The 55,457-nt window shown below is 60.5% G+C and carries 57 protein-coding genes (1 of these 57 running past the window's edge); 27 read left to right on the top strand and 30 right to left on the bottom strand.

Annotated elements, in window-relative coordinates:
* The 3 genes from AACY42_RS22735 to prlC form a co-directional block, all read right to left on the bottom strand.
* Positions 1–521, bottom strand: partial view of a M3 family metallopeptidase gene (locus AACY42_RS22735; RefSeq protein ID WP_339482453.1) — the 5' end (the start) only. 1,495 nt of this gene lie to the left of the window's left edge; the window shows 521 of its 2,016 coding nt (coding positions 1–521); its start codon is at positions 519–521; its stop codon lies beyond the left edge, outside the window.
* Between the two features lie 112 nt (positions 522–633).
* Positions 634–915 carry a YheV family putative zinc ribbon protein gene (locus AACY42_RS22730; protein WP_339482451.1) on the bottom strand — a complete coding sequence of 94 codons (282 nt, stop codon included), beginning with the start codon at positions 913–915 and terminating at the stop codon, positions 634–636.
* On the bottom strand, positions 912–2,990 hold the full coding sequence (prlC, locus tag AACY42_RS22725) for an oligopeptidase A (protein ID WP_339482450.1): 2,079 nt from the start codon (positions 2,988–2,990) through the stop codon (positions 912–914). Before prlC ends, AACY42_RS22730 begins: the two co-directional genes overlap by 4 nt.
* A gap of 72 nt (positions 2,991–3,062) precedes the next feature.
* On the opposite strand from prlC, the gene AACY42_RS22720 reads away from it, so the two are divergent.
* Together AACY42_RS22720 and AACY42_RS22715 are read left to right on the top strand one after the other, a co-directional pair.
* Positions 3,063–3,608, top strand: a complete 546-nt coding sequence (locus AACY42_RS22720) for a gamma carbonic anhydrase family protein (RefSeq protein ID WP_339482448.1) — start codon at positions 3,063–3,065, stop codon at positions 3,606–3,608.
* Positions 3,609–3,635: 27 nt separating this feature from the next.
* The gene (locus tag AACY42_RS22715; protein WP_339482447.1) at positions 3,636–4,286 is read left to right on the top strand and encodes an HAD family hydrolase; all 651 of its coding nucleotides are present in this window, start codon (positions 3,636–3,638) and stop codon (positions 4,284–4,286) included.
* Between the two features lie 40 nt (positions 4,287–4,326).
* Here AACY42_RS22715 and AACY42_RS22710 read toward each other — a convergent pair whose 3' ends face one another.
* The 4 genes from AACY42_RS22710 to aspA form a co-directional block, all read right to left on the bottom strand.
* Complete coding sequence (locus tag AACY42_RS22710) at positions 4,327–5,319, bottom strand: AraC family transcriptional regulator (protein WP_339482446.1); 993 nt, start codon at positions 5,317–5,319, stop codon at positions 4,327–4,329.
* 127 nt (positions 5,320–5,446) lie between these two features.
* On the bottom strand, positions 5,447–6,451 hold the full coding sequence (locus AACY42_RS22705) for an asparaginase (RefSeq protein ID WP_339482444.1): 1,005 nt from the start codon (positions 6,449–6,451) through the stop codon (positions 5,447–5,449).
* Between the two features lie 135 nt (positions 6,452–6,586).
* Positions 6,587–8,038, bottom strand: coding sequence for an alanine/glycine:cation symporter family protein (locus AACY42_RS22700; protein ID WP_339482443.1), 1,452 nt, complete (start codon positions 8,036–8,038; stop codon positions 6,587–6,589).
* Positions 8,039–8,526: 488 nt separating this feature from the next.
* Entirely contained in the window at positions 8,527–9,951 is a 1,425-nt protein-coding gene (aspA, locus tag AACY42_RS22695) for an aspartate ammonia-lyase (protein ID WP_339482442.1), read from the bottom strand.
* 179 nt (positions 9,952–10,130) lie between these two features.
* On the opposite strand from aspA, the gene AACY42_RS22690 reads away from it, so the two are divergent.
* The 5 genes from AACY42_RS22690 (at position 10,131) to AACY42_RS22670 (ending at position 13,918) form a co-directional block, all read left to right on the top strand.
* Positions 10,131–11,048 (top strand): LysR substrate-binding domain-containing protein, encoded by a 918-nt coding sequence (locus AACY42_RS22690; protein ID WP_339482441.1) that lies wholly within the window; start codon positions 10,131–10,133, stop codon positions 11,046–11,048.
* A gap of 333 nt (positions 11,049–11,381) precedes the next feature.
* A complete protein-coding gene (gene purE, locus AACY42_RS22685) occupies positions 11,382–11,873 on the top strand; it encodes a 5-(carboxyamino)imidazole ribonucleotide mutase (RefSeq protein WP_018604706.1) in 492 nt (163 codons plus the stop codon).
* A gap of 12 nt (positions 11,874–11,885) precedes the next feature.
* Positions 11,886–12,971, top strand: coding sequence for a 5-(carboxyamino)imidazole ribonucleotide synthase (locus AACY42_RS22680; RefSeq protein WP_339482438.1), 1,086 nt, complete (start codon positions 11,886–11,888; stop codon positions 12,969–12,971).
* A gap of 102 nt (positions 12,972–13,073) precedes the next feature.
* Complete coding sequence (locus AACY42_RS22675) at positions 13,074–13,292, top strand: GlsB/YeaQ/YmgE family stress response membrane protein (RefSeq protein ID WP_339482436.1); 219 nt, start codon at positions 13,074–13,076, stop codon at positions 13,290–13,292.
* An 89-nt stretch (positions 13,293–13,381) separates the two neighbouring features.
* Entirely contained in the window at positions 13,382–13,918 is a 537-nt protein-coding gene (locus tag AACY42_RS22670; RefSeq protein ID WP_339482435.1) for a DUF3299 domain-containing protein, read from the top strand.
* Positions 13,919–13,983: 65 nt separating this feature from the next.
* Here AACY42_RS22670 and AACY42_RS22665 read toward each other — a convergent pair whose 3' ends face one another.
* Entirely contained in the window at positions 13,984–14,883 is a 900-nt protein-coding gene (locus AACY42_RS22665) for a D-hexose-6-phosphate mutarotase (protein ID WP_339482433.1), read from the bottom strand.
* Positions 14,884–14,940: 57 nt separating this feature from the next.
* The gene (locus AACY42_RS22660) at positions 14,941–15,345 is read right to left on the bottom strand and encodes an acyl-CoA thioesterase (protein ID WP_003177184.1); all 405 of its coding nucleotides are present in this window, start codon (positions 15,343–15,345) and stop codon (positions 14,941–14,943) included.
* A gap of 377 nt (positions 15,346–15,722) precedes the next feature.
* Between AACY42_RS22660 and AACY42_RS22655 the strand changes: the two genes are divergently transcribed.
* The 8 genes from AACY42_RS22655 to AACY42_RS22620 all read left to right on the top strand — a co-directional run bounded on the left by AACY42_RS22655 (position 15,723) and on the right by AACY42_RS22620 (position 26,471).
* Positions 15,723–17,021 (top strand): MFS transporter, encoded by a 1,299-nt coding sequence (locus tag AACY42_RS22655; RefSeq protein ID WP_339482432.1) that lies wholly within the window; start codon positions 15,723–15,725, stop codon positions 17,019–17,021.
* Positions 17,022–17,210: 189 nt separating this feature from the next.
* Complete coding sequence (locus AACY42_RS22650; RefSeq protein ID WP_339482431.1) at positions 17,211–18,209, top strand: phosphate ABC transporter substrate-binding protein PstS; 999 nt, start codon at positions 17,211–17,213, stop codon at positions 18,207–18,209.
* A gap of 153 nt (positions 18,210–18,362) precedes the next feature.
* A complete protein-coding gene (locus AACY42_RS22645; RefSeq protein ID WP_339482430.1) occupies positions 18,363–20,648 on the top strand; it encodes an ABC transporter permease subunit in 2,286 nt (761 codons plus the stop codon).
* A 15-nt stretch (positions 20,649–20,663) separates the two neighbouring features.
* Positions 20,664–22,334 (top strand): phosphate ABC transporter permease PstA, encoded by a 1,671-nt coding sequence (gene pstA, locus AACY42_RS22640; RefSeq protein ID WP_339482428.1) that lies wholly within the window; start codon positions 20,664–20,666, stop codon positions 22,332–22,334.
* Between the two features lie 198 nt (positions 22,335–22,532).
* A complete protein-coding gene (pstB, locus tag AACY42_RS22635; protein WP_339482426.1) occupies positions 22,533–23,366 on the top strand; it encodes a phosphate ABC transporter ATP-binding protein PstB in 834 nt (277 codons plus the stop codon).
* 104 nt (positions 23,367–23,470) lie between these two features.
* Entirely contained in the window at positions 23,471–24,232 is a 762-nt protein-coding gene (gene phoU, locus AACY42_RS22630; protein WP_339482425.1) for a phosphate signaling complex protein PhoU, read from the top strand.
* A gap of 167 nt (positions 24,233–24,399) precedes the next feature.
* Entirely contained in the window at positions 24,400–25,338 is a 939-nt protein-coding gene (locus AACY42_RS22625; protein ID WP_339482423.1) for a response regulator, read from the top strand.
* Positions 25,339–25,574: 236 nt separating this feature from the next.
* A complete protein-coding gene (locus AACY42_RS22620; RefSeq protein ID WP_339482422.1) occupies positions 25,575–26,471 on the top strand; it encodes a M23 family metallopeptidase in 897 nt (298 codons plus the stop codon).
* A 220-nt stretch (positions 26,472–26,691) separates the two neighbouring features.
* Here AACY42_RS22620 and AACY42_RS22615 read toward each other — a convergent pair whose 3' ends face one another.
* The 3 genes from AACY42_RS22615 to phoB form a co-directional block, all read right to left on the bottom strand.
* Positions 26,692–28,032 carry a hemolysin family protein gene (locus AACY42_RS22615; protein ID WP_030138217.1) on the bottom strand — a complete coding sequence of 447 codons (1,341 nt, stop codon included), beginning with the start codon at positions 28,030–28,032 and terminating at the stop codon, positions 26,692–26,694.
* Positions 28,033–28,143: 111 nt separating this feature from the next.
* On the bottom strand, positions 28,144–29,430 hold the full coding sequence (gene phoR / locus AACY42_RS22610) for a phosphate regulon sensor histidine kinase PhoR (RefSeq protein ID WP_339482490.1): 1,287 nt from the start codon (positions 29,428–29,430) through the stop codon (positions 28,144–28,146).
* An 81-nt stretch (positions 29,431–29,511) separates the two neighbouring features.
* Positions 29,512–30,201, bottom strand: a complete 690-nt coding sequence (gene phoB, locus AACY42_RS22605; protein WP_003177195.1) for a phosphate regulon transcriptional regulator PhoB — start codon at positions 30,199–30,201, stop codon at positions 29,512–29,514.
* 152 nt (positions 30,202–30,353) lie between these two features.
* Between phoB and AACY42_RS22600 the strand changes: the two genes are divergently transcribed.
* Positions 30,354–30,737 carry a COG4315 family predicted lipoprotein gene (locus AACY42_RS22600; RefSeq protein ID WP_339482419.1) on the top strand — a complete coding sequence of 128 codons (384 nt, stop codon included), beginning with the start codon at positions 30,354–30,356 and terminating at the stop codon, positions 30,735–30,737.
* Positions 30,738–30,846: 109 nt separating this feature from the next.
* On the opposite strand, the gene ubiA is transcribed toward AACY42_RS22600, so the two are convergent.
* Both ubiA and AACY42_RS22590 read right to left on the bottom strand, forming a co-directional pair.
* Positions 30,847–31,737 (bottom strand): 4-hydroxybenzoate octaprenyltransferase, encoded by an 891-nt coding sequence (ubiA, locus tag AACY42_RS22595; protein WP_339482418.1) that lies wholly within the window; start codon positions 31,735–31,737, stop codon positions 30,847–30,849.
* A complete protein-coding gene (locus tag AACY42_RS22590; RefSeq protein ID WP_339482417.1) occupies positions 31,737–32,300 on the bottom strand; it encodes a chorismate--pyruvate lyase family protein in 564 nt (187 codons plus the stop codon). The genes ubiA and AACY42_RS22590 overlap by 1 nt, the downstream gene beginning before the upstream one ends.
* Positions 32,301–32,476: 176 nt before the next feature.
* Between AACY42_RS22590 and AACY42_RS22585 the strand changes: the two genes are divergently transcribed.
* The 3 genes from AACY42_RS22585 (at position 32,477) to AACY42_RS22575 (ending at position 34,284) form a co-directional block, all read left to right on the top strand.
* The gene (locus AACY42_RS22585; protein WP_339482416.1) at positions 32,477–32,644 is read left to right on the top strand and encodes a rubredoxin; all 168 of its coding nucleotides are present in this window, start codon (positions 32,477–32,479) and stop codon (positions 32,642–32,644) included.
* Positions 32,645–32,668: 24 nt separating this feature from the next.
* Complete coding sequence (locus tag AACY42_RS22580; protein ID WP_339482415.1) at positions 32,669–33,817, top strand: NAD(P)/FAD-dependent oxidoreductase; 1,149 nt, start codon at positions 32,669–32,671, stop codon at positions 33,815–33,817.
* 191 nt (positions 33,818–34,008) lie between these two features.
* A complete protein-coding gene (locus tag AACY42_RS22575; RefSeq protein ID WP_024616330.1) occupies positions 34,009–34,284 on the top strand; it encodes an HU family DNA-binding protein in 276 nt (91 codons plus the stop codon).
* 190 nt (positions 34,285–34,474) lie between these two features.
* Here AACY42_RS22575 and AACY42_RS22570 read toward each other — a convergent pair whose 3' ends face one another.
* Positions 34,475–35,566 (bottom strand): aminopeptidase, encoded by a 1,092-nt coding sequence (locus AACY42_RS22570; protein ID WP_339482411.1) that lies wholly within the window; start codon positions 35,564–35,566, stop codon positions 34,475–34,477.
* A gap of 58 nt (positions 35,567–35,624) precedes the next feature.
* On the opposite strand from AACY42_RS22570, the gene AACY42_RS22565 reads away from it, so the two are divergent.
* Complete coding sequence (locus AACY42_RS22565) at positions 35,625–36,038, top strand: PA0061/PA0062 family lipoprotein (protein WP_339482410.1); 414 nt, start codon at positions 35,625–35,627, stop codon at positions 36,036–36,038.
* A gap of 40 nt (positions 36,039–36,078) precedes the next feature.
* Positions 36,079–36,504 (top strand): PA0061/PA0062 family lipoprotein, encoded by a 426-nt coding sequence (locus AACY42_RS22560; protein ID WP_339482408.1) that lies wholly within the window; start codon positions 36,079–36,081, stop codon positions 36,502–36,504.
* A 5-nt stretch (positions 36,505–36,509) separates the two neighbouring features.
* Here the strand turns inward: AACY42_RS22560 and AACY42_RS22555 are convergent, their stop codons facing one another.
* A complete protein-coding gene (locus AACY42_RS22555; protein WP_339482407.1) occupies positions 36,510–36,743 on the bottom strand; it encodes a DUF1161 domain-containing protein in 234 nt (77 codons plus the stop codon).
* 149 nt (positions 36,744–36,892) lie between these two features.
* The gene (locus AACY42_RS22550) at positions 36,893–37,324 is read right to left on the bottom strand and encodes an OsmC family protein (protein WP_339482406.1); all 432 of its coding nucleotides are present in this window, start codon (positions 37,322–37,324) and stop codon (positions 36,893–36,895) included.
* 236 nt (positions 37,325–37,560) lie between these two features.
* Between AACY42_RS22550 and AACY42_RS22545 the strand changes: the two genes are divergently transcribed.
* Positions 37,561–38,562 (top strand): LLM class flavin-dependent oxidoreductase, encoded by a 1,002-nt coding sequence (locus AACY42_RS22545; protein ID WP_339482405.1) that lies wholly within the window; start codon positions 37,561–37,563, stop codon positions 38,560–38,562.
* A 54-nt stretch (positions 38,563–38,616) separates the two neighbouring features.
* Here the strand turns inward: AACY42_RS22545 and AACY42_RS22540 are convergent, their stop codons facing one another.
* Both AACY42_RS22540 and AACY42_RS22535 read right to left on the bottom strand, forming a co-directional pair.
* Positions 38,617–38,838: a DUF1161 domain-containing protein gene (locus AACY42_RS22540; protein ID WP_339482403.1), complete on the bottom strand. Its 222-nt coding sequence runs from the start codon at positions 38,836–38,838 to the stop codon at positions 38,617–38,619.
* A 116-nt stretch (positions 38,839–38,954) separates the two neighbouring features.
* Positions 38,955–39,170: a dodecin gene (locus tag AACY42_RS22535; protein ID WP_003196424.1), complete on the bottom strand. Its 216-nt coding sequence runs from the start codon at positions 39,168–39,170 to the stop codon at positions 38,955–38,957.
* Positions 39,171–39,325: 155 nt separating this feature from the next.
* Between AACY42_RS22535 and AACY42_RS22530 the strand changes: the two genes are divergently transcribed.
* Positions 39,326–39,652 carry a DUF883 family protein gene (locus AACY42_RS22530; RefSeq protein WP_339482401.1) on the top strand — a complete coding sequence of 109 codons (327 nt, stop codon included), beginning with the start codon at positions 39,326–39,328 and terminating at the stop codon, positions 39,650–39,652.
* On the opposite strand, the gene AACY42_RS22525 is transcribed toward AACY42_RS22530, so the two are convergent.
* Positions 39,625–40,542: a LysR family transcriptional regulator gene (locus AACY42_RS22525; RefSeq protein WP_339482399.1), complete on the bottom strand. Its 918-nt coding sequence runs from the start codon at positions 40,540–40,542 to the stop codon at positions 39,625–39,627. The two genes, AACY42_RS22530 and AACY42_RS22525, sit on opposite strands and share 28 nt — an antisense overlap.
* 112 nt (positions 40,543–40,654) lie before the next feature.
* On the opposite strand from AACY42_RS22525, the gene trpB reads away from it, so the two are divergent.
* Both trpB and trpA read left to right on the top strand, forming a co-directional pair.
* The gene (trpB, locus tag AACY42_RS22520) at positions 40,655–41,887 is read left to right on the top strand and encodes a tryptophan synthase subunit beta (protein ID WP_339482398.1); all 1,233 of its coding nucleotides are present in this window, start codon (positions 40,655–40,657) and stop codon (positions 41,885–41,887) included.
* Positions 41,887–42,699 (top strand): tryptophan synthase subunit alpha, encoded by an 813-nt coding sequence (trpA, locus tag AACY42_RS22515; protein WP_339482396.1) that lies wholly within the window; start codon positions 41,887–41,889, stop codon positions 42,697–42,699. The genes trpB and trpA overlap by 1 nt, the downstream gene beginning before the upstream one ends.
* 108 nt (positions 42,700–42,807) lie before the next feature.
* Here the strand turns inward: trpA and AACY42_RS22510 are convergent, their stop codons facing one another.
* From AACY42_RS22510 to AACY42_RS22465, 10 genes are all read right to left on the bottom strand, one after another.
* A complete protein-coding gene (locus AACY42_RS22510; RefSeq protein WP_339482394.1) occupies positions 42,808–44,769 on the bottom strand; it encodes a DUF7844 domain-containing protein in 1,962 nt (653 codons plus the stop codon).
* Positions 44,766–45,086: a DUF2388 domain-containing protein gene (locus AACY42_RS22505; protein ID WP_003187020.1), complete on the bottom strand. Its 321-nt coding sequence runs from the start codon at positions 45,084–45,086 to the stop codon at positions 44,766–44,768. Before AACY42_RS22505 ends, AACY42_RS22510 begins: the two co-directional genes overlap by 4 nt.
* A gap of 27 nt (positions 45,087–45,113) precedes the next feature.
* Positions 45,114–45,422, bottom strand: coding sequence for a DUF2388 domain-containing protein (locus tag AACY42_RS22500; RefSeq protein WP_339482392.1), 309 nt, complete (start codon positions 45,420–45,422; stop codon positions 45,114–45,116).
* A gap of 106 nt (positions 45,423–45,528) precedes the next feature.
* Complete coding sequence (locus AACY42_RS22495) at positions 45,529–45,846, bottom strand: DUF2388 domain-containing protein (RefSeq protein ID WP_339482391.1); 318 nt, start codon at positions 45,844–45,846, stop codon at positions 45,529–45,531.
* A 341-nt stretch (positions 45,847–46,187) separates the two neighbouring features.
* Positions 46,188–46,403 (bottom strand): DUF1127 domain-containing protein, encoded by a 216-nt coding sequence (locus tag AACY42_RS22490; protein ID WP_339482390.1) that lies wholly within the window; start codon positions 46,401–46,403, stop codon positions 46,188–46,190.
* A gap of 319 nt (positions 46,404–46,722) precedes the next feature.
* Positions 46,723–48,216 (bottom strand): acetyl-CoA hydrolase/transferase family protein, encoded by a 1,494-nt coding sequence (locus AACY42_RS22485; protein ID WP_339482388.1) that lies wholly within the window; start codon positions 48,214–48,216, stop codon positions 46,723–46,725.
* 199 nt (positions 48,217–48,415) lie between these two features.
* Positions 48,416–49,852 (bottom strand): NAD(P)(+) transhydrogenase (Re/Si-specific) subunit beta, encoded by a 1,437-nt coding sequence (locus tag AACY42_RS22480; protein ID WP_339482387.1) that lies wholly within the window; start codon positions 49,850–49,852, stop codon positions 48,416–48,418.
* A complete protein-coding gene (locus AACY42_RS22475; RefSeq protein WP_003187010.1) occupies positions 49,852–50,175 on the bottom strand; it encodes an NAD(P) transhydrogenase subunit alpha in 324 nt (107 codons plus the stop codon). Before AACY42_RS22475 ends, AACY42_RS22480 begins: the two co-directional genes overlap by 1 nt.
* A gap of 15 nt (positions 50,176–50,190) precedes the next feature.
* Entirely contained in the window at positions 50,191–51,312 is a 1,122-nt protein-coding gene (locus AACY42_RS22470; RefSeq protein ID WP_339482386.1) for a Re/Si-specific NAD(P)(+) transhydrogenase subunit alpha, read from the bottom strand.
* 434 nt (positions 51,313–51,746) lie between these two features.
* Positions 51,747–52,643 (bottom strand): LysR family transcriptional regulator, encoded by an 897-nt coding sequence (locus AACY42_RS22465; RefSeq protein ID WP_339482385.1) that lies wholly within the window; start codon positions 52,641–52,643, stop codon positions 51,747–51,749.
* A 155-nt stretch (positions 52,644–52,798) separates the two neighbouring features.
* On the opposite strand from AACY42_RS22465, the gene AACY42_RS22460 reads away from it, so the two are divergent.
* Positions 52,799–53,980: an acyl-CoA dehydrogenase gene (locus AACY42_RS22460; RefSeq protein ID WP_339482383.1), complete on the top strand. Its 1,182-nt coding sequence runs from the start codon at positions 52,799–52,801 to the stop codon at positions 53,978–53,980.
* A gap of 13 nt (positions 53,981–53,993) precedes the next feature.
* A complete protein-coding gene (locus tag AACY42_RS22455; RefSeq protein ID WP_339482381.1) occupies positions 53,994–55,214 on the top strand; it encodes a CaiB/BaiF CoA transferase family protein in 1,221 nt (406 codons plus the stop codon).
* The last annotated feature ends 243 nt before the right edge of the window (positions 55,215–55,457 follow it).

Genomic DNA, 55,457 nt, shown 5'->3' with positions numbered 1-55,457 from the left:
TCTTCCAAATGCTTCATGAACAACATTTCGGCGCCACGGATACGCAGTTTCAGATCTTTCAAAGCGGCTTGTACGTCGGGTGCGAGTGAGTTCGGGCGAAGCCGCCGCAGGATTTTAGCCAGCGTTCTTTTTCTCGCGGGTGAGAAATGCACGGCTATCTGACTGTCAGCCAGGCGTTGATAGAGCTGGGACAACTCGAGATTTTGACTCAGTGTGCGGCGGAAATTATTCAGTCGTTCCCGACAATCGTCTGAAACCTGCTCCCAGGCGTCTGCGGTCCAGGTTGAGGCCAGGCGATCCAGCACGTAGCCGAAACCTCTCAGCCGCGCATGGATTTCATCCATGGCCAGCACCAAGTCATCCCAAGTGGGATAGGGCGTTTGAGTTCTGATGATCTCGGCCACTTGAGCGCGGCTTTCGGCGATGATCTGGTCGAGGGCGGGGGGGAAATGTTCGGCTTGAATTTCTGAGAAGGGCGGCAGGACATGGGGCTGTAGCAGTGGGTTACTGGCGTGGCGCATGGAGACTTCCTGTCAATCTGGACGTGTCAGGCCAGTCTGAAGAGGAAGGGATTTGACGCTGCGGTATATATGTATCGCTTCCGGGCCGTGGGGCCCGGAAGGTGATACCGGATCATTCCGTCGGTTTTTTCTTCAACTTGGGGTTGGGGAAAAACTGCACGGCCTGGACCTTGGCGTCCGGCACCTTGAGCGCCGAGGTATTGACCCGGGTGCCCAATTCCTTGGGCACCGACAGGCCTTGCTCGTTGAGTGTGTCGCAATAACCGCAGGCCACACATTCACGGTGCGGCACGCCGTCTTCGTTCCACATCATCAATTTGTCCGGCTCGCTGCAGGCCGGGCAGACCGCCCCGGCGATAAAGCGCTTTTTGGTAATCACAGGTCCCTCGCTCATGCTGCCGCGTCCTCGGTCAGGCCGCTGTGGCGCAAGAGTGCGTCAATCGACGGCTCACGGCCCCGGAAGTCGACGAACAGCACCATCGGCTCCTGCGAGCCACCGCGCGCCAGGATCGCCTCACGGAAGGCGCGCCCGGTGTCAGCGTTGAGCACGCCGTCCTCTTCGAACCTGGAGAACGCATCGGCCGACAACACTTCTGCCCATTTGTAGCTGTAGTAACCCGCCGCGTAGCCGCCGGCGAAGATGTGGGCGAAGCTGTTGGGGAAGCGGTTATAGGCCGGTGGACGCATGACCGACACTTCGTCGCGCACGCCCTCGAGCACTTGCAGCACGCTACGGCCGTCGCCGTGGGTGGCGTGCAGCTCGAAGTCGAACAGCGAGAACTCCAGCTGGCGGACCATCATCAGGCCGGACTGGAAGTTTTTCGCCGCGAGCATTTTTTCCAGCAGGTCCTGGGGCAGCGGCTCGCCGGTTTCGTAGTGGCCGGAAATCAGCGCCAGGCCTTCAGGTTCCCAGCACCAGTTTTCCATGAACTGGCTTGGCAGCTCCACGGCATCCCAGGCCACGCCGTTGATGCCGGACACGCCGGCGTGTTCGACGCGGGTCAGCAGGTGGTGCAGGCCATGGCCGAATTCGTGGAACAGGGTGGTGACTTCATCGTGGGTCAGCAGGGCCGGTTTGCCACTGTCGGCCGGGGTGAAGTTGCACACCAGGTTGGCCACCGGGCTTTGCAGGACGCCGTCGATGGTGCGACGACGGTCGCGGGCGCCGTCCATCCAGGCCCCGCCACGCTTGTTGGCGCGGGCGTAGAGGTCAAAGAAGAAGCGGCCGACGTGCTGGCCGTTCTCCTTGATTTCGAACAGGCGCACGTCCGGGTGCCAGGTGTCGAAGCCTTTCAGTTCGGCGATCTCGATGCCGTAGAGGCGTTGCACGATGGCGAACAGGCCGCCCAGTACCTTGTCGATCGGGAAGTACGCACGCAGCGCTTCCTGGGCCACGCTGTAACGCTGCTGGCGCAGTTTTTCACCGTAGAAACCGCTGTCCCAGCTTTGCAGGTCGGGGCAGCCCTGTTCGGCGGCGAAGGCCTTGAGTTGTTCCAGGTCCAGGGCGGCGAATGGCTTGCTGCGCTTGGCCAGGTCCCGCAGGAAACTGAGGACCTGATCGCTGGATTCGGCCATCTTGGTGGCCAGGCTCAACTCGGCGAAGTTGGCGAAGCCGAGCAGTTGGGCCAGCTCCTGGCGCAGGTCGAGGATCTGTTCCATCACCGGGCCGTTGTCGTTCTGGTCGGCATTCGGGCCCTGGTCCGACGCGCGAGTGCAGTAGGCGGCGTAGACTTCTTCACGCAGGGCGCGGTCTTCGGCGTAGGTCATTACTGCGTAATAGCTGGGGAACTCCAGGTTGATCAGCCAGCCGTCCAGCTCTTTGGCCTGGGCAGCGGCGGCCATTTGTGCCTTGGCCGAGTCGGTCAGGCCGGCGAGGGCGGCCTCAAAGGTGACGTGCTTGGTCCAGGCCTGAGTCGCGTCCAGCAGTTGATTGGAGAAGCGGCTGCCCAGCTCGGACAGTTTGCTCTGTACCTCGGCATAGCGCTTCTGCTGCTCGGGCGGCAGGTCGATACCCGACAGGCGGAAGTCACGCAGGGAATGTTCCAGGATGGTTTTCTGCGCGACGTCGAAGTCGGCGGCTTCAGGGCTGTTCGCCAGGGCTTCAAAGGCCTGGAACAGCTCGCGGTTCTGGCCCAGCTCGGTGGAGTAGGCACTCAGCGCCGGCAGGCAGGCCTCGTAGGCTTCGCGCAGTTCAGGGCTGTTGCGCACCGCGTTCAAATGGCTGACCGGGCTCCAGGCAGCGCCCAGGCGATCATTGAGCTCGTCCATCGCCAAGACCAGGCCGGCCCAGGTAGGCTGCTGGACTTGGGTCTTGAGGAGTTCGGTGATGGCGGCGCGGTTGTCAGCCAGGATCTGCTCGATGGCCGGTTGCACGTGCTCGGCACGGATCGCCGAGAATGGCGGCAGGTCATAGGGCTGTAAAAGAGGGTTGTTCACGCTCACGGTCGACACCTTGGCTGGAAGAAACATGGGCCCATCTTAATTACAATCGACGTTCACCGCAGCTAGCAGCGCCTATCACCGGATAAGAGAGAGCCTATCGTGACCCTTCGCACGTACCAGAACCACCGCCCGCGGCTAGCCCGTGGCGCTTTTGTCGACAGCACCGCAGTGGTGATCGGCGACGTTGAAATCGGCGAAGACAGCTCCGTCTGGCCGCTGACAGTCATTCGCGGTGACATGCACCGCATCCGTATCGGTGCGCGTACCAGCGTCCAGGATGGTTGTGTGCTGCACATCACCCACGCCGGCCCCTTTAACCCCGAGGGTTTCCCGTTGCTGATCGGCGACGACGTGACCGTCGCCCACAAGGTCATGCTCCATGGTTGCTCCGTGGGCAGCCGGGTCCTGATCGGCATGGGCAGCATCGTCATGGACGGCGCGGTGGTCGAAGACGATGTGATCATCGGTGCCGGCAGCCTGGTACCGCCGGGCAAGCGTCTGGAAAGCGGTTTTTTGTATGTGGGCAGCCCGGTGAAGCAGGCCCGGCCGCTGACGGACAAGGAGCGCGCCTTCTTCACCTACAGCGCGGCGAACTACGTGAAGCTCAAGGACCTGCATCTGGCCGAAGGCTACGACCAGGACTGAATCGCCCCGCCACTTCCAGGAAAGTTCATGCATTACCCAACCGTACTGTTCGACCTCGACGGCACCCTCACTGACCCCCGCGAGGGCATCACCCGTTCGATCCAATTCGCCTTGAGCAAACTGGGCATCGACGAACCCGACCTGACCCGCCTCGAGCCTTTCATCGGCCCGCCGCTGTTGCAGGCCTTCATGCAGTTTTATGACTTCGACGAAGCGAAGGCCTGGGAAGCGGTGAATTTCTATCGCGAACGCTTTAAGGTCACTGGGCTGTATGAAAACCGCGTCTTTGATGGCGTGATGCCGTTGCTGGAAACCTTGGGCGGCCAAGGGCGCCAGTTGTACATAGCCACCTCCAAACCCTGGGTCTTCGCCCGGGAAATCGCCCGCCACTTCGACTTCGCCCGGCACTTCAAGGTGATCTACGGCAGCGAACTGGACGGCACCCGCTCCAATAAAGTCGAGCTGATCGCCCACCTGCTGGCCGAAGAAGGCCTCGACCCGGCCAGCACCCTAATGATCGGTGACCGCAAACACGACCTGATCGGCGCCCGCAGCAATGGCTTGGGTGCGGCGGCGGTGGGGTATGGGTTTGGCAGCCATGAAGAACTCAGCGCCGAGGCCCCGGCGTATCACTTCGAGACGGTGGATGCGTTGCATCAGGCGTTTTTGCGGGGTTAGTCATATTGCCATCGCGGGCAAGCCTTGCTCCCACAGGGCGTCAGGCCCTGAACTGGCTGGGCGCCACCCCGCTCCAGCGCACGAAGGCATGACGGAAGCTGGCGGTTTCACTGAAGCCCAGTCGTTCGGCGATTCGGTAGATCGGCAATTGGTCCTCGCAGAGCATCTGCTTGGCCCGTTCGAAGCGCAGTTCGTCCAGCAGTTCCTGGTAGCTGCAGCCCAGGTCCTTGAGGTGGCGCCGCAAGGTGCGGGCCGAGCAGTTCATTTGTTCGGCCAGGCCTTCCAGCCCGGGGGCGGCGTCCAGTTGGGTGTCGAGCAACTGGCGGATCCGACCCAGCCAGGCCTGGCGTCCGGTGAACTCGGTGTTTTGTCGGCGGCAGCGCTCAGCCATGGCGTGATGGGTGATGGGGTCGGCCAGGGGCAAGGGTTGGTCGAGCCAGTGGCGCTCGAAGGCGAACGCGTTATCGACGCTGTCGAAGCGCACCGGGCAATCGAAGAGCGCGGCGTAGCGCGCCTGGTAATCGGGGGCCGGATGTTCGAAGCGCGCAGCGTGCAAGGGCAGTGCATGGCCAAGGAGGTCGTTACAGATGATCTTCAACGAAACCATGCAGAACTCGGCATTGAACGCCGCCAGGGCCGGGCTCTCCCGATAATCGCTGGCGCTGAACCAGATGCACTGGCCGTCATCGTCCAGGTTCAGCTCGAAGAGTGTTCCCAATAGCGCCGGATAGTGCAGCGCCAGGCGCAAGGCGTCACCTAAGGTGGCACTGGTCAGCAGCGCATAGCCGAGCATGCCGTAGGACGAAACGTGCATGCGCAGGCCCAGCTCCAGGCCGATGTCGCGCTTGAGGGCGACGGCGTTGGCGCAGACCTGCATCTCCTGGTTGGTGGTGATACGCGTATCGGCCCGGCTCAGGTCCGCCGTGCTGATGCCGCTGCCGGCGAGCAATGCCTCACTGGATAGCCCTTGGTTCTTGAAGGTGCTCAGCACCAGGGAGACGGCGTTGAGGGTGGTGAGGTGGGAATGAAGCATGTCCGTTTCCAGCCTGGGGAAGGCTGGAAACGGAGCAAGTTACATGCCGGGTGAACATCGGAAGGTCAGCACAGCATCCAATGTGCGAGCCTGTGGGAGCAAAAACTCCCACAGGGTTTGTCGGGTGTCAGCTCAGCTCGCCACACAGGTCCAGCTCTACCAGCCGCCGAACTTCTTCCACCGGCAGCCCCGCGCCAATCAAGGCCTGCAGCTTGCCGAACGCGGCTTCGCGGGTCATGCCACCGCCAGACAACACCCCGACACCCCGCAAGCGGCTGCCAGCTTCATAGACATCCAGCTCGACGCCCCCTTCGTGGCATTGGGTCACCGCCACGACCACCACGCCGCTGTCCCGCGCCCGCTCGAGGCTGGCGAGGAAGGCCGGGTTTTCGCTCGGCCCGGTGCCGCTGCCGTAACATTCCAGCACCAGGCCCTGGAGGCCGCTGCCCAGCAGGCCATCCAGGATCTCGGCGCTGATGCCGGGAAACAACGGCAGCGCCGCGATGTTCGCCAGTTGCTTGGGCTGGTTGTAATTCAACTGCGCCGGCAGGGAGGACACCTGGGTGCCGCCGCCCTGGCGTTCCAGGCGCTTGAACGGGTGGCGACCGAAGCTACGCACCTTCGCGCAACGGGTCGGCGCCAGCAGTTCACCGTGGAAGTACAGGTGCACGCCCGGCGCCAGGCCTTGGCCGAGGGCGACCAGCGCGCCGCTGAGGTTTTCCCAGGCGTCGCTGTCGGTCACGCCGGCGGGCAGCATGGAACCGGTGAAGCAGACCCGCGCATGCAAGCCCAGCAGTTGGAAACTCATCGCCGCGGCGCTGTAGGCCAGGGTGTCGGTGCCGTGCAGGATCAACACGCTGTCGCAGCCTTGCACGTCCACGGCATCAACCACCGCTTCGCGCAGTTGCTGCCAGTAAGCCGGGGTCATGTTGGCGCTGTCGATCAGCGGCGACATTTCCCGGAAGCGCCATTGCGGCACGACGAGTTCGGGTTGGCTGTGCAGGTAATCACGCATCCGCGCTTCGAAACCGGATGCCGGGGCCAGGCCGTGGGCGCTGGCCTGCATGCCGATGGTGCCGCCGGTATAGAGCACCATGACGTGCTGGGCGGCAGGGTAGGTCAAGCCATTCATGGGGTTGTTCTCCGAGGACGAAAACGGCAGCTTGGGTTAGCTGCCACAACATAAGGTCGAGCATGACGCCGACCTTAGGCTGTGTCACGCCGGGCGCAGGGGATGCGCCCGGTTCTTTCCAAACAGCTTTACCGATCAGCGTTGCGCTGCGGTCAGGCCAGCAACAGCGGCGTCAGGTTTGGCAACCGGTGCCGCTGGGTTGGCAGGCCAAGCCTTGCGGTCCAGATCCAGGTCCGGGAACTTGCTGGAGTCAAAGACAGGGGTCTTGATGCCAGCCGAACGTTGCTCATCGTAGTCACGCAGGATGCGCATGCCGACCTTGAACAGCAGGAACAGCGCGATCAGGTTCACGAACGCCAGCAGCGTCATGGTGATGTCGGCGAAGGCGAACACGGTGCCGAGGTTTTCGATGGCGCCCCAGAAAATCAGGACCAGGACCAGCGCACGGTAGGCGATCAGGGCCTTGCGGTTTTCACCCAGCATGAAGCGCAGGTTGTTCTCGCCCAGATAGTAGTTGTAGAGGATCGAGGTGAACACAAACAAGGACAGGGCCACGGAGATGAATATCCGTCCCCAGTCACCCACGACGGCCGCCAGGGCGTTCTGGGTCAGGGCAATGCCGTCGCCTTCGAAGCCTGGGGTGTAGAAGCCCGACAGCAGGATCAGCAGCGCGGTGCAGGTGCAGATCAGGAAGGTGTCCAGGAATACGCTGAACGCCTGTACTACGCCCTGGGCTACCGGGTGCTCGACCGACGCGACGGCGGCCACGTTAGGCGCGCTGCCCAGGCCGGCTTCGTTGGCGAACACGCCACGCTTGACGCCCATGACGATGGCGCTGCCGATCAGGCCGCCAAAGGCCTGGTCCAGACCGAAGGCGCTTCTGACGATGGTCGCCAGCATCTCCGGTACATGTTCGAACTGCAGCACGATCACGTAGAGGGTCACGCCGATGTACGCCAGGGTCTTGACCGGTACCAGCAGGTCGGCCACCTTGGCGATGCGCTTGATCCCGCCGATGAACACCAGGCCCAACAGTACCGCCAGGCCCAGGCCGGTGTAGGTGGTGTCGAAGCCGAAGGCGTTGTTCAGGGAATGGGTGACGGCGTGGGCTTGCAGGCCGTTGAAGGCGAAGCCGAAGGTGACCAGCAGCAGGACCGCCATGATCATGCCCAACCAGCGCTTTTGCAGGCCGTGCTGGATGTAATAGGACGGGCCGCCACGGAACTGGCCTTCGGAGTCGCAGCGCTTGTAGAGCTGGCCGAGGGAGCACTCGAAGAAGCTGCTGGACATGCCGACCAGAGCGGTCACCCACATCCAGAACACCGCACCAGGACCACCGAGGGTCACGGCGATGCCGACACCGGCGATGTTACCCGCGCCGACACGACCGGCCAGGCTGAGCATCAAGGCTTGGAAAGAACTGAGCTGGCCAGCACTGGCCTTCAGGCTGTCACGGAACACCGCGAACATATGAAAGAAGTGACGGAACTGGACGAAACGCGAGCGGATCGTGAAGTAGCTCCCGAGCCCGACGATGAGCGCAATCAGCACTTTCCCTGAGAGGAAGTCGTTGATGACTTCAAGCATGAGTATTCCTCGCTGTTTTTTGTTTAAGCAAATGCTGGCCATTTGGAAACATCACGTTACATCGGTCGGCGCGCGGCCCAACAGTTGAGGCGATGTTTCGTCCCGGTCCATTTTCGCGGGTTTGTTATTAGTTCGGTTTTCGCATGTTTAAGGGGTCCGCTGCAGACGACCACTCATGCGAAGAGGGGCGGCACTATACCTATCAGTGCGGTGCCCGTCTGCACAGTTGTGGTGCGTCCGACGAAACGAACCCTTTGAAACACCTGGCCTTTTGGTCAGGTTATTGTGGGGGCGAGCCTGCTCGCGTTGACTGGCGACGCGGTTTACAACGGGCAGCGCGTCGTTGTTTATCACGAGCAGGTTCCTTCCCACAGGTTCAGTCATCCTTTGCTGCTATCAATTAAAAAAAGGGCTTGGGGAAGATCCCCAAGCCCTCAAAAGGTGAGAGGTGTCTAGTCCCTCGACCTGGTGAGCGGTGGTCGTGTCGATCACGCTTTGAGCGGGACCAGACGCGGAGCAATCATGTTTTCCGGGCGCAGGATGTCGTCGAGCATGGCGTCGTCGAGCAAGCCTTCTTCGCGCACCAGTTCCAGCACGCCGCGGCCACTTTCCAGGGCAACACGGGCGATGCGGGTGGCGTTTTCATAGCCGATGTACGGGTTCAGGGCGGTGACCAGGCCGATCGAGTGCTCGACCAGTTCGCGGCAGCGTGCTTCGTTGGCGGTGATGCCGACGATGCAGTGCTCGCGCAGCATGTCCATGGCCCGTTGCAGCAGGCGGATCGAGTCGAAGATCTTGAAGGCGATCAACGGCTCCATCACGTTCAGTTGCAATTGACCGCCTTCGGCCGCGATGGTCAGGGCCAGGTCGTTGCCGATGATCTGGAATGCCACCTGGTTGACCGCTTCCGGGATCACCGGGTTGACCTTGCCGGGCATGATCGAACTGCCTGGCTGGCGGGCCGGCAGGTTGATTTCGTTGATGCCGGTGCGTGGGCCGCTGGACAGCAGGCGCAGGTCGTTGCAGATCTTCGACAACTTGACCGCGGTACGCTTGAGCATGCCGGAGAACAGCACGAAGGCGCCCATGTCGGAAGTGGCTTCGATCAGGTCGGCGGCCGGAACCAGCGGCTGGCCGCTGATGGTCGCCAGGCGCTGCACGGCCAGGGCCTGGTAGCGCGGGTCGGCGTTGATGCCGGTGCCGATGGCGGTGCCGCCCAGGTTCACTTCGGTGAGCAGTTCAGGCGCCAGGGTTTTCAGGCGCGCCAAGTCTTCGCTCAGGGTGGTGGCGAAGGCGCGGAATTCCTGGCCGAGGGTCATCGGCACGGCGTCTTGCAACTGGGTGCGACCCATTTTCAGGACGTGGCTGAATGCTTCACCCTTGGCCGCGAACGCCTGGATCAGGCTGTCGAGGCTGGCCAGCAAGGCGTCGTGACCCAGCAGCAGACCCAGGCGGATCGCGGTTGGGTAGGCGTCGTTGGTGGACTGCGCCATGTTCACGTCGTTGTTGGGGTGCAGGTACTGGTACTCGCCTTTCTGGTGGCCCATGGCCTCCAGCGCGATGTTGGCGATGACTTCGTTGGCATTCATGTTGGTCGACGTGCCGGCGCCGCCCTGGATCATGTCCACCACGAATTCTTCGTGGAAATCGCCGCGGATCAATCGTGCACAGGCTTCACTGATGGCGGCGTGCTTGGCTTCGCTGAGCTGGCCCAGTTCGCGGTTGGCGTCAGCGGCGGCCTGTTTGACCATTGCCAGACCGACCACCAGCTTAGGGTAATGCGAGATCGGGACGCCGGAGAGACGGAAGTTGTTTACCGCTCGCAGGGTCTGGATGCCGTAATACGCTTGCGCTGGTACTTCGAGTACGCCAAGCAGGTCTTTTTCTGTGCGGAAGGATGCAGCGGAGGACATGATGGAAATCATCTCGATAAGAACCCGGTCTGAGCCGGAACGCTGCGAATCCTAGGCTCTCGAAAAAAATAGGGCCAATGCTGTTAAGCACTGGCCTATGCATATTCGGCATAATGTTGGCGTGACGTCGGCGGTGCGACGAACGTGTGACCTGTTTTGGTGCGTGTAAGGGAGACGTGATGAATCTTGAAAGCAAATGGCTTGAGGACTTCAGTGCCCTGGCCGCTACCCGCAGTTTCTCCCAGGCGGCCGAGCGGCGTTTTGTGACGCAACCGGCCTTCAGCCGGCGAATCCGCAGCCTCGAGGCGGCGCTGGGGCTGACCTTGGTCAACCGTTCACGCACACCCGTCGAACTGACGGCGGCGGGGCAGTTGTTCCTGGTGACGGCGCGCACGGTGGTCGAGCAACTGGGTGAAGTGTTGCGCCATTTGCATCACCTGGAAGGCGGGCAGGGCGAAGTCATACAAGTGGCCGCTGCTCACTCCCTGGCGCTGGGCTTTTTTCCGCGCTGGATCGCGCAACTGCGCAACGAAGGAATGAACATCGCCACGCGGCTGGTGGCCACCAACGTCGGCGACGCCGTCCACGCCTTGCGTGAAGGGGGGTGCGACCTGATGCTGGCCTTCTACGATCCGGATTCGGCGATGCAGATGGACCCGGAGATCTTCCCATCGCTGCACCTGGGGCAGACTGAAATGCTGCCGGTGTGCGCCGCCGATGCCAACGGCAACCCGCTGTTCGACCTTGAAGGTGAGGCCAGCGTGCCGCTGCTGGCCTACAGCGCCGGGGCCTTCCTCGGGCGTTCGGTCAACCAGTTGTTGCGCCAGCGGGCGCTGCGTTTTACCACGATCTACGAGACGGCCATGGCCGATAGCCTCAAAAGCATGGCCCTGGAAGGCCTGGGCATCGCCTGGGTGCCGCACCTGAGCGTACGCGCCGAACTGGCCCGGGGCGAACTGGTGATCTGCGGCGGCTCGCAATGGCACGTGCCATTGGAGATCCGCCTGTACCGCTGCGCCCTGGTGCGCAAGGCCAATGTGCGGTTGTTGTGGCGCAAGCTCGAAGGTGGTGTAGCTCAGGGTGCCAACGGATCTTGAAAACAACGCAGAACCCTTTGTGTGAGCGGGCTTGCTCGCGAAGGCGGTGTGCCAGTCGCCCTCATCTTGGCTGACCCACCGCCTTCGTGAGCAAGCCCGCTCCACAAGGGAGTTGTGGTGATGGTTCGCTGACCTGAGAGTCAATAAAGCCGCCACTTCACCCCAAACGACAGATGGTCGGCGAAAGTGCGTTTAACGCACCATTTTCGGTATACTGCCCGGCCTTCGGTCGGTTCGCCCGGCCATAATTCGTACAACAAGCCACGCCGGTTTCCTGCGTGGCTTGTTGTTTTTTGACGCGCCTGCGGGCGCCCAGAGAGAAGAGGCACGACGATGAGTGCACTGGTTGGCGTGATCATGGGCTCCAAGTCCGATTGGTCCACCCTTAGCCACACCGCCGATATGCTGGAAAAGCTCGGCATCCCTTACGAGGTGAAAGTGGTCTCCGCCCACCGTACCCCGGACCTGCTGTTCCAGTACGCCGAAGAGGCCGAGGCGCGTGGCATCGAGGTCATCATCGCTGGTGCCGGTGGCGCCGCCCATTTGCCAGGCATGTGTGCGGCCAAGACCCACCTGCCGGTGCTGGGCGTGCCGGTCCAGTCTGCGATGCTCTCGGGCGTCGATTCGTTGCTGTCGATCGTGCAGATGCCGGCCGGCATCCCGGTCGCGACGCTGGCCATCGGCAAGGCTGGCGCGATCAACGCAGCCCTGCTGTCGGCGAGCATCCTGGGTGCCAAGCACCCACAGTTTCATACCGTGCTGAAAAAATTCCGCGCTGAGCAGACAGACAGCGTCCTGGACAATCCAGACCCACGCATTGCCTGAGGTTGTTGACGAATGAAGATCGGTGTAATCGGTGGCGGCCAGTTGGGTCGCATGTTGGCCCTGGCAGGTACACCGCTGGGGATGAACTTCGCTTTCCTGGACCCGGCGCCGGACGCCTGCGCCGCGGCACTGGGTGAACACCTGCGGGCCGACTACGGCGACCAGGATCACCTGCGCCAATTGGCCGATGAAGTCGACCTGGTGACCTTCGAGTTCGAAAGCGTCCCGGCCGAAACCGTGGCCTTCCTGTCCCAGTTCGTCCCGGTCTTTCCGAGCGCCGAAGCCTTGCGGATCGCCCGTGACCGCTGGTTCGAAAAGAACCTGTTCAAGGACCTGGGCATCCCCACGCCGGCCTTCGCCGACATTCAGTCCCAGGCCGACCTGGACGCCGCAGTCGCGGCCATCGGCCTGCCCGCCGTGCTCAAGACCCGCACCCTGGGTTATGACGGCAAGGGCCAGAAAGTCCTGCGCAAGCCTGAAGACGTGGTTGGCACGTTTGCCGAACTTGGCAGCGTGGCCTGCCTGCTGGAAGGCTTCGTGCCGTTCACCGGGGAAGTTTCGCTGATCGCCGTACGCGCCCGTGACGGTGAAATCCGCTTCTACCCGCTGGTGCACAACACCCACCAGGACGGCATCCTCAAGTTGTCCGTGGCCAGCACCGATCATCCATTGCAGGCCCTGGCCGAGGACTATTCGAGTCGGGTGCTCAAGCAGCTCGACTATGTCGGCGTGATGGCGTTCGAGTTCTTTGAAGTGGACGGCGGCCTCAAGGCCAACGAAATCGCACCTCGGGTACACAACTCCGGGCACTGGACCACCGAAGGCGCCGAGTGCAGCCAGTTCGAAAACCACCTGCGGGCGGTGGCTGGGCTGCCGCTGGGGTCGACCGCCAAGGTCGGTGAGAGCGCGATGCTCAACTTCATCGGCAAGGTCCCGGACAGCGAAAAAGTCCTGTCGATCGCTGACTGCCATTTGCATCACTATGGCAAGGCGTTCAAGGCTGGACGCAAGGTCGGTCACGCCAACCTGCGTTGCGCGGACCGGGCAACGCTGGCCCAGCAGATCATCAAGGTCGAGGCGCTGATCGCCGAGCAATAATCCGCAGCGTCGGTGGAACCATTCGTCGGCGAACCTCTCTCATGGCTAAGTGCCAAAGTCTGTCCAGGCTTTGGCATCGCTATCCAACCAGAGGGCAATGCCATGGGAATCATTGGCCTGCTGGCACGCTTCCTGAAACCGGGCGATGACAGCATGGGCTGGATCATGACCATCCTGCTCGGCATCGGCGGTTCGTTGGCAGCCACTTACGGCGGTCAGGCCCTGGGCATCTACCATGCCGGCCAAGGTGCTAGTTTCATCGGGGCCCTGGTGGGCGCGATCGTGTTACTGGTGATTTACGGCCTGATCAAAAGAAACTGATCCCATTGCATCAAGGCCCCCTCCGCGTGACGAGCAGAGGGGGCTAGAATGCTCGGCGTTTCACTTTCCACTCATTGCCGAGCCCTTTCATGCGCCGTCTCTTGTTGACCCTTCTTCTGCTGGGCAGTGGCCTAGCCCATGCTGGCGAACTGCCGGAAACCGACTGGCTCGAACTGATGCCCAAGTCGGACCAGAAAGCCCTCGAGGCCATGCCCGAGATTGACCACGACTCCCCGGAAGCCAGCGGCACCTTCACCGAAAAAGGTGGCCTGAAGCAAAGCAAGGGCTTGCCGGCGGTGATGTATTCGACCAGGACCGTGGCGGCGATGAACGATAAGCGCATCCGCATCGGCGGTTATCCGGTGCCGCTGGAAACCGACGCCAAGGGCCGCAGCACGCTGTTTTTCCTGGTGCCTTACCCCGGCGCCTGCATCCACGTTCCGCCACCGCCGCCTAATCAGTTGGTGCTGGTGCGCTATCGCAAGGGTCTGAAGCTGGACGACATCTATACACCGCTCTGGGTGACGGGCACGTTGAAAATCGAAAAGGTCGACAATGATCTGGCGAGTGCGGCGTATGCGCTGGAGGCGGAGAAGGTGCGCGTGGTGCAGGAGGCGGATTTGTAGGTCTGGTACGAGTCCACTGTTGGGAGCGAGCCTGCTCGCTCCCACATGGGGTTTTTCAGGGTGTGTTAGAGCGGCTTGCTGCAGAGGCTCACACCGAGGGTATGGCTGGCCTGCGGCAGTAACGTCACCACATCGTCCAGCACGTTCGCGGTCTCGATGCACAGCATGCGCTGCCAGCCGTCGTCGGCCATGTCGCTGAAGGTCTGGGCGCGTTCGGTCCAGGGGTTCCAGATCACCGCCGAGCGCGAACCGCTGCTGGTCAGCTCGATCCGTCGTTGCCAGTGCGGGTCAATAATGCTCAGCTTTGGCGGGGTATCGAGGTAGATGCGGTCGGTCTCGCCAGCAAAGTGCAGGTCGCCGGCCTGGGTGACGGTTTTCCAGCCATCCAGGGTCTCGATGTAGCTCAAGCCATCCACACCTTCGACCTGCACGTTACGTACGTCGCTCACGGCAAAGTAGCTGTGCAGCGCCTGGCTGAGGGCGACGGTTTCGCTGCCACGGTTATGGCTGGTGAGGCGGATGTGCAGTTGCTCGTCCATCACGATGGCCAGCGTCAGGTCGACCTGGTGAGGCCAGCCCGGGAGGCCGTTCTCGGAGTAGGGCAACACGAATTCCACCTTGAGGCTTTCGCCTTCGACTTCAATGCCCTTCAACGCCCAATCCATCGTCCGGACCAGGCCGTGGGCGGTGGCCGGGTCGTTGCTCACGCGCATGGCCTGGACGCTGTCGGGGTTGCGTGTCAGGTTGCCGAACCACGGCCAGCACACCGGCACGCCTGCGCGGATGCTCTTGCCGGCCTTGAACGTGGCCTGGTCGTTGAGCCAGATCAGCGGCGGCTGGCCGTCCACTTGATAACTGAGGATATGTGCGCCTTGTTGGGCCACCAGCAACTCGGCCTGACCGTGGCGGATGCGCCAAGCGTTCAGTTCATCCAGTTTGACGGCTTCGACGTTGGGCGTAGGCATGTTGCAAATCTCGCTCGGGAACAGGGACTGCAATGGACCGCAAAACGGTCGCCGTGTTTAACGGGCGCGCGGCGGAACCGAGCGGGTGCGACCGCTGCCGTCGATGGCGACGAAGACAAATACCGCCTCGGTCACCTTGCGCCATTCACTGGACAGCGGGTCGTCGCTCCAGACCTCGACCATCATCTGGATCGAGCTGCGGCCGATTTCCAGCGCCTGGGTATAGAACGACAACTGCGCACCCACCGCCACCGGCACCAGGAACGCCATGCGATCGATCGCCACGGTGGCCACGCGTCCGCCCGCCACTTTGCTGGCCATGGCGGTGCCGGCCAGGTCCATCTGGGACACCAGCCAGCCGCCGAAAATATCGCCGAAGCCGTTGGTCTCGCGAGGGAGCGCGGTGATTTGCAGGGCCAGGTCGCCTTGCGGGATTGGATCTTCTTGTTCGAGCTCTATCATGCCGGGGGTGCCTCTGACCCGTAACGCTGTCTTGTACTTCAGGTGAATAGCCGTCTTTGTAAAAAACGATTCAGCCCGAACATACTGCGTTCGTCACGTTTTTCGTAAAGGCGTGCCAAAGGGAAACTCTGCGAAACCGGCTGGTTTTGGTACTACGCCACCAACGACGTTTTCGCACAGCAACCCCTTACAGAGTACTGCAAGGTTGCGAGTATATCGGGCGATAGACGTCGAGACGACCACTCGGTTCTGATTTTGACTATCAAATACGCACCTCTATGTGCTTTTTCGAACAATTTGCTATCGTGCCGGACCTGCCCAGGCCCCCAACCCGTGTTGGCAGGGTTGCAGAACCCACTATAAGAGAAGCCCTTGCCATGACCACTGCGCCTTCGAGCACGGCGACGCCCGCACAATCCGCACGTCCATTGACCCGCAACGATTACAAGACGCTGTCGCTTTCTGCCCTGGGCGGTGCGCTGGAGTTCTACGATTTCATCATTTTCGTGTTCTTTGCCACCGTGGTCGGCAAATTGTTCTTCCCTGCCGAAATGCCCGAATGGCTGCGCTTGATGCAGACGTTCGGCATTTTTGCCGCCGGTTACCTGGCCCGGCCGCTGGGCGGGATCGTCATGGCCCACTTCGGCGATCTGCTGGGGCGCAAGAAGATGTTCACCCTGAGCATTTTCATGATGGCCGTGCCGACCCTGATCATGGGCCTGCTGCCCACTTATGCACAGATCGGCATGTGGGCGCCCATCCTGCTGTTGCTGATGCGCGTGATCCAGGGCGCGGCCATTGGCGGGGAAGTGCCGGGCGCCTGGGTATTCGTTTCCGAACACGTTCCGAGGCGCCATATTGGCTATGCCTGCGGCACGCTGACCTGCGGCCTGACGGCGGGGATTCTGTTGGGTTCGCTGGTCGCCACGGCCATCAATAGCCTATATACGTCGGTGGAAGTGGCCGATTACGCCTGGCGGATTCCGTTCCTGCTGGGTGGCGTGTTCGGGCTGTTTTCGGTGTACCTGCGCCGCTGGTTGCACGAAACCCCGGTGTTCGCCGAGCTGCAACTGCGCAAGGCCCTGGCCGAGGAAGTGCCGCTGCGGGCCGTGCTGCGTGATCATCGCGGCGCCATCGCCATTTCCATGCTGCTGACCTGGCTGCTGTCGGCCGGCGTCATTGTGGTCATCCTGATGACACCGACCGTGCTGCAGACGGTGTACCACTTCAGTCCGACCACCGCGTTGCAGGCCAACAGCCTGGCGATCGTGTTCCTGAGTTTCGGTTGCATCGGTGCAGGTGTGCTGGCCGACCGTTTTGGTGCTGGCCGGGTGTTTGTCTTCGGCAGTGGTTTGCTGTTGATCACCTTCTGGACCTTCTACCACTGCCTGTTCGACCACCCCGAATGGTTGTTCCCACTGTATGCCTTGAGTGGCTTGCTGGTAGGTACCATCGGCGCGGTACCTTATGTCATGGTCAATGCCTTCCCGGCCGTGGTGCGCTTCAGCGGCCTGTCGTTCTCCTACAACCTGGCCTATGCAATCTTCGGCGGGTTGACGCCGATGATCGTGACCCTGCTGTTGAAAGAGAGCTCGATGGGGCCGGCATATTACGTGGCGGCCATCTGCGGGATCGGGATTGTGGTGGGTGGGTATCTTTGGAAGAAGGGGCGCTAGGTCCGAATCGCTCACTGGCTGCACTGGCCTCATCGCGAGCAAGCTTGCTCGCGATGGAGAGCGCCACGAATCATCGTGTAGAACTCGATACTGGCCTTTCATCCAATTGTCATATTTCAGCCATAGAGTGTTCACACGGCTTACCGATACTTGGCCGACTTAACACACCCTATCTGCTAGGAGTAAGGCATGAAACTGAAGCGTTTGATGGCGGCAATGACGTTTGTCGCTGCTGGCGTTGCAACTGCCAATGCGGTTGCCGCTGTAGACCCTGCGATCCCGAGCTACACCAAGACCACCGGTGTGTCGGGCAACCTGTCCAGCGTCGGCTCCGATACCCTGGCCAACCTGATGACCTTGTGGGCCGAGAACTACAAGAAAGAATACCCGAACGTAAACATCCAGATTCAGGCCGCCGGCTCCTCCACCGCGCCACCGGCGCTCACCGAAGGCACCTCCAACCTGGGCCCGATGAGCCGCAAGATGAAGGATAACGAGCTGCAGGCTTTCGAAACCAAATACGGTTACAAGCCTACCGCCATCCCGGTTGCCGTGGACGCCCTGGCGGTATTCGTGCACAAGGACAACCCGATCCAGCACCTGACCATGGAACAGGTCGATGCGATCTTCTCGTCGACTCGTCTGTGCGGCGCTAAAGCCGACGTGAAAACCTGGGGCGACCTGGGTGTGACCGGCGACCTGGCCAACAAGCCGGTTCAGCTGTTCGGTCGTAACTCGGTATCCGGCACCTATGGCTACTTCAAGGAAGAAGCCCTGTGCAAAGGCGACTACAAGCCAAACGTCAACGAACAACCAGGCTCGGCTTCGGTCGTGCAGTCGATCAGCTCTTCGCTGAACGGCGTTGGTTACTCGGGCATCGGCTACAAGACCGCCAGCGTGAAGACCGTGGCCCTGGCCAAGAAAGGCAGCACTGAGTTCGTTGAAGACAGTGAAGAAAACGCCCTGAACGGCAAGTACCCGCTGTCGCGCTTCCTCTACGTTTACGTCAACAAAGCACCGAACAAACCTCTGGCCCCGCTGGAAGCCGAGTTCGTGAAGCTGGTCCTGTCCAAGCAAGGCCAGGAAGTCGTGGTCAAGGACGGTTACATTCCGCTGCCAGCCAAAGTCGCCGCCAAGGCACTGGCTGACCTGGGTCTGCAAGAAGGCGGCAGCGTCGCCAAGAAGTAATACCTGAGCCCAGGCTAACGCCCGGACTCCTGTGGGAGCGAAGGTTGCTCCCACAACCCCAATTCCTGTCCGCTGCCGCTCCCTGCTGGCGGCGGATTTGTTGCGTCACTGCATTGTCATCTTTCTGTCATACAGGATCGCTAGGGTGTGCGAATGAATGATCTGGCCAATTCCACAATGACTACGACTTCCCCTCCTAAGCGCATTGACTTCAATACGCCTGAGCTGCAACGCAAGCGCCGCATTCGCGCGCTCAAGGACCGCCTGACTCGCTGGTACGTGCTGATCGGCGGCCTCGCTGTCCTCGCTGCCATTACGTTGATCTTTTTCTTCCTGGCCTACGTGGTGGTGCCGCTGTTCCAGGGGGCGGACCTGACCGCCGAAGACTCGATCACCCCGGCCTGGATGCAAGACGCCGGCAAGCCCTTGATGATCTCCATCGAAGAACAGAACCAAGTCGCCATGCGGGTTTCCGACAAGGGGCAGGCGCTGTTTTTCGACCTCAGCAGTGGCGCCGAACTGCGCCGCGTCGACCTGCCAATTCCGGCTGGCGCCAGCGTGACCGCCATTGGCGAAGACCAGCCTGGCAGCCCATTGGTGGTAATCGGTCTGTCCAACGGCCAAGCCCTGGTATTCCGTCACACCTATAAGGTCACCTACCCGGACGGCAAGAAAACCATCTCGCCTGCCGTCGAATACCCCTACGGCGAGACGCCGATCGCATTGAACGAACAAGGCGCGGCCCTGGAACATGTCGGCCTAAACGCCACTGATTCGACTCTGCTGCTGGCTGGTTCCAGCGGTGCCCAACTGCAAGTGCTGTCGCTCACCAGCGAAGAAAACATGATGACCGGTGAGATCACCAGCGAGCAGACCCGCATCGACCTGCCGCAGATGACCGAGCCGGTGAAGAACATCTTCGTCGACCCGCGTCAGCAATGGTTGTATGTGGTCAACGGGCGTGCCCAGGCCGATGTGTTCAGCCTGCGGGACAAGAGCCTCAACGGCCGCTACAAACTGCTCGAGAACGCCGACGCCCAAGTCACCGCCAGCGCCCAGTTGGTGGGCGGGATCTCGCTGATCATCGGCGACTCCAAGGGTGGCCTGGCCCAGTGGTTCATGGCCCGCGATCCGGACGGCGAGTCGCGCTTCAAACAGATTCGTACTTTCCAGATGGGCAGCACGCCGATCGTTGAAATCAGCGCCGAAGAGCGGCGCAAGGGCTTCGTTGCGCTCGACGCGGCCGGCAAGCTTGGGGTGTTCCACAGCACCGCCCACCGCACCCTGCTGGTGGAGCAGGTGGTCGACGGCCAAGGCCTGTTCGGCATTTCACCACGGGCCAACCGCCTGATCGTGGAGCAGGGCGGCAAGCTGCAACCGCTGACGCTGGACAACCCGCATCCGGAAGTCTCGTGGAGCGCGTTGTGGAGCAAGGTCTGGTACGAAAACTACGACGAACCCAAGTACGTCTGGCAATCGACCGCCGCCAACACCGATTTCGAACCCAAGCTGAGCCTCTCGCCGCTGACCTTCGGTACCCTGAAAGCGGCGTTCTACGCGATGCTGCTGGCCGCGCCACTGGCGGTTGCCGCGGCGATCTACACCGCCTATTTCATGGCCCCGGGCATGCGTCGCAAGGTCAAGCCGGTAATCGAGCTGATGGAAGCCATGCCGACGGTGATCCTCGGGTTCTTCGCCGGCCTGTTCCTGGCGCCGTACGTCGAAGGGCATCTGCCGGGTATATTCAGCCTGCTGATGTTGCTGCCGATCGGCATCCTGGTCGCCGGTTTCGTCTTCAGCCGCTTGCCGGAATCCATTCGCCTGAGAGTGCCGGACGGCTGGGAAAGCGCCCTGCTGATCCCGGTGATCCTGTTCGTGGGCTGGCTCTCGCTGTACATGAGCCCGTACATGGAAGCCTGGTTCTTCGGCGGCGACATGCGCATGTGGATCTCCCACGACCTGGGCATCACCTACGACCAGCGCAACGCTTTGGTGGTCGGTCTGGCGATGGGCTTCGCGGTGATCCCGAACATCTACTCCATCGCCGAAGACGCCGTATTCAGCGTGCCGCGCGGCCTGACCCTGGGTTCCCTGGCCCTCGGTGCCACGCCGTGGCAGACCATGACCCGTGTGGTGATCCTCACCGCCAGCCCCGGCATCTTCTCGGGGCTGATGATCGGCATGGGCCGTGCAGTGGGCGAGACGATGATCGTGCTGATGGCCACCGGGAACACCCCGGTCATGGAAATGAACCTGTTCGAAGGCCTGCGTACCCTGGCGGCCAACGTGGCGGTGGAGATGCCTGAGTCGGAAGTCGGCGGCAGCCATTACCGCGTGCTGTTCCTGTCGGCCCTGGTGCTGCTGCTGTTCACCTTCGTCATGAACACCCTCGCCGAGCTGATCCGTCAGCGTCTGCGCAAGAAATATTCGTCGCTTTAAGAAAGGTAGAAGTCTGTGAAACAGAACTCCCTGAAAGGATGGTTCAAGAGCGGCGCCCCCGGCGTCTGGATCAGCGGTGGCGCTGTGTCCATCGCGGTCATCATGACCCTTGGCCTGCTGGCGGTGATCGCCGTGCGCGGCCTGGGCCACTTCTGGCCGGCGGACCTGATCCACGCCAACTACAACGTGCCGGGCATGCCTGCGCACTTGGTGGTCGGCGAAGTCGTGCAGAAAGAAGAAGTGCCTCGTGAGCGCCTGAAAAGCGCTGGCCTGCCGGTGCCGGACGAAGGCCCCGAGTTCATGACCCGCGAACTGATCAAGGTTGGTAACCGGGACCTGAACGGCACTGACTTCACCTGGATCGTCGGCGACTGGCTGACCAACCAGACCACGCCGCCGGAGCTGATGGCGATCGAGCGCCGTGAGTGGGGCAACTTTTACGGCTACCTGGTCAACGTCAAGGAAGACGGTAAGGTCGTCGCCGAAGGCGAAGCCGCCTGGCCGCAACTGCAGGCTCGCGTAAAGCGGGTCAACCAGTTGGCCGCTGAGCTCAAGACCCTGGAAAAAGTCGACATTGGTGCAATCAACGCCGGCCTGGAGCGGATCCGCCTGCACGGGCGCAAACTGGAGCTGGACGGCAAGCTTGATGCCGCCGCCCAAGCCGACCTGGAAAGCGAGCGCGCTGAACTCAATGCCCGTTACAAGGACATCGAAGTACGCCTGTCCGACCTGCATGCACAATTCAACCGTGACAGCCTGACCGCCCGGGATGCCAACGGCAAGGAAGTGGAGATCGGCATCGGCAAGGTGGTACACGCCTATCAACCGAACGGCATGGACACGTTTGCCAAGCTCGGTTTCTATTTCAGCAAGGTATGGGAGTTCCTCAGCGACGACCCCCGTGAAGCCAACACCGAAGGTGGCATCTTCCCGGCGATTTTCGGCACCGTGATGATGACCCTGATCATGGCGATGATCGTGACGCCGTTCGGCGTGCTGGCGGCGGTTTACCTGCGTGAATACGCCCGTCAGGGCCCGATGACCCGCCTGATCCGCATCGCGGTGAACAACCTGGCCGGCGTTCCAGCCATCGTCTACGGTGTGTTTGGTTTGGGCTTCTTCGTCTATGTGCTGGGTGGTTCGGTCGACCGCCTGTTCTTCCCCGAGGCCTTGCCGGCGCCGACCTTCGGCACCCCGGGCCTGCTCTGGGCATCCCTGACCCTGGCGCTGCTGGCGGTGCCGGTGGTGATCGTGGCCACCGAGGAAGGCCTGGCGCGGATCCCGCGTACCGTGCGCGAAGGCTCCCTGGCCCTCGGCGCGACCAAGGCCGAGACCCTGTGGAAAATCGTCCTGCCCATGGCGAGCCCGGCGATGATGACCGGGATGATCCTCGCCGTGGCCCGTGCCGCCGGTGAGGTGGCACCACTGATGCTGGTTGGTGTGGTGAAACTGGCCCCGTCGCTGCCCCTGGACGGTAACTACCCGTACCTGCACCTGGACCAGAAGATCATGCACCTGGGCTTCCATATCTATGACGTGGGCTTCCAGAGCCCGAACGTCGAAGCGGCGCGACCGCTGGTGTACGCCACGGCGCTGCTGCTGGTGCTGGTGATCGCCACGCTTAACCTGTCGGCGGTGTGGATCCGTAACCACCTGCGCGAGAAGTACAAAGCACTGGATAGCTGATTACACATTGATCCTCTGTGGGAGCGAGCCTGCTCGCGATGGCATCACCTCGGTTCAAAGCCAAACCGAGTCGCCTGAATCGCGAGCAAGCTCGCTCCCACACAGACACAGACACAGACACAGACACAGACACAGACACAGATTGGATGGCCGCTCAGTGGCCAACCAAACCGAATTTGTTAGCACAGGGAGCCTCCCATGCAACACGAAGCACATACACACGGCATCAACATGTCGGCCCTGGGCCGCGACAAGCAAAGCCTGGACCTGGCCCAGGAAACCGTCGCCATCGAAGTGCCCGGCCTGAGCCTGTTCTACGGTGACAAGCAGGCACTGTATGACGTCAGCCTGAACATCCCGAAACAGCGCGTCACCGCGTTCATCGGCCCATCGGGCTGCGGCAAGTCAACCTTGCTGCGGACCTTCAACCGCATGAACGACTTGGTGGACGGTTGCCGCGTTGAAGGGGAAATCAACCTCTACGGCAACAACATCTACCGTAAGGGCGAAGATGTGGCCGAGCTGCGCCGTCGCGTGGGCATGGTGTTCCAGAAGCCCAACCCGTTCCCGAAAACTATCTACGAGAACGTCGTCTACGGCTTGCGCATCCAGGGCATCAACAAGAAGCGCATCCTCGACGAAGCCGTGGAATGGGCGCTCAAGGGCGCGGCGTTGTGGGATGAGGTCAAGGACCGCCTGCACGAATCGGCCCTGGGCCTGTCCGGCGGTCAACAGCAACGCCTGGTCATCGCTCGCACCATCGCCGTGGAACCGGAAGTGCTGTTGCTCGACGAACCCTGCTCGGCCCTGGACCCGATCTCGACGCTGAAAGTCGAAGAACTGATCTACGAGCTCAAGTCCAAGTTCACCATCGTCATCGTGACCCACAACATGCAACAGGCGGCGCGGGTTTCCGACTACACGGCGTTCATGTACATGGGCAAGCTGGTGGAGTTCGGTGACACCGACACCCTGTTCACCAATCCGGCCAAGAAACAGACCGAAGACTACATCACCGGTCGTTATGGCTAGTCGAGGCTGCTGCATAACCGCACTGCGCTATCAGGATCAACATTTAACTGCTTGAAGCTTGCAGCTTGCAGCTTGAAGCTTGCAACTTTCGCGGAGCGAACAAGATGATTTCGAAGGAAGGCCTTACTCACCACATTTCCGCACAGTTCAACGCCGAGCTGGAGGAAGTGCGCAGTCACTTGCTGGCCATGGGCGGGCTGGTGGAAAAGCAGGTCAACGATGCGGTGACCGCGCTGATCGAGGCCGATTCCGGCCTGGCCCAGCAGGTGCGCGAAATCGATGACCAGATCAACCAGATGGAGCGCAACATCGACGAGGAGTGCCTGCGTATCCTGGCCCGTCGTCAGCCGGCGGCTTCCGACCTGCGCCTGATCATCAGCATCTCCAAGTCGGTGATCGATCTTGAACGGATCGGCGACGAAGCCACCAAGATCGCCCGTCGTGCCATTCAGTTGTGCGAAGAAGGCGAGGCGCCGCGCGGTTATGTCGAGGTTCGCCACATTGGCGACCAGGTGCGCAACATGGTTCGCGATGCTCTGGATGCCTTTGCCCGCTTCGACGCCGACCTGGCGTTGTCGGTGGCCCAGTACGACAAGATCATCGACCGCGAATACAAGACCGCCCTGCGCGAGCTGGCGACTTACATGATGGAAGACCCGCGCTCCATCTCCCGAGTATTGAGCATCATCTGGGTGCTGCGTTCTCTGGAGCGTATCGGCGATCATGCGCGCAACATCTCGGAACTTGTCATCTACCTGGTGCGCGGTACCGACGTGCGGCATTTGGGGCTCAAGCGCATGAAGGAAGAAGTTCAGGGCACCCCGTCCGAAACTGCTAATGTTCCGGGTAAAACTGACGATAAGTAAGATTGCCAGGAAAAGCGCCCGGCCTTCTGGTCGGGCTTTTTTTTGGGTTTTTTTTAATCGAAAGCAGCACCCCGCGAACGAAAAGTCCCGGCGTGACTGACGGTTTTTGGCAATGTGCCATCAGTAAAAGCGGTATGCTTGCCGGGATTTTTTAGAGGTGTATCTGGATGAGTAAGGTCAGTGTGTTGGTCGTGGACGATGCTTCGTTCATTCGTGACCTGGTGAAGAAGTGCCTGCGCAACTACTTCCCGGGTGTGCGCATCGAAGACGCGGTGAACGGCAAGAAAGCCCAAACCCTGCTGGCTCGCGAAGCGTTCGACCTGGTGTTGTGCGATTGGGAAATGCCGGAAATGTCCGGTCTGGAACTGCTGACCTGGTGCCGCCAGCAGGACAATCTCAAAGGTATGCCATTCGTGATGGTCACCAGCCGCGGCGACAAGGAAAACGTGGTCCAGGCGATCCAGGCTGGCGTTTCCGGCTACGTCAGCAAGCCGTTCACCAACGAACAGTTGCTGACCAAGGTCAAGCAGGCCCTGCATAAGGTCGGCAAGCTCGACACGCTGATGAACAGTGCCCCGACCAAGATGAACTCGGCCTTCGGCAATGACTCCTTAAGCGCCCTGACGGGTGGCAAGGCTCCGGTTGCGGCTGTTGCTTCGGCGCCTGCGGTAAACCCTTTTGCCAAGCCGGCTGCCGCCGCTGCGGCCCCGGCGCGTGGCTTGCTCAACAACCCACCGGTCAAGGCGCCGGTAGCCGCTGCTGCGTCGAGCAACCGCGGCCAAGGCCAGTTGCGGCTGTCCAGCGGTACCCAGCAATGCGTGATCAAGGCCCTGAGCCTCAAGGAAGCGCTGTTGGTGGTCAAGCGCTCCGACACCCTGCCGCAAGTACTCGAAGGTGCTGTGCTGGACATGGAGCAAGGCGACAACGCCGAAACCGCTCGTCTCAACGGCTACCTGCACGCCATCGTCGCCCATGAACAGACGCCCGACAGCGAATGGCTGCAACTGACGTTCCGCTTCGTCGACAAAGACCCGCAGAAGCTCGACTACATCTCCCGCCTGATCGCTCGCGGTACCGCGCAGAAGCACTTCGTACCAGGCGCCTGATTCGGCGTCGCCCTTGAGTCCGCTATCGCGAGCAGGCTCGCTCACAGTGATCTCAGTTGTCCACAGAATGTGTGTCCACAGCAGATCTAGTGTGTGCGAGCCTGCTCGCGATGGGGTTGTCAGTCTCGACACGGCACGATCTGCCCACCTATTTTGAAACATCCGTCGACTACGCGGGTCCATCCCAGCTGCTAGGCTGCTGTGCAGGCCTTCATTATTCGACAGAACCTTTACCCATGCTCGCATCCCTGCTGTTTGCCTGTGGTCTTGTCCTGGCCTCCACCTCGGCCGTGGCCATGACGATCTACAAATCCACCGATGCCAATGGCGTGGTGTCCTATAGCGACCGTCCCAGCAAGGGCGCCCAGGTGTTCGTGTTCCGCGACCGCATGGTCGAGCGCCTGGAGCGGCAGGTGTATCTCGATATCAAGAAGCAGAACGGCGCGGATGCGGTGTTCGTGCGCAACGATTTGTATGCGCCGGTGGAGATCGAGTTGAGTTTCGCCGGGCTGCGCAACGTCAGCGGGGCACCGAGCCGGCCGATTCGGCGAGTGCTGCCGGCGCGCAGCAACCTGCGCCTGGTGCTGCTCACGGCCACTCGGCCCGGTAGGCCACTGGTGTATACCCCACGGTTCGAATATTCCTTGGGCGACCCCGCAGGCGCGGCACAGGCCTATCGGTACCCGTTGCCGTGGCGTGGCGGACCGTTCCGGCTGAGCCAGGGCGCCAACGGCCAGTACAGCCATTACGGCCCGAAGAACCGCTACGCCATGGACATCGCCATGCCCGTAGGCACGCCGGTCATCGCGGCGCGGGGTGGCGTGGTCATCAAGACCGAAAACGAGCAGACCGGCCGTGGAGACGACCCTTCGGGCAACTTCGTGCGGGTGCTGCACGATGACGGGACCATGGGCGTCTACCTGCACTTGCAGAAAGGTTCGGTGAGCGTACGGGAAGGGCAACGGGTTGGGGTGGGCGCGCCATTGGCGTTGTCGGGCAATACCGGCAACAGCTCAGGCCCGCACCTGCATTTCGTGGTGCAGCGCAATACCGGGTTGGGGCTGGTGTCGATTCCCTACCAGTTCAATCAACCGGTGGGCGACCTGCCCAACTTTGCGGTAGGCAAGCAATAGCATCGGCAGATGCGAAGGCGTTTCGTGGTGGGGGATTTATCGTGGGAACAAGGCTTGCCCGCGACGAAGGCGACGCGGTCTTTCAGCTCTGTAGGCGCTGGCGAAGCCGGTGATCTTTTGATCTTTCGCTCCGGACTCTATTGGCCGTTAGAAGATCGCAGCCTCGCTTCGCTCGTCAGCTCCTACAGACCCAGTCATGCACTCAGCTTGGGATTGATGCTCAATCGAGCATCAACACCTTTGCCAGAATGATCTTCGGCCCTTTCATCTTCTTGATGATGATCCGCAGACCTTCGACTTCCAGCACTTCTTCCTCTTCCGGTACGCGCTTGAGGGTTTCATAGACCAACCCAGCCAGGGTTTCGGCTTCGATGTGGTCCAGGTCGATCCCCAGTAAACGCTCAACCTTGAACAGCGGCGTATCACCCCGTACCAGCAGCTTGCCCGGCTGATAGGCCAGGATGCCGCGTTCGGCTTTGCGGTGTTCGTCCTGGATGTCGCCCACCAGCACTTCCAGTACGTCTTCCATGGTCAGGTAGCCGATGATGTTGCCGTCGGCTTCCTCGACCACGGCGAAGTGCGAGCCGCCCTTGCGGAACTGCTCGAGCAATTGCGACAGCGGCATGTGCCGCGAGACGCGCTCCAGCGGCCGGGTCAGTTCGGCCAGGTTGAACGACTCGGGAATGTGATCCAGGGCCGCCAGTTCCAGCAGCAGGTCCTTGATGTGCAGCAGGCCGACGAACTCCTGACGCTCGCTGTCATACACCGGATAACGGCTGAACTTGTGGCGACGGAACATCGCCAGGATTTCCTTGAGCGGCGCGTTGAACTCCAGTGTCACCAGGTCTTCCCGGGAGTTGGCCCAGTCCACGACTTCCAGCTCGCCCATTTCCACGGCCGAGGCCAGTACGCGCATGCCTTGGTCACTCGGGTCCTGGCCACGGCTGGAGTGCAGGATCAGCTTCAGTTCTTCACGGCTGTAATGGTGTTCGTGATGTGGGCCGGGTTCGCCTTGGCCGGCGATGCGCAAGATGGCGTTGGCGCTGGCGTTGAGCAGGTAGATCGCCGGGTACATGGCCCAGTAGAACAGGTACAGCGGCACGGCGGTCCACAGCGACAGCAGCTCGGGTTTGCGAATGGCCCAGGATTTGGGCGCCAGTTCACCGACCACGATGTGCAGGTACGAAATGATGAAGAACGCGGTGAAGAACGACACGCCCTTGATCACTTCCGGCGACTGTACGCCGACCGCGCCGAGCAACGGCTCAAGGATGTGGGCGAACGCCGGCTCACCGACCCAGCCCAGTCCCAGGGACGCCAGGGTGATACCCAGCTGGCACGCCGACAGGTAAGCATCGAGCTGGCTGTGGACGGTGCGCAGGATGTGTCCGCGCCAGCCGTTCTGCTCGGCAATGGCTTCGACCCGGGTCGAACGCAGCTTGACCATGGCGAATTCGGCCGCAACGAAAAAACCGTTGAGCAAAACCAGGATCAGCGCAAAAAGAATCATGCCGAATTCGGCGAAGAGTGTGACGAGGGACAAGCCAGGGGAAGGGTCCATGATGGGGTTTTGCGGGTTCCGTAAAGTCGTAGGAATAAAAATGTGCACCTGAAAAGGCAGGCGCAAGTCAGCCAATGTAGCGGCTGACTCGGCGGTTGCCTAGGGGGGCGTTTAATCAGCGGGGCGGGCGAGGCGTGCGCGAACCGCCTGGGCCGGGGCGAAATGGCAGGTAAAGGTGCTGCCATGGCCGGGTACGCTGCTGATTTCCATACGGGCGCGGTGGCGCAGCAGGACGTGTTTGACGATGGCCAGGCCCAGCCCGGTGCCTCCGGTATTGGAGTTGCGGCTGGAGTCGACACGGTAGAAGCGTTCGGTCAGGCGCGGCAGGTGTTTGCTGTCGATGCCAATGCCCGAATCGCGCACGCTCAGGTGCGCGCCTTGCTCATCGCCCCACCAGCGCACATGGATCCGGCCTTGCTCCGGCGTGTATTTGACCGCGTTGAACACCAGGTTGGAAAACGCACTGCGCAGTTCCGCCTCGCTGCCTTTGAGCTGCACGGCCGCGTCGGCTTCCAGGGTGATGGTCTGCTGCTTGGAGCCGGACAGTTCCTGCGCATCTTCGACAATGGTTTGCAACAGCTCGTCGATGGGCACTGGATGGTTGTCCGACGGGTAATCGGTGGCTTCCAGCTTCGCCAGCAGCAACAAGTCGTTGAGCAGGGTTTGCATGCGCCCGCTTTGCTGGTGCATCTGCTGCAAGGCTCGGCTCCAGCGCGGGTTCACCTCCTCGACGTTGTCGAGCAGGGTTTCCAGGTAGCCGCAGATCACGGTCAACGGCGTGCGCAGTTCGTGGGAAACGTTGGCGATGAAGTCCTTGCGCATCTGTTCCAGCTGATGAATACGCGTGACGTCGCGCACCAGCATCAAATGCTCATTGTTGCCATAGCGCGTGATGTACAGCTGGATGCGTAGCCGATCATTGGTGGGCGAAGGGATCTCCAGCGGCTCGGCGTAGTTGGCCTGCTCGAAATATTCCTTGAAACGCGGATGGCGTACCAGGTTGGCTACCGGCTGGCCGCTGTCCTGTGGCGTCTTGAGGCCTAACAGGGTCTCGGCGGCACGGTTCCACCACTCCAGGTTGCCGTCGCTGTCGAGCATGATCACCGCGTCTTTCAGCGCGGCGGTGGACTCCTGGACCCGGTCGATCACGGCCTGCAGGCGCCCGCGAACGCGTTGGTCGCGCCGTTGCAGGTGGTAGATGCTGTCGAACACCTCACCCCACAGGCCATAGCCGTCGGGTGGTGCTTCGTCGGGTTGGTGCAGGCGCAGCCATTCATGCAGGCGCAGCAATTGCTTGAGTGTCCAGGCCAGGTAAAGCCCCAGGCCGGCGGCCAGGCTCCAGCCGTAATAACCGCTGATCAGGCCGATCAGCAAACAGCCGGTCACCAGCAACAACATGTGGCGAATCAGGGTGCCATGCCAGTTTTGGTTCACGTGACGCGCGTCCTTGTCAGCTTTGTCGGGCGGTAAGGGCTCGGATCAGGCCTTGGTCGAAAAACGATAACCGGTGCCGCGCACGGTTTGTACCAGATTTTCATAGGCATCGCCGAGGGCCTTGCGCAGACGCCGGATGTGCACGTCTACGGTGCGCTCCTCGACATAGACGTTGCCGCCCCAGACCTGGTCCAGCAGTTGGCCGCGGGTGTAGGCACGCTCTTGGTGAGTCATGAAGAATTGCAGCAGTCGGTATTCGGTCGGGCCCATCTCGGCGGGTTTGCCATCGATGGTCACGCGGTGGCTGATCGGGTCGAGCAGCAGGCCACCGACTTCGATGGGGGCTTCGCCGTCTGTCGGCCCGGCGCGTCGCAGCACGGCCTTCAGGCGAGCGACCAGCTCCCGGGGGGAAAACGGCTTGGTGATGTAGTCGTCGGCGCCGACTTCCAGGCCCTGGATTTTGTTGTCCTCTTCGCCCTTGGCGGTGAGCATGATGATCGGAATATCACCGGTCAGCTCATCGCGCTTGAGGCGCCGTGCCAGTTCGATGCCAGACGTGCCGGGCAGCATCCAGTCCAGCAGGATCAGGTCGGGCTTGCGGTCGACGATGATGGCGTGGGCCTGTTGAGAGTTTTCTGCTTCCATGCAGTCATAGCCGGCCATCTCCAACGCAACGGCGATCATCTCGCGGATGGGCGCCTCGTCGTCGACGATCAGAATGCTCCTGCCAACCATGGGTTAATCCTCTTGTCATTTAACTGTCTTGCGCCGCATTAGATAACGGAATTATTGCAGTCGTGTGACACTTGTTTCGGCACCCGGCAGTGTAGAGGATCCTGGACTAAGCTTTTCAGTCCGAATTCTGACAACTACAAAGGAAGGTTTCCATGACACAAATGACTGTTTCTTTCAAAGCCCTGCTGATGGCTGCTGCCCTGGCACTGCCTGGATTGGCGATGGCTGCCGATCCTGCGATGGAGAAGGACGGCATGTTTACGGACCATAAGGGCATGACCCTTTACACCTTCGCCAAGGACTCGGCCGGCAAGTCGGTGTGCAATGACAAGTGTGCGGCCAATTGGCCTCCGCTGATGGCTGAGGCGGGTGATAAATCCATGGGGGACTGGACCGTGATCAAGCGTGATGATGGCTCAATGCAGTGGGCCTATCAGGGCATGCCGCTGTACACCTTCGTGATGGACAAGAACGCCGGAGACATGACCGGCGACGGTAAAATGGACGGCGCCTGGAAAGTTGCCAAGGCCAAGTAATGGCTAAAACCGTGTAGGAGCGAGCCTACTCGCGAAGGCGTCTGTTCGGCCGGCATCCTTGAATGACTTGGCGCTTTCGCAAACAGGCTCGCTCCCACAGGTTTGGGAATCACCTCAGGGCGTAATCCAGCACAATCCCCACGAAAATCGCCAAGCCGGCCCAATGGTTGTGCAGGAACGCCTCGAAGCAACGTATCCGGTCCCGATCACGGGTGTACCAGAATTCCCAGGCGAAGCACGCGGCAGCGGCCACCAGCCCCAGGTGGAACCAGCCGCCCAGTTGAAATTTCGCACCGGCCAACAGCAGGCAACCCAAGGCCAGGCCTTGCAACGTCAGGATGATCACCCGGTCGGCATCGCCAAACAGGATCGCCGTGGACTTCACGCCGATGCGCAGGTCATCGTCCCGGTCGGTCATCGCGTAATAGGTGTCGTAGCCCACCGTCCACAGCAGGTTGGCGATGTACAGCAACCAGGCTGCGGCCGGCAGATGACCGGTTTCGGCGGTGAACGCCATCGGCATGCCCCAGGAGAACGCCGCGCCCAGCACCACTTGTGGGTAATAGGTATAGCGCTTCATGAACGGGTAGCTGAACGCCAGCGCCAGGCCTCCGAGGGAGAGCAGGATGGTCGGTGCGTTGGTACACAGCACCAGCAGGAAGCTCACGCTCATCAGCACGGCGAAGAACACCAGTGCCTCTTTCGAACTGATCTTGCCGCTCACCAGCGGGCGTTGCTCGGTGCGCTTGACGTGACCGTCCACCTTGCGGTCGGCCCAGTCATTGATCACACAGCCGCCGGCGCGGGTCAGCACCACGCCGAGGACGAAAATCACCACATTGGCGATGGACGGCGAGCCTTCACCGGCAATCCATAGCGCCCACAACGTCGGCCACAGCAGCAGGTAGATGCCGATGGGCTTGTCCATGCGGGTCAGTTGCACGAAGTCCCAGGCCCGTGGGTTCAGGCGGTTCAAGGATTTGAGCAGTTGCACATACATCAGCAATTCTCCGAATAGGCACGGGCAACGGCCCACAGCTGCGGCAGGAAAATTTCCGCCACCAGCACGCTCAACGCACCGCGATCGAAACGTGAACGGCGACCCCACAGCCCGCTGGCGCGCACTTGTTCCGGCAACCCGGCGTCGGGGTAATGGCAGACCTCGATGGCTCGGCGCTGGAACGCCTGGTCGCAAAACAGCAACTCCCCCAGGGAACGGCTGCCCAGTTCGTCCATCTGCAAGCCGTCACCCTGCAAGGCGCTGCGCGCCGCCACACTGCGGGCGAACACCCAAGGTTGGTCGCGGCCGCGCAGATACACCTCGCGTACCCAGCCCTCGCTGCCCTCGACCAGGTCCAGAGCCGCGCATTCGTCGGTGCGCAATGGCTGCCAGCCTTCGAACAACGGCGTTACGCTGAAATGGCCGTCCGACAGGCGCGTTAGGCGTCGGGTCAGGGAGCCTTCGTCGAACAGCCAATCGAGTACACCCGCATCGGGGCGGGGTGACAGCAGGGGCTGGGGCAGCCATTGGAGTGTAGGAAATATCGAATTTGTATGCGGCACAGAGGTCTTCAATGGCAGCAAATGAGGGCGCGAGCTTACCATGGCGGTCGCGGGTTTTGATTGACCCGGCCTGCTGCCCTGCTGATCCTGCTTGCATCTGTCGCAAGCGATCAGTACAAAACGGCCCTGAGCCGGAAAATACCGGCCAAGGCCTGACATCTTGAGGAAGTATTGGAATGAAGAAGTGGCAATGTATCGTCTGCGGCCTGATCTACAACGAAGCCGAGGGTTGGCCGGATGATGGCATCGTGGCCGGCACTCTCTGGCAAGACGTCCCCGAAGACTGGCTGTGCCCGGACTGCGGCGTCGGCAAAATGGATTTCGAAATGATCGAAATCAACTGATCGTTCCCCCCACTGGAGAGCAACATGAGTGCACCTGTCGTCATCGTCGGTACTGGGCTGGCCGGTTACAACCTGGCCCGGGAGTTTCGCAAGCTCGACAGCGAAACCCCGCTGCTGCTGATTACCGCGGACGACGGTCGCTCGTATTCCAAGCCGATGCTCTCCACAGGCTTTGGAAAAAACAAGGATGCCGACGGCCTGAGCATGGCCGAGCCGGGGGGTATGGCCGAGCAACTCAAGGCTGAAATACGCACCCACACCCGTATCAGCGGCATCGATCCTGGCCATAAACGGCTGTGGATCGGCGAAGAGGCGGTGAGCTACCGTGACCTGATCCTGGCCTGGGGCGCCGAAACCGTGCGCGTGCCGGTGCAGGGCGATGCGGCGCAGCTGATTTTTCCGATCAACGACCTGGAAGACTACGCACGCTTCAGGGCCGCCGCCGCCGGCAAGCGCCGGGTGTTGTTGCTTGGTGCTGGACTGATTGGTTGCGAGTTCGCCAACGACCTGAGCCTGGGCGGCTACGAAGTGCAACTGGTGGCGCCGTGCGAGCAAGTCATGCCGACGCTGCTGCACCCGGCCGCAGCTGCTGCGGTCCAGGCCGGGTTGGAAAGCCTCGGCGCGCGTTTCCACCTGGGCCCCGTGCTCAACCGCTTGCAGACGGTCGCCGACGGGCTCGAGGCGCACCTGTCCGACGGTCAGGTGATTGCCTGTGACCTGGTGGTTTCGGCCATCGGCTTGCGCCCTCGTATAGACCTGGCGGCGGCCGCCGGCCTGGCGGTCAACCGCGGCGTCGTGGTCGACCGCCACCTGGAAACCTCTCACGCCAACATCTACGCCCTGGGCGACTGCGCCGAGGTCGACGGCTTGAACCTGCTGTATGTCATGCCGCTGATGAGCTGCGCCCGGGCCCTGGCCCAGACCCTGGTCGGCAACCGGACGGCCGTCAGCTACGGCGCCATGCCAATTACTGTAAAAACCCCGGTGTGCCCTCTGGTGGTGTCGCCACCACCGCGAGGCAGCGAGGGCGTGTGGAGCGTCGAAGGCCAGGGCGCGGACATCAAGGCGCTATGCCGCGACGCTCAAGGCAACCTGCTGGGCTACGCGCTGACAGGCTCGGCGGTCATGGAGAAACTGGCACTGAACAAAGAACTTCCACCCCTGCTGGCGTAAATACTGGTCGTTCTGTCGCAAAAGCCCTGCTTTTGGTCCCACAAAGGTCGCCCGGACACTGGCGCTGTTTTCGGCACCGTGCCATCCTCACTCTCGTCTGCCGCAGAGTAGAGCCTGCGGCGCCTTAGGGGCTGTTCCAAAGAGAACGGCACGGACATAACAACAAAAAAACCGTCAAAGGGGCTTCATTCATGCGTAAACCAGACCTCGCCGCCGCCATCGCGGAAAAAGCAGACCTCACCAAAGAACAAGCCAATCGCGTCCTCAACGCCGTCCTCGAAGAAATCACCGGCGCCCTGCACCGCAAGGACAGCGTCACCCTGGTGGGCTTCGGCACTTTCCTGCAACGCCACCGCGGCGCACGCACTGGCAAAAACCCACAGACCGGTGAGCCGGTGAAGATCAAGGCCAGCAACACCGTTGCCTTCAAACCAGGCAAGTTCTTGAAAGACAGCGTCAACCCGTAATTGCTGCAAGTACCTCGCTCAGGGGGAAGAAAGCGGCAATCAAAAGGGCATACCGATGAATCGGCATGCCCTTTTTTGTGCGTTGTGTAGGCGCTGCCGCAGGCTGTGATCTTTCACTTGAGGCTCAAGCGTCAGGGAAAAGGTCGCAGCCTCGCTTCGTTCGGCAGCTCCTACACGCGATGACGTGTGCCTAGTTCGCAGAGGTTTTCGGCGCTGCCAACGCCTTCAAAGCAGCCTTGCGTTCGTCGATCGGCAATTTGCCGAGTTTTTCCACCGCCGCATAAAACCCAACCCAGTCCCCGCCCTCCCGCCTGAATAGCGCCGCAAACGCCGGCACCCACTGGTCGTACAGCCCGAACGGTAGCAACCGCGCGTTGTTCAGTGGGGCATAGACCCAGGCATCGTAGCGTTTGTCGCCGGCCCATTGAGTGTCGCGCAACTGCTCATAGTCGGTGCGCAGGCGTTCGAATACCTGTGCCTTGCGTTGGCGCATCTGTTCGGTCGACAGGGGGTGGGTGTAGAGCTCTTCCAGGCGCTGGCGGGTGTCGAGGATCAATTGGATAAATTGGTCGCGCTGGCGCACCTGCTTGCCGTTATCCGGCGCCAGCCCACGACTGGCGCGCCATTGCCGGCTGCCTTCTTGCTCGACGAAGGTGGCGAAGGACTCATTGAATTCGGTGTCGTCCTTCACATAAAACCGCTGGTGCGCCAGTTCATGGAAGATCAGCGTCGCCAGGCGTTCGTCGCCCCAATGCATCATCGAACTCAGGATTGGATCGTTGAACCAACCCAGTGTCGAGTAGGCCTCTACACCACCGATCGACACGTCCATGCCCTGCAAGCGCTGCAATGCGGCCTCGCCACGGGCGGCGCCCTGGCTGTAATAACCGCGATAAGCCACGCATCCGGCAATGGGGAAACAATGATTTTGCGGCGCCAGGGAAAACTCTGGCGTGGTGAAAACGTTCCAGACTACGAACGGCCGACCAATGTCTGCATACAGGCGATAGCTTCTATTGTTCGGTAAATGCAGGTGATCACTGGCGAACGTCCGTGCCTCACGTGCCTGGATCAGGTGCGCCCTCAGTTGGGCATCGCGAGCAGGGTCGGCAATGACCTGGTCGATAGGCTCCCGGGCCTGCAACAATCGCAGTTGCCCGCCGACGAGCTGGCTGTAATAACCGGCGCTTGTGCAACCGTTCAGCAACAAAAGCAGGAGGCCTGGAAACAAAGTCTGGAAAACACGGTCGAGTAACCGATGGCTTGAACGCGGCCTGGTCAATTGGAATCACCCTGGGAAGTCTGCCCACAAGACTATCTCGCTTGCCTGGAGCTTCGCTATGCGCGTGTTGATGCTGACGAGTGGCCTGTTGCTGCTGACCGGTTGCGCCGGTTTGCCTGATCCTGATCCATCCCAAGCGTGGATCGACCTGGGAAACCAGCAGGACACCGCGCTGCAAGCGCTAAAAGTCGATGACAAGACCTCCATCGACCGGCGTTATTTCGAAGTGCAACCCGGCAGCCATGAGCTGACGGTGCGTTATCAATTTGCCGTCGAGCCCGGCAACATTGGCCCGGAGGCCGAGCCGCTATGGCGTGATTGTCGGTTGAACGTGAAGTTCAAGGACTTCAATGCGGGCCAACGTTACCAATTGCAGGCCGGCAGCATTGGTTTCCGGCCATGGGCCAAGCTTTATGATCAGCAACGCAAAGTGGTGGGGCAAGGTACGCCGGCGGGCTGCCAACAAACGTGATTGGCGCTATTCTCTGGGTCTGATTTTCAGGAAGTTCACCATGCGCTTACCTTTATTGTTACTGGCCCTGGTCTCCATGAGCGGTTGTGCAACGAGCCCGCTGCCCCAGGTCGACCCGAACATGGCGTGGATCGATTTTGCTACCCCCATGCCGGGCGGCAAAATGCTGATGGCTGAAAGCCTGGATGGCCAGCGATTGCGAGATGGACGGTTCTTTCAGGTTTCGCCGGGCAGCCACGAACTGAAAGTTCGCTTCGACTTCGAGGTGTTTAGCGGTGGTGGGCTGGGTATGCAAGCCGAGCCACAAGAGCGGCTGTGCTACATGCTCGTGCGTTATGACCATTTCGAGGCCGGCCAGCGCTATCGACTGGAGGCTCGCAACCTGGCGTTTACACCCAGCGCCCGGCTCTATGACGCCAAGCGTCAAATCGTGGCCGAAGAGCGACAAGTCAATTGCGTTCCGTAGGACGACTAGCGGTCGTTCTTCTGGTAGATGATTTTCTTCGTGCCGTTTTCGCAAGTGCCCACCACCATGTTCTGGTCGTGGACTTCGTCGTTGGTGACGATTTCCAGCGTGTAGGACGACACGTTATTGGCCTGGATCTTCGCTTCGATTTCCGCTTTCAGCTCTTCGCAGGATTTGGGGGCTGCAAGGGCTGATGCAGCGAATGCGCAACCGATGATCACCAGGGCTGATCGTTTCATGTTCGAATTCCTCATGGCAGCACGCACTGCCTGTGCGCTGAAACTGCAGGCTTCATTCGATCATAATTGCGCCAGGGTAAACAGCTCGACCGCATTCATGAAATCGCAGCCTTCGGCAGCGCCTGCGAAGGCTGCGACCCTTTCATGCGTCAGTTCACCAGTGTCGCATCCAGGGTGATCTGGGCGTTCAGTACCTTGGAAACCGGGCACCCTTCCTTGGCCTTCTTGCTCAGTTCGTCGAATTGCGCCTGGCTGGCGCCGGGGATTTTCGCTTTGAGCACCAACTTGACTGCCGTGATCGCGAAACCGCCATCGACCTGGTCCAGGGTCACTTCAGCGTTGGTGTCGATGCTGTCGGCCTTGAGCCCGGCATCACCGAGGATCATCGAAAAGGCCATGGAAAAGCAGCCGGCATGGGCCGCGCCGATCAATTCCTCTGGGTTGGTGCCCTTGCCGCCTTCGAAGCGCGCCTTGAAGCCATAGGGCGCATCGCGCAGCACACCGGTTTCCGTGGAAATGGAGCCGATACCGGTTTTCAGGTCACCTTCCCAATGAGCCGATGCTTTCTTGATGATAGCCATGTCTGCCTCCTGAAGATCTGGCGCGAGAGACGCGCCTGGGTATTTTTTAGCTGTCTGGGTTGTGAGGATAGACCGCCCGGAAAAGTTCACCTTGTCGATTAGCTGACAAATTTAGTAGGAAAATTCTTCGCGGCTATTGAAACTCGGGTATATGCCCACATTGCATGGAGCACACCTGTAGAAACGGCAGGCTTTTGCCCTGGAAAAGCCCGGAACGCCGTTGGAGATCCCAGCCCATGAAACAGCTGTCCGAAGTGAAATTCTCAACCCTCGACCTGGTGCCTGTTCGCGCCGATGGCAATGCCGCCCAGTCCTTGCGCAACTCGTTGGACCTGGCGCAGCACGTGGAAAAGTACGGTTATACCCGCTTCTGGGTGGCCGAACACCACAACATGGACGGTATCGCCAGCTCCGCGACGGCGGTGCTGCTGGGGTATCTGGCGGGGGGCACTTCGACGATTCGTGTCGGCTCCGGCGGCGTCATGTTGCCCAATCACGCGCCGTTGATCATCGCCGAACAGTTCGGCACGTTGGAAAGCCTCTACCCGGGTCGAATCGACCTGGGGCTGGGGCGTGCGCCAGGTTCCGACCAGATGACTGCCCGGGCGCTGCGTCGCGAGCGCTCCGGCAGCGCGGACGATTTCCCCGAAGACGTGACCGAGCTGATGCGTTATCTGGGCCCGCGCACCCCGGACCAACGCATCATCGCCATGCCCGGCACCGGCACCAATGTGCCGGTGTGGCTGCTGGGTTCGAGCCTGTTCAGTGCGCAATTGGCCGGTGAACGCGGTTTGCCCTACGCATTCGCCTCCCATTTCGCACCGCGCTATATGCACGAGGCGATTCGCGTCTACCGCAACCACTTCAAGCCGTCGGCAGTGCTCGACAAGCCTTATGTGATGCTTGGCGTGCCGCTGGTGGCGGCGGATACGGATGAACAGGCCGATTACTTGGCGACGTCGGTGTACCAGCGGATCCTGGCGTTGATGCGTGGCCAGAGCCTGGTGCAGCGTCCGCCTGTCGAAACCATGAACGGCCTCTGGTTGCCCCATGAGAAAGAGGCGGTGGGTGATTTCCTCGGCCTAGCCATGGTTGGCAGCCCGCAGAAGATTCGCGCCAAGCTACAAGTGCTGATCGAGCAAACCCAGGCCGATGAGCTGATTTTCACCAGTGATCTGTACGAACACGCCGATCGTTTGCACTCATACGAGTTGCTGGCGCAGGTCATGAAAGGCTGAATGACGCGCATAAAAAAGCCGACGCATTGCGTCGGCTTTGACGTTCGAAAAGAATCACTTTTTATAGATGATTTCTTTCGTACCACCCTCACAGGTGCCTACGACTTTTCCGTCAGTCGCTGTGCCTTTCTCGACGATTTCCAGCGAATAACCTGACACGCCCTTGCCATCCAGCTTCGCTGCGATTTCGCTTTTCAGCTCTTCGCAGGGCTTGCCGGCCGCAAACGCACCACCGGCAAGGCTCAGCAAGCCCAGGGCCACCATCAACTTGTTCATCGCTCGCACTCCTTGGTCGGATCAAATAGGGCAGGTAATGGAAAAAATAGAATGCGCATGCCATAGCGCATCGCCATCTCCTATGGCACTCCGCCAGCGTGCAAGTTCATCGTTCCTCAGCTATTTACAATCCGGAACCCGACTTTGAGGGTGACCTGAAAGTGCGCGGCCCGGCCGTTTTCGATATGTCCACGGGTTTCCGTGACTTCGAACCACTCCAGGTGCTTGAGGCTTTTGCTGGCCTCGGCCAAGGCGTTGTTGATGGCGTCTTCAATGCTGGTGGGAGACGAGCCGACCAGCTCGACTTTTTTGTAGGTGTGATGATCACTCATGAGGTTCTCCTTGGTTGTGTTTAACAGCCTAGCAGCGATTTTTCGTCATACGTGTGTCGCCGTTTGCGCGCTGAAGTTCAGATTTACTGCACTTTCAGAAACGCGCGCAGTCCCAATTCACACACGCCACTCAACCACTGCAGGAGAGAGCCACCATGGCCAGCAATTCGTTACGTAAAGCCTCGTTGCAAAGCATGGAAGCGGAGATCGAGAGTCTGCTTAAGTCGTTGGAGAGCCTGAAGGACGATGCTTCGGACGAGTCGCGTAAGACCCTCAAGTCGCTCAAGGCCAATGCCGAGAACGCCCTGAAACATTCTCGCCATCTGCTCAGCGACGCGTATGAAGAGGTCAAGGTGAAAACCCGTGAAACCGGGATCGCCACACGCGACTATGCGCAGGAGCATCCATGGACCACAGCGGGTGTCGCGGTCGGTGCGCTTGGTTTGCTGGCTGCTTATTTGCTGTGCAAACGCGCAGACTGAGTCGGTTGGCTCAGCTCGTGCCTGAGCCACTGGGCCAATTGCCGAGCGCGTCCATCTGCGGCGCGCTTGGGTAGCCACAACGCCAGTCGCGCCGCCGTTTCATCGAAACCCCACGGCGCGACCAGACGACCGGCGCGCACGTCCTCGGCCACCAGCGGCTCGGGCGCGATCGCCACGCCGAGCCCCGCTACGGCGGCCTCCAGCAAATAATACAGATGCTCGAATCCTTGCCCGAGCTTCAATGCCCCGGGATCAAGGTCATTTTGCTGTGCCCAGGTCGGCCAGGCCTGTGGGCGGGAGGTGGTGTGCAGCAACGACTCGTGCAGCAGCGCGCTGGCCGGTGCGGCCTGCAAACGGGCGAATCCGGCGTAGTGCGGGCTCATCACGGCGCCGATCCGCTCGCTCACCAGCTCATACACCTGCATGTCGGCCGGCCAGGGAGGTTCGGCGAATACCAGCAAGGCGTCCAGTCCTGGTCGCCTGGGGTCCAGATCGCCCTCGCCAGCGGACAGATGCAGGCGCAAATCGGGCAGGTCGGCATTGAGCCTGCCCAGGCGGGGAATAAACCAGCGTGCCAGCAAACTTCCCGAGCAGCCCAGGACAAACGGGGCATCGGCCGTACTTTGCGTCAGCTCTGCACAAACACCACGCAGTCGCTCGAACGCATCGGCGCTGACATCGCGCAGGCGCATGCCGGCATCTGTGAGTTTCAGGCCGCGCCCATCCTTGGCGAACAGACTGACACCTAAATGCTCTTCCAGCACCTTCAGCTGTCGACTTACAGCGCCATGGGTGACGTGCAGCTGTTCGGCCGCCTGGCTTACGCTGTTCAGGCGGGCGGTGGCCTCGAAGGCGCGCAAGGCATTGAGGGGGGGAAGGTCGTGGCTCATGTTATTTGTGAGTTTTTCTGACAGGTTGTGGCGATCTTATCGGTTTTCAGCCGGGGATGTCAGGGGTAGAGTGAACCTCATTGTCTTTCAATGCATTTGCTTGGAGCGCCCGATGACCCAGTCTACGACCCCTTTCAACCTGCGCAGCGGTCCCGATGCCAACGGCCTGTTCGGTGCCTTCGGTGGCCGCTATGTGGCCGAAACCCTGATGCCGCTGATCCTCGATCTGGCCCGCGAATACGAAGTGGCGAAGGAAGATCCGGCGTTCCTCGAAGAATTGGCCTACTTCCAGCGCGATTACGTCGGTCGTCCGAGCCCGCTCTACTTCGCCGAGCGCCTGACCGAATACTGCGGCGGCGCCAAGATCTATCTCAAGCGTGAAGAGCTGAACCACACCGGCGCGCACAAGATCAACAACTGCATCGGCCAGATCCTGCTGGCGCGACGCATGGGCAAGAAACGCATCATCGCCGAGACCGGCGCCGGCATGCACGGTGTGGCCACCGCCACTGTCGCCGCACGTTTTGGCCTCGAGTGCGTGATCTACATGGGCACCACCGACATCGAGCGCCAGCAGGCCAACGTGTTCCGCATGAAGCTGCTGGGCGCTGAAGTGATCCCGGTGGTCGCCGGTACCGGTACGCTGAAGGATGCAATGAACGAGGCCCTGCGTGACTGGGTCACCAACGTTGACAGCACGTTCTACCTGATCGGTACGGTGGCTGGCCCGCATCCGTATCCGGCGATGGTGCGTGACTTCCAGGCCGTGATCGGCAAGGAAACCCGCGAGCAGTTGCAAGCCCAGGAAGGTCGCCTGCCGGATAGCCTGGTGGCGTGCATCGGCGGCGGCTCCAACGCCATGGGTCTGTTCCACCCGTTCCTGGACGACAAGAGTGTCGAGATCATCGGCGTCGAAGCCGCCGGTTATGGCATCGAGACCGGTAAGCATGCGGCGAGCCTGAACGGCGGCGTTCCCGGTGTACTGCACGGCAACCGCACCTTCCTGTTGCAGGACGACGACGGTCAGATCATCGACGCTCATTCGATTTCCGCGGGTCTCGACTACCCCGGCATCGGTCCGGAACACGCCTGGTTGCACGACATTGGCCGCGTCCAGTACACCTCGGTGACCGACGCCGAAGCCCTGGAAGCCTTTCACAAATGCTGCCGACTGGAAGGGATCATTCCTGCATTGGAAAGTGCCCATGCCCTGGCGGAAGTGTTCAAACGCGCACCCAACCTGCCGAAAGATCACTTGATGGTGGTCAACCTGTCCGGTCGTGGCGACAAAGACATGCAAACCGTGATGCACCACATGGAACAGTCCCAGCAGGAGAAACACTGATGAGCCGCCTGCAAATCCGCTTTGCCGAACTCAAGGAACAGAACCGCGCTGCGCTGGTGACTTTTGTCACGGCTGGCGACCCGGACTACGACACCTCTTTGGCAATCCTCAAGGGCCTGCCCGCGGCCGGTGCCGATGTGATCGAGCTGGGCATGCCGTTCACCGACCCGATGGCCGACGGCCCGGCGATCCAGTTGGCGAATATTCGTGCCTTGGGCGCCCAGCAGAACCTGGCGAAAACCCTGCAGATGGTTCGTGAGTTCCGCAAAGAAAACGGCGAGACACCGCTGGTGCTGATGGGGTACTTCAACCCGATCCACCGTTATGGCGTACAACGTTTCATTGGCGAGGCGCTGGACTCTGGCGTGGATGGTCTGATCGTTGTAGACATGCCGCCCGAGCACAACAGCGAGCTGTGCGAACCGGCCCAGGCAGCGGGCCTGGACTTCATCCGCCTGACCACGCCAACCACCGACGACGTGCGTTTGCCAACGGTGCTCGATGGCAGTTCGGGCTTTGTATATTACGTGTCGGTGGCGGGTGTGACCGGTGCCGGTGCCGCGACGCTGGAGCACGTGGAAGAAGCCGTGGCGCGCTTGCGTCGCCACACCGATTTGCCAATCAGCATTGGTTTCGGAATTCGTACGCCGGAGCAGGCTGCGGCCATCGCACGATTGGCTGATGGGGTAGTGGTTGGCTCGGCGCTGATTGACCATATCGCCAATGCCGATACCTCGGAGCAGGCGATTGATGGCGTGTTGAGCTTGTGTGCCGCCCTGGCTGATGGTGTGCGCAAGGCGCGTGTCAGCTGATTGTTGATTTGACTGGCGGCACGTAAAAAGGGGGTCAGAACGTGGTTCTGAACCCCTTTTTTATTGCTTCATGCGTGATTCCAGGCGCTGCGCTTGAGGGCGTGCTCGTCAGGGCAATTCCAACCCGCCCCCGGCCTTGTGCAGCTTGCGTAAATGTTCGCCGATCGCTTTCACATTGGCCTCGCTCGCAGCAATTTCAGCGGCGCGACTCGGCTCAAGCAAAGCCCTGACTTCCTTGTCCAGGTCGCCTGTCAGCGTTTGAAGCTGTTTCTGACGCAAGCTGCTTTGCGATTCCAGGCGTTGCCACTCACTGGGTTGCGGCAAGCCGTAGCCGCTGCTGCCCAGCAGTTCGGCCGGACGGCTCAGGAAACCGCTGTTGGCAAGGATCTGCTGCAACGTCGCGTTAGCCTTTTCCATGCCGCCATTCTGCAATTCACGGGCTCCGAGGTAACGCTGTTTGACTTCATCCTGCGCCAACAACAGTTGCCGACGATAACTGGCCTGTTCCAGCAGCAACAGCGCCGCGCTGGTGCGCAGGTTGGCCCGTTCGAACCAGACGCGGCGTTCGGCGGCGTTCAGGGCCAGCCAGTCTTCCACCGTTTGCTGCTTGATCGGCAGATACTTCTTCAGCACATCGAACATGGCCTGGTACCGCTCGCGGAATGAGTCGAAGCGGTAGCCCAGGCGCAAAGCTTCCTTGGGATCATCCAGCACGCTGGTGTCCGCCAGTCCCCGGCCCTTGAGGACTTCCAACAAACCGTTGGGCAGGATGCTGTCCAGGCCCTTGAGCTGTTCGTTATTGCTGCCGCTGCGCAGCAGCTTCAAGCTTTCCACTGCGCAGTTATTGGACAGGAAGTAATAGTTGCCGTCGTAACTCCAATGCATTTCGGCGGCGTGTTCGACCGTCTCCTCGATCTCAGTGCGCGACAGGTTCAGCGGCACCGATGCCAGGCTGCGCAGTTCGGTCTTGGTGTATTCATCGATCACCTGCGCCAACGGCAAGACGAACAGGCGCGACGGATATTTGCCTACCAGCCCATCCCAACTCGATAGCTGCACATCGCCCACGAAGGCGCGGTATGACAGCACCAGGTGTTGGTCCAGATCCAGTCGGCAGTTCGGGCCACGTGGGCGACTCGGTGCACAGATCACCAGCCGGAGCATGCTGTGGCCCCAGCGGCTCACCCAGTTCTGATTGGCTTCGGCCAGCAGGTAATCAATGGCATAGACCCGCTCTGGATCGACCTTGCCCAGTGGCGTCTTGGCGAAGTCGTTTCCGGCGTTGAGGAACGCGAACGATTTGGCGCAGGTGTCCTTGACGGCGGGTGCCCAACCGAAGTGTTCCTGGTAATAGCGATACAGGGCGGGGCGTCGGCAGGCGTAGCTCGGGTCCAGGAGAAAGTACTCCATGTTGACCGCGACGAACTCCTTGGGGCTGCTCGTTTCATAGAGATCCGGGCTGCGGGCAACTTGGCGGTTGTGCTGTTCCCGCTCACCGCGCCGGCCGACGTATTGCGGCCAGCCGGCGAGGTCCAGTAAGCGCGGATCATCACTGAGGGTGAAACGGCGGTCGTTCTGGCCCCGGCATTCATCGGGAAGACCGATCAGCCCGACGCTGCTGTTGTGTCGAGTGCAACGCTGGATCAGCGTACGCTCGGCATCTGGCCATAGGCGTGAGCGGTCATAAATGTGGGTCAGTTCGTGCAGGACGGTGGCGAGCATTTCCCGCCGTACGGTGCCGTGGGGGCGATGGGTCTTTTGCGTCGCGGCGCTGCCGTCGACAAGGCTGTCGAGCAGGTTGCTATTGAGGTCCAGTTGCGACACCAGCGAGGCCTGCCCGTAGGCGTTGGCGGGCATCTGGTCGGTCCAGCCGACATCGATGCGTCGGTCCAGCCGCTCGATGAAGCGCGGTGGCAGCGTCTGCATGGCTTCATCGAGCAGCGCTTGGCTGGCCTGCTGTTGCGCCGGGCTCAGTCCTTCGACATTGAGGTGCAATTGCAGGCCGGCATGGGCCATGCTGCCCGTGAGCAGCAAGACCCCGGCCGCCAGCCAGGCGGCGAACCGCCTCACAATGCGAGGATGGCTTCGGCGAGAACCTGGTCACTGGCGTCGCGGGCTTCCGGCACGCGGGTGCGCAAGGTGTCGAAGGCGGCCTCGAGATGAGCGCCACGAATTTCACCATTGCTAGCGACAAAACTGGCCGCGTCGTCGTGGGCTTCGCGGACGATTTTTGAATCACGGATGGAGGTGGTGGTGTCGGAGGTGAAATCAATCGTGCGCTGGGAAGCGCGAACGATGATGTTACTGGTGGCTACCAGGGTGTGTGCCTGGGCCACATCGGCCAACACCAGCAGGCCTAGGGCGGCAGCAATCAGCGGGCTACGCATGGAACGACTCCGGAGAAATAGGGATAACTATTGGACGAGAATTGCCTGTGCCAGTTCAAGGTCGCTGACGTGAAGTTTTGGCTGGGTCCGGCGCAGGTAATCCAGGGCCGATTCCAGTTGTGCACCTCGCAACTGCCCGTCGCTGGCGATGAAGGCTGCAGCGTCATCGTGAGCGGCGACGATCAGCTTATGGTCGAAGGGCGCGGAGGTCACCATGCTCGTGGCATAGCCACTGACCACCACTTGCTGGGTGGACACATCGAAAGCATGGGCTGGGACTGACCAGCAAAAAACTACAAAGAAAGACGCTAAGAACAGATCTGAGTAAGAGCGCATGGGACTCGATGGTTGATGGCGAGTCTGAAGGCTAGCGCAAACCTGCGGGCCAGAGCCAGTGTTGAAACATCGGAACACCATTTGGCGCCCGATGTTTCATGTTGCATCAGATCACCAGGATAGCTTGGGCCAGCTGTGCATCGGTGGCGTTGAGCTGTGGTGCCTGCTGGCGGATGTAATCCAGGGCACTCTCCAGTTTCACACCCCGGATGGCGCCCTCGCTGGCCACGAAGCTGGCGGCGTCATCACGGGCGGCTTGAACGATCTTGTTGTCCCGCAGTGATGAGGTTGCATCGGAAGTCACGTCGGACGTGGCCTTGAGTGCGCCGACGATCGAGTCAGTGGTAACGACAAAGCTGCTGGCGTTGGAGTGGGCGGCTACGGCCAGCAGGGCAACTGTGCTGAGCAGGCGAAGACGAATCATGAGGAAACTCCTTGAAGGATGAGGTGATGCCAGTGCGTGTAGCTGGAAGAGGAGACGCATGCTCGACTCGCTTCGCCACGTTCGCATTGATATTAGGATAGAACGCGTTGGGTGACAGCCCTTTGCGGCAATCATCGGCAGCATGATGCACGCATTGAGCGCTACGGCTCAAGATTAACTGTACTGGTATGTTTTTATTTTACCCTGAACTGTTTTATCTCCGGTCTTCCAAAAAACAGGCGCGGAAACGACAAGACCCGTCGCGGTTTCCCGCGACGGGTCTTGTTTGTTCAATTCGGTGCTGGCGGTGGACCCGGTGGGTCAGGGCCAGCGACGCTGAGTTAGCGCCAGAACGGCTTGCTCAGCTCTTCGTAACGTTGTGCTTCGCTGATACCGGCGTCAGCCAGCAGGCGCGAATCCAGACGAGCCAGTTGGTGACGGCTGGTGATGCGGCGCTGCCACAACATCAGGTTAGCGATAACGCGAAGAGGCAGGGAAGCCTGGTTTTTTTCAGCTTTGTCTTCGAAAAACAGCTCGGAACTGAGTGTACGTTCCATGGTTGACATCCTTCCGCTTGTGGCGGGATTAGGTAGTGGTTTAACTGGTGCCCATGATCCTCTCGTTTGGCCAGTCTCTCTAGATACAGTTCACCTGTATTGTGAGAGACCAGTTAACTGTTAAAGAGCAGTGTACTGGTCAATATTGAGGCAACTGTACCTGTCTGCGCGATATTGGTGCGTTATAGGTGGTTGGCTGATGTTTTGTGGGAAAAGACTGTAAGAAAACACCGGTACAGCAGTACAGTTTTTGTCAGACTTGGCGCTAGCGACAGGCTTCGCTCAAAACTGTATTTGCAATAGGGGGGATCCAGCGGTATCAGACGGCCAACATGCGCCCGGTTTCTTCGAGGTTCAGGTGCCAACTCAGTGCATCGCGCAGGATATGCGGGGTATGCCCACCCAGGGCGCACGCTGCTTCGAAATATTCATTCAACGCTTGGCGGTAGGACGGGTGCACGCAGTTGTCGATGACCACTCGTGCCCGCTCCCTTGGTGCCAGGCCCCGGAGGTCGGCCAGGCCGATCTCGGTCACCAGGATGTCGACATCGTGCTCGGTATGGTCCACGTGGCTGACCATCGGTACGACACTGGAAATGGCACCGCCCTTGGCAATCGACTTGGTGACGAAAATCGCCAAGTGGGCGTTGCGGGCGAAATCCCCCGAACCGCCGATGCCATTCATCATCCGAGTGCCGCAGATGTGGGTGGAGTTGACGTTGCCGTACAGGTCGAATTCCAGCGCGGTGTTGATACCGATGATGCCTAGGCGGCGCACGACCTCGGGATGGTTGGAGATCTCCTGTGGGCGCAGGACCAGTTTGTCCTTATATCTTTCCAGATTTCCGAATACTTCGGCGTTGCGTCGACTCGACAGCGTGATAGAGCTGCCGGAGGCGAAGCTCAGCTTGCCAGCGTCGATCAAGTCAAATGTCGAGTCCTGCAGGACCTCGGAATACATGGTCAGGTCTTCGAACGGGGAATCGATCAACCCGCACATCACAGCGTTGGCGATGTTGCCGATCCCGGCCTGCAACGGCCCGAGCTTGTTGGTCATGCGCCCGGCCGCAACTTCCTGCTTGAAGAAGTCGATCAGGTGATCGGCGATGGCCTGGGTGTCGCTGTCCGGAGGCGCGACGGTCGAAGGCGAGTCCCCTTGGTTGGTGATGACAATGGCGGCAATTTTTTCCGGTGGTATCGGGATAGCGGGACTGCCAATACGGTCGTCGACTTTCACCAGGGGGATTGGGGTGCGGGTCGGACGATAGGTCGGGATGTAGATGTCGTGCAGCCCTTCCAGGTTCGGGTTGTGGGCCATATTGATCTCGATGATCACTTGCCGGGCGAAGATGGCGAAACTGGCCGAGTTACCCACCGATGTGGTCGGTACGATATGCCCTTGTTCGGTGATGGCCACCGCTTCGATCACAGCAATATCGGGCAGCTTGAGCTGGCCGTTGCGCAGTTGTTCGACGGTCTCCGAGAGATGTTGGTCGATGAACATCACCTCGCCTGCGTTGATCGCCTTGCGCAATGTGCTGTCGACCTGGAATGGCATGCGTCGCGCCAGCACGCCGGCCTCAGTGAGTTCCTTGTCGAGGTCGTTGCCCAGGCTCGCACCCGTCATCAGGCTGATTTTCAGCGGAGTGACCTTGGCGCGCTCAGCCAGGGCGTGGGGCACTGCTTTCGCTTCTCCGGCGCGGGTAAAACCGCTCATGCCGACGGTCATGCCGTCCTGAATCAACAAGGCTGCTTCGGCAGCACTCATCACTTTATCCAATAACGAAGGCAAGCGGATGCGATCACGGTACATAGGTTGTTATCTCGGGCTGGAAAGCAAGATGCGCAGTCTAGTGAATTCGCGCTGTGCCCGACCCGCTACAAAGGTCGCATTTAAGGCCTCTATTACGAGTGTTTCAGGCAAAACATTATTACCGGATCGGTAACGTTCGGCCTTGATACAAATCAAAACGCCCCGACAAGTCGGGGCGTTTATGGTGAAGCCGTGAGCGCTATTCCACCGCTTTGACCATGTCTTCGATGACCTTCTTGGCGTCACCGAACACCATCATGGTCTTGTCCAGGTAGAACAGTTCGTTGTCCAGGCCGGCATAACCGCTGGCCATCGAGCGCTTGTTGACGATGATGGTCTTGGCTTTGAAGGCTTCGAGGATCGGCATGCCGGCAATCGGCGACTTCGGATCGTTCTTCGCCGCCGGGTTGACCACGTCGTTGGCGCCCAGTACCAGCACCACGTCGGCCTGGCCGAACTCGGAGTTGATGTCTTCCATCTCGAACACCTGGTCGTAAGGCACTTCGGCCTCGGCCAGCAGGACGTTCATATGCCCGGGCATGCGACCGGCCACTGGGTGGATCGCGTATTTGACGGTCACGCCGTGGTGGGTCAGCTTCTCGGTCAGCTCTTTGAGCGCGTGCTGCGCCCGTGCCACCGCCAGGCCATAGCCTGGCACGATGATCACCGTGTCGGCGTTGGTCAGCAGGAAGGTCGCGTCGTCAGCCGAGCCAGATTTCACTGGGCGGGCTTCTGTGGAGCCTGCCGGGCCGGCAGCATCTGCTGTGTTGCCGAAACCGCCGAGCAATACGTTGAAGAACGAGCGGTTCATCGCCTTGCACATGATGTACGACAGGATCGCACCGCTCGAACCTACCAACGAACCGGCAATGATCAGCATCGAGTTATTCAGCGAGAAGCCAATACCCGCCGCGGCCCAACCGGAATAACTGTTGAGCATCGAGACCACCACGGGCATGTCCGCGCCGCCGATCGGGATGATGATCAGCACGCCCAGGACAAAGGCCAGGGCCAGCATCAAGGCGAACGCGCCGAGGTTGCCGGTGAACATGAAGGTCAGGCCCAGGCCCAGCGTTGCCAGGCCCAGGATCAGGTTGAGCTTGTGCTGGCCGCCAAACTGTACCGGTGCGCCCTGGAACAGGCGGAACTTGTATTTGCCCGAGAGCTTGCCGAACGCAATTACCGAACCGGAGAAGGTGATCGCGCCAATGGCGGCGCCGAGGAACAGTTCCAGGCGGTTGCCGGCCGGAATCGAGTCACCGAGCTGTTTGACGATGCCCAGGGACTGAGGCTCGACGACCGCCGCGATGGCAATGAACACTGCCGCCAGGCCGATCATGCTGTGCATGAACGCCACGAGCTCCGGCATCTTGGTCATCTCGACGCGCTTGGCCATGATTGAGCCGGCGGTGCCGCCGACCAGCAAGCCGACGATGACGTAGCCAATGCCGGCAGTGGCCAGCTCAGCACCGAGCTTATAGATCAGGCCCACGGTAGTGAGCACCGCCAGCGCCATGCCGAGCATGCCGAACAGGTTGCCTCGGCGTGAGGTGGTGGGATGAGACAGGCCTTTGAGGGCCTGGATAAAGCAGACGGACGCGATCAGGTAGAGCGTCGTTACCAGGTTCATGCTCATTACTTGGGCGCCTCTTCTTTTACGGCTTTCGGGGCTTTTTTCTTGAACATCTCAAGCATACGGCGCGTCACCAGGAAGCCACCGAATACGTTCACTGCGGCGAGGGCCACGGCGAGGGTGCCCATGGTCTTGCCCAACGGGGTCACGGTCAGCGCGGCGGCAAGCATGGCGCCGACGATCACGATGGCCGAAATGGCGTTGGTCACGGCCATCAGTGGTGTGTGCAGCGCGGGTGTTACGTTCCAGACCACGTGGTAACCGACATAAATCGCCAGCACGAAGATGATCAGGTTGTAGATACCGGGGGAGATAAGCTCTTCCATTGTCTGAATCCCTGCTTAGGCGTTTTTGCGGATGACCTGGCCGTCGCGGCACATCAGGCACGCGGCGACGATGTCGTCTTCCAGGTTCACGTCGAACTGACCTTCCTTGGTGAAGACCAGCTTCAGGAAGTCCAGCAGGTTACGGGCGTACAGCGCCGAAGCATCGGCCGCGACTTCACCGGCAAGGTTGGTCGGACCGCAAATGGTCACGCCATTTTCGATCACCACCTGATCGGCCACGGTCAGCGGGCAGTTACCGCCCTGGGCTGCCGCGAGGTCGATGACCACCGAGCCGGGTTTCATCTGCGCGACGGTTTCGGCGCTCAGCAGCGTTGGTGCCTTGCGGCCCGGAATCAATGCGGTGGTGATGACGATGTCAGCCTGCTTGGCGCGCTCGTGCACCGCTTGGGCCTGGCGCTGCATCCAGCTGGCCGGCATCGGCCGGGCGTAACCGCCGACGCCGACGGCGCATTCACGCTCTTCGTCGGTTTCGTAAGGCACGTCGACGAACTTGGCGCCGAGGGACTCGATTTGTTCCTTGACCGCCGGACGCACATCCGAGGCCTCGATCACCGCTCCCAGGCGCTTGGCCGTTGCGATGGCCTGCAAGCCTGCCACACCCGCGCCGAGAATCAGCACGCGCGCCGCTTTTACGGTGCCTGCGGCGGTCATCAGCATCGGCATGAAGCGTGGGTAATGGTGAGCGGCCAGCAACACAGCTTTATAGCCGGCAATGTTCGCCTGCGACGACAACACATCGAGACTCTGCGCCCGCGAGGTGCGCGGCGCCGCTTCGAGGGCGAACGCGGTAATGCCGCACTCGGCCATCTTGGCAATGGTTTCGTTGTTGAACGGGTTGAGCATGCCCACCAGCACCGTACCGTGCTTGATCAGCGTCAGTTCGGTATCGCTCGGGGCGATCACTTTGAGAATCAGCTCGGCCCCGAATGCATCACTGGCACTGCCAATGGTTGCGCCCGCCGCCTCATAGGCACTGTCGATGACGCTGGCCTTGATACCGGCGCCGCTTTGAACAGTGACTTTATGGCCTTGGCCGATCAGCTTCTTGATGGTTTCCGGGGTAGCAGCAACCCGTGTTTCACCCGTTTGGGTTTCGAGGGGAACACCAATGTGCACGTCAAATCTCCTGCGTGATCTTATTGAGTAAACCCAGGCACTTCGGATGGTGCGGCTGGGGCGGCCGATCAGCACGATCCCGCCAAACCAGGCGGGGCGCGGCATTTTGCAGGCGAAAATTCAGCCCTTCAAGGGATTATGACGGGTGACGGAAAATTAACTACAAGTCACCCTGTGACCGAATGTCGCAATTATCGATCGGCATCCCTTGTAGGCCGTGCTTTCCAAGGATTCAGGTTCAAATTGACAATTTTTCCCATGGGCCAGATGAATAGGCTCTGATGCGCTGCGCAATATGGCTCAAAGCCATGTATTTAAACGCTTTGGAGACTACTGTACGGCCTTCATAACAGAATGACTGGATGCGACATAAACTTATATCTGTAGCGACTTATTTTAGTTGACTACCTAAGGCAGTTTTAGGCTTTTCCTTGTTAATCAAGGAGATAGTTAGTTGCCTGGTTCACGAGCCAATCGCGAAAAGCCCGAAGAGAGGCGGATTCAACCTTTCGTTCCGGAATCATCAGGTAGTAGGCCTTGACGCTCGATAGCGCGCTACGGTTGGCCACGACCAGTCGTTTCTCTGCCAGCTCGCGCTGAATCAAGAAGGGCGGAATCAGCGCAATGCCCATGTCGTGCATGGCTGCCTGGGCAAGCATGGAGAATAGTTCATAACGCGGACCTGTCAGGTCTCGTGCAATGTTCAGGTTCTGGGCGTTGAACCACTGGCGCCACGCATACGGGCGAGTGGTCTGCTGGAGCAAGGGCAATTCGGCGATGGCTTCTGGTGTCAGGCTCGTCCGGTCTCCCAGTAAGGTAGGGCTGCATACCGGCATCGGATTTTCGCCCATCAATTTGTGGGATTCGGTACCGGACCAGTCCGCATCGCCAAAATAGATGGCGGCATCAAACTCTGTGTCCGCAAAGAGAAAGGGCCGTGTGCGGTTGGTCAGGTTGACGGTGACTTCCGGATGCTGCTGCTGAAAATCCTTGAGGCGTGGTAGCAGCCATTGAGTGCCGAAGGTTGGAACCACGGCCAGTTCGATCACGTTCGCACCGGTGTGCCCCATCACTGAAAGAGCGTCGCGCTCGACGGCATCCAGTTGGGTGGCAACTCGACGGCTGTAGGAAAGGCCGGCTTCGGTCAGTTTGACGCCTCGGCGTGAGCGTCTGAAAAGCTCCACGCTGAGGAAGTCTTCCAGGCTGGCGATCTGTCGACAGATAGCACCTTGCGTAAGAGAAAGCTCATGCGCCGCCTTGGTGAAGCTCTCATGACGTGCAGCGGCCTCGAAACTGATCAGGGCGGTGGTGCTGGGGATTTTACGGCGCATGTACGCAGCCTCACACAATGTCGGCATAAACGGGGTTTACGGCGATTACGGAGTGAGAAATTAGCACAAGATAGTGCGTAATCCTCGTTTGCCCTTGTAGGAAAGCGCGCCTAGGATCAATCCACGATTTCCATTTAATTGGCGAGGACTCTTTCATGGCCGGTAAAGCGAGCTTCAACTGGATCGATCCATTGTTGCTGGATCAGCAGCTCACCGAAGAAGAGCGCATGATCCGCGACACTGCTGAGCAGTTCGCCCAGCAGAAACTCGCGCCGCGGGTGCTGGAAGCGTTCCGTCATGAGAAGACCGATCCGGCGATTTTCCGCGAGATGGGTGAAGTCGGCCTGCTGGGGGCAACCATTCCTGAACAGTACGGCGGCAGTGGGCTGAATTACGTCAGCTATGGCCTGATCGCTCGTGAGGTCGAGCGCGTCGATTCCGGTTATCGCTCAATGATGAGCGTGCAGTCCTCGCTGGTCATGGTCCCGATCAATGAGTTCGGGACTGAGGCACAAAAACAGAAGTATCTGCCAAAGCTGGCGTCTGGTGAATGGATCGGCTGCTTTGGTCTGACCGAGCCGAACCATGGTTCCGACCCGGGCGCGATGATTACTCGGGCGCGCAAGGTGGACGGTGGCTACAGCCTGACGGGTAGCAAAATGTGGATCACTAACAGTCCGATCGCAGACGTCTTTGTCGTCTGGGGTAAAGACGACGCCGGCGATATCCGCGGCTTCGTCCTCGAGAAAGGCTGGAAGGGGCTGAGTGCGCCGGCCATTCACGGCAAGGTCGGGCTGCGTGCCTCGATCACTGGCGAAATCGTGATGGACAACGTATTCGTTCCGGAAGAGAACATCTTTCCGGATGTCCGTGGTCTGAAAGGCCCCTTTACTTGCTTGAACTCGGCGCGTTATGGCATCTCCTGGGGGGCCTTGGGAGCCGCTGAGTTCTGCTGGCATACCGCTCGCCAGTACACGCTGGACCGCCAGCAGTTTGGGCGTCCGCTGGCAGCCAATCAGTTGATCCAGAAGAAGCTCGCCGATATGCAGACCGAAATCACGCTGGCCCTGCAGGGATGCCTGCGTCTGGGGCGTATGAAAGATGAAGGCACGGCGGCGGTCGAGATCACCTCGATCATGAAGCGCAACTCCTGCGGCAAATCCCTGGATATTGCCCGTATGGCGAGGGACATGCTGGGCGGCAACGGTATTTCCGATGAGTTCGGCATTGCTCGTCATCTCGTGAACCTGGAGGTCGTAAACACCTACGAAGGCACGCATGACGTTCATGCGCTGATCCTGGGGCGTGCGCAAACCGGTATCCAGGCGTTCTATTAATAGGGGAACGTTCATGGGCGCGCTTTCGCATCTGCGGGTATTGGATTTATCGAGGGTCCTGGCCGGGCCGTGGGCCGGGCAGATCCTGGCGGACCTGGGGGCTGATGTCATCAAGGTCGAGCGCCCCGGCAATGGTGACGACACGCGCGCCTGGGGGCCGCCTTTCCTGAAGGATGCCCGAGGTGAGAACACGACCGAGGCTGCTTACTATCTGTCGGCCAATCGCAATAAGCAGTCGGTGACCATCGATTTCACGCGTCCAGAGGGGCAACGGTTGGTGCGAGAGCTGGCGGCCAAGTCCGATATCCTGATCGAAAACTTCAAGGTTGGCGGGCTGGCGGCTTATGGTCTGGACTACGCGTCGCTAAAGGCGATCAATCCGCAATTGATCTATTGCTCAATCACCGGATTTGGCCAGACAGGCCCTTATGCCAAGCGCGCTGGGTATGACTTCATGATTCAGGGGTTGGGAGGCTTGATGAGCCTGACTGGCCGCCCTGAGGGTGATGAGGGGGCGGGGCCGGTGAAGGTTGGGGTCGCGCTGACGGATGTCCTCACGGGGCTGTATTCGACTGCTGCTATTTTGGCGGCGCTGGCGCATCGTGATCATGCCGGTGGCGGGCAGCACATCGATATGGCCTTGCTGGATGTCCAAGTGGCTTGCCTGGCCAATCAGGCGATGAATTACCTGACCACAGGTAATGCGCCGAAGCGGTTGGGTAATGCTCATCCGAACATCGTGCCTTATCAGGATTTTCCTACGGCTGATGGCGATTTCATCCTTACGGTGGGTAATGACGGCCAGTTCCGGAGGTTCGCTGAGGTTGCCGGTCAACCGCAGTGGGCTGACGACCCGCGTTTTGCCACAAACAAGCTGCGAGTGGCGAATCGGGCGGTGTTGATTCCATTGATCCGTCAGGCGACGGTGTTCAAGACCACCGCCGAGTGGGTGGCTCAGTTGGAGCTGGCGGGTGTGCCGTGTGGGCCAATCAACGACCTTGCCCAGGTGTTTGCCGATCCTCAGGTGCAGGCGCGCGGATTGGCAATGCAATTGCCTCACGTATTGGCTGGTAGCGTGCCGCAGGTGGCCAGCCCGATTCGACTCTCCGAGACGCCAGTTGAATATCGCAATGCACCCCCTTTATTAGGGGAGCATACGCTGGAGGTGCTGCAGCGAGTATTGGGGCTGGACGAAGCGGCGGTGACGGCCTTCAGAGAAGCGGGGGTTCTTTGAGTTCCCTCTTCTATATAGAGAGAGGTGGTTCTTAAGGGCGAAAGCAGTGGATTTGCCAGTGTTGCGCAACTTATTGATAGAAAAGCGGAATTAATGATTGACGGCAGATTCTGGAAGTCTATAATTCGCCCCACTTCCGGCGCAGTCGAAACGGAAAACTCCTTGAGATTCAATGAGTTAAGTAGGTTTCGAAAGTGTTGGGCTTCAGGTCATCGAAGTCCGGAAGGAGCGGATAGAGCAGTG

It is taken from the genome of Pseudomonas sp. RL_5y_Pfl2_73 (assembly GCF_963970515.1).
Taxonomy (GTDB): Bacteria; Pseudomonadota; Gammaproteobacteria; order Pseudomonadales; family Pseudomonadaceae; genus Aquipseudomonas.
Note: the sequence above shows the minus strand (reverse complement) of the source record. Positions and strands in the feature narration are given on the sequence as shown.

Bases quoted from the DNA above. Each gene is read 5' to 3' on its own strand.
- AACY42_RS22730 (WP_339482451.1), bottom strand. From the start codon at position 915: ATGAGCGAGGGACCTGTGATTACCAAAAAGCGCTTTATCGCCGGGGCG.
- prlC (WP_339482450.1), bottom strand. From the start codon at position 2,990: ATGTTTCTTCCAGCCAAGGTGTCGACCGTGAGCGTGAACAACCCTCTT.
- AACY42_RS22715 (WP_339482447.1), top strand. From the start codon at position 3,636: ATGCATTACCCAACCGTACTGTTCGACCTCGACGGCACCCTCACTGAC.
- AACY42_RS22710 (WP_339482446.1), bottom strand. From the start codon at position 5,319: ATGCTTCATTCCCACCTCACCACCCTCAACGCCGTCTCCCTGGTGCTG.
- AACY42_RS22705 (WP_339482444.1), bottom strand. From the start codon at position 6,451: ATGAATGGCTTGACCTACCCTGCCGCCCAGCACGTCATGGTGCTCTAT.
- AACY42_RS22700 (WP_339482443.1), bottom strand. From the start codon at position 8,038: ATGCTTGAAGTCATCAACGACTTCCTCTCAGGGAAAGTGCTGATTGCG.
- aspA (WP_339482442.1), bottom strand. From the start codon at position 9,951: ATGTCCTCCGCTGCATCCTTCCGCACAGAAAAAGACCTGCTTGGCGTA.
- AACY42_RS22690 (WP_339482441.1), top strand. From the start codon at position 10,131: ATGAATCTTGAAAGCAAATGGCTTGAGGACTTCAGTGCCCTGGCCGCT.
- purE (WP_018604706.1), top strand. From the start codon at position 11,382: ATGAGTGCACTGGTTGGCGTGATCATGGGCTCCAAGTCCGATTGGTCC.
- AACY42_RS22680 (WP_339482438.1), top strand. From the start codon at position 11,886: ATGAAGATCGGTGTAATCGGTGGCGGCCAGTTGGGTCGCATGTTGGCC.
- AACY42_RS22675 (WP_339482436.1), top strand. From the start codon at position 13,074: ATGGGAATCATTGGCCTGCTGGCACGCTTCCTGAAACCGGGCGATGAC.
- AACY42_RS22670 (WP_339482435.1), top strand. From the start codon at position 13,382: ATGCGCCGTCTCTTGTTGACCCTTCTTCTGCTGGGCAGTGGCCTAGCC.
- AACY42_RS22665 (WP_339482433.1), bottom strand. From the start codon at position 14,883: ATGCCTACGCCCAACGTCGAAGCCGTCAAACTGGATGAACTGAACGCT.
- AACY42_RS22660 (WP_003177184.1), bottom strand. From the start codon at position 15,345: ATGATAGAGCTCGAACAAGAAGATCCAATCCCGCAAGGCGACCTGGCC.
- AACY42_RS22655 (WP_339482432.1), top strand. From the start codon at position 15,723: ATGACCACTGCGCCTTCGAGCACGGCGACGCCCGCACAATCCGCACGT.
- AACY42_RS22650 (WP_339482431.1), top strand. From the start codon at position 17,211: ATGAAACTGAAGCGTTTGATGGCGGCAATGACGTTTGTCGCTGCTGGC.
- AACY42_RS22645 (WP_339482430.1), top strand. From the start codon at position 18,363: ATGAATGATCTGGCCAATTCCACAATGACTACGACTTCCCCTCCTAAG.
- pstB (WP_339482426.1), top strand. From the start codon at position 22,533: ATGCAACACGAAGCACATACACACGGCATCAACATGTCGGCCCTGGGC.
- phoU (WP_339482425.1), top strand. From the start codon at position 23,471: ATGATTTCGAAGGAAGGCCTTACTCACCACATTTCCGCACAGTTCAAC.
- AACY42_RS22625 (WP_339482423.1), top strand. From the start codon at position 24,400: ATGAGTAAGGTCAGTGTGTTGGTCGTGGACGATGCTTCGTTCATTCGT.
- AACY42_RS22620 (WP_339482422.1), top strand. From the start codon at position 25,575: ATGCTCGCATCCCTGCTGTTTGCCTGTGGTCTTGTCCTGGCCTCCACC.
- AACY42_RS22615 (WP_030138217.1), bottom strand. From the start codon at position 28,032: ATGGACCCTTCCCCTGGCTTGTCCCTCGTCACACTCTTCGCCGAATTC.
- phoR (WP_339482490.1), bottom strand. From the start codon at position 29,430: ATGTTGTTGCTGGTGACCGGCTGTTTGCTGATCGGCCTGATCAGCGGT.
- phoB (WP_003177195.1), bottom strand. From the start codon at position 30,201: ATGGTTGGCAGGAGCATTCTGATCGTCGACGACGAGGCGCCCATCCGC.
- AACY42_RS22600 (WP_339482419.1), top strand. From the start codon at position 30,354: ATGACACAAATGACTGTTTCTTTCAAAGCCCTGCTGATGGCTGCTGCC.
- ubiA (WP_339482418.1), bottom strand. From the start codon at position 31,737: ATGTATGTGCAACTGCTCAAATCCTTGAACCGCCTGAACCCACGGGCC.
- AACY42_RS22585 (WP_339482416.1), top strand. From the start codon at position 32,477: ATGAAGAAGTGGCAATGTATCGTCTGCGGCCTGATCTACAACGAAGCC.
- AACY42_RS22580 (WP_339482415.1), top strand. From the start codon at position 32,669: ATGAGTGCACCTGTCGTCATCGTCGGTACTGGGCTGGCCGGTTACAAC.
- AACY42_RS22575 (WP_024616330.1), top strand. From the start codon at position 34,009: ATGCGTAAACCAGACCTCGCCGCCGCCATCGCGGAAAAAGCAGACCTC.
- AACY42_RS22565 (WP_339482410.1), top strand. From the start codon at position 35,625: ATGCGCGTGTTGATGCTGACGAGTGGCCTGTTGCTGCTGACCGGTTGC.
- AACY42_RS22560 (WP_339482408.1), top strand. From the start codon at position 36,079: ATGCGCTTACCTTTATTGTTACTGGCCCTGGTCTCCATGAGCGGTTGT.
- AACY42_RS22555 (WP_339482407.1), bottom strand. From the start codon at position 36,743: ATGAAACGATCAGCCCTGGTGATCATCGGTTGCGCATTCGCTGCATCA.
- AACY42_RS22550 (WP_339482406.1), bottom strand. From the start codon at position 37,324: ATGGCTATCATCAAGAAAGCATCGGCTCATTGGGAAGGTGACCTGAAA.
- AACY42_RS22545 (WP_339482405.1), top strand. From the start codon at position 37,561: ATGAAACAGCTGTCCGAAGTGAAATTCTCAACCCTCGACCTGGTGCCT.
- AACY42_RS22540 (WP_339482403.1), bottom strand. From the start codon at position 38,838: ATGAACAAGTTGATGGTGGCCCTGGGCTTGCTGAGCCTTGCCGGTGGT.
- AACY42_RS22535 (WP_003196424.1), bottom strand. From the start codon at position 39,170: ATGAGTGATCATCACACCTACAAAAAAGTCGAGCTGGTCGGCTCGTCT.
- AACY42_RS22530 (WP_339482401.1), top strand. From the start codon at position 39,326: ATGGCCAGCAATTCGTTACGTAAAGCCTCGTTGCAAAGCATGGAAGCG.
- AACY42_RS22525 (WP_339482399.1), bottom strand. From the start codon at position 40,542: ATGAGCCACGACCTTCCCCCCCTCAATGCCTTGCGCGCCTTCGAGGCC.
- trpB (WP_339482398.1), top strand. From the start codon at position 40,655: ATGACCCAGTCTACGACCCCTTTCAACCTGCGCAGCGGTCCCGATGCC.
- trpA (WP_339482396.1), top strand. From the start codon at position 41,887: ATGAGCCGCCTGCAAATCCGCTTTGCCGAACTCAAGGAACAGAACCGC.
- AACY42_RS22505 (WP_003187020.1), bottom strand. From the start codon at position 45,086: ATGCGTAGCCCGCTGATTGCTGCCGCCCTAGGCCTGCTGGTGTTGGCC.
- AACY42_RS22500 (WP_339482392.1), bottom strand. From the start codon at position 45,422: ATGCGCTCTTACTCAGATCTGTTCTTAGCGTCTTTCTTTGTAGTTTTT.
- AACY42_RS22495 (WP_339482391.1), bottom strand. From the start codon at position 45,846: ATGATTCGTCTTCGCCTGCTCAGCACAGTTGCCCTGCTGGCCGTAGCC.
- AACY42_RS22490 (WP_339482390.1), bottom strand. From the start codon at position 46,403: ATGGAACGTACACTCAGTTCCGAGCTGTTTTTCGAAGACAAAGCTGAA.
- AACY42_RS22485 (WP_339482388.1), bottom strand. From the start codon at position 48,216: ATGTACCGTGATCGCATCCGCTTGCCTTCGTTATTGGATAAAGTGATG.
- AACY42_RS22480 (WP_339482387.1), bottom strand. From the start codon at position 49,852: ATGAGCATGAACCTGGTAACGACGCTCTACCTGATCGCGTCCGTCTGC.
- AACY42_RS22475 (WP_003187010.1), bottom strand. From the start codon at position 50,175: ATGGAAGAGCTTATCTCCCCCGGTATCTACAACCTGATCATCTTCGTG.
- AACY42_RS22465 (WP_339482385.1), bottom strand. From the start codon at position 52,643: ATGCGCCGTAAAATCCCCAGCACCACCGCCCTGATCAGTTTCGAGGCC.
- AACY42_RS22460 (WP_339482383.1), top strand. From the start codon at position 52,799: ATGGCCGGTAAAGCGAGCTTCAACTGGATCGATCCATTGTTGCTGGAT.
- AACY42_RS22455 (WP_339482381.1), top strand. From the start codon at position 53,994: ATGGGCGCGCTTTCGCATCTGCGGGTATTGGATTTATCGAGGGTCCTG.